The 57,671-nt window shown below is 47.5% G+C and carries 44 protein-coding genes, 1 pseudogene and 1 other annotated feature (2 of these 46 cut by a window edge); of the genes and pseudogenes, 29 read left to right on the top strand and 16 right to left on the bottom strand.

Annotated elements, in window-relative coordinates; all coding sequences use genetic code 11:
• Positions 1–505 carry the 5' portion of a pirin family protein gene (locus NIT79A3_RS12490; RefSeq protein ID WP_013966545.1) on the bottom strand. Its footprint begins 365 nt before the window's first position, so 505 of the gene's 870 nt are visible here — the first part of the coding sequence; it begins with the start codon at positions 503–505; its stop codon lies beyond the left edge, outside the window.
• Positions 506–638: 133 nt separating this feature from the next.
• Between NIT79A3_RS12490 and NIT79A3_RS12485 the strand changes: the two genes are divergently transcribed.
• On the top strand, positions 639–1,640 hold the full coding sequence (locus NIT79A3_RS12485; RefSeq protein ID WP_013966544.1) for a LysR family transcriptional regulator: 1,002 nt from the start codon (positions 639–641) through the stop codon (positions 1,638–1,640).
• A gap of 514 nt (positions 1,641–2,154) precedes the next feature.
• Here NIT79A3_RS12485 and NIT79A3_RS12480 read toward each other — a convergent pair.
• The 4 genes from NIT79A3_RS12480 to NIT79A3_RS12465 all read right to left on the bottom strand — a co-directional run bounded on the left by NIT79A3_RS12480 (position 2,155) and on the right by NIT79A3_RS12465 (position 6,789).
• On the bottom strand, positions 2,155–4,338 hold the full coding sequence (locus tag NIT79A3_RS12480) for an OsmC domain/YcaO domain-containing protein (protein WP_013966543.1): 2,184 nt from the start codon (positions 4,336–4,338) through the stop codon (positions 2,155–2,157).
• A gap of 309 nt (positions 4,339–4,647) precedes the next feature.
• The gene (locus tag NIT79A3_RS12475) at positions 4,648–5,496 is read right to left on the bottom strand and encodes a transposase (protein WP_013966542.1); all 849 of its coding nucleotides are present in this window, start codon (positions 5,494–5,496) and stop codon (positions 4,648–4,650) included.
• A gap of 62 nt (positions 5,497–5,558) precedes the next feature.
• Entirely contained in the window at positions 5,559–6,434 is an 876-nt protein-coding gene (locus tag NIT79A3_RS12470; protein ID WP_013966541.1) for a DUF2971 domain-containing protein, read from the bottom strand.
• Between the two features lie 208 nt (positions 6,435–6,642).
• Positions 6,643–6,789 (bottom strand): hypothetical protein, encoded by a 147-nt coding sequence (locus tag NIT79A3_RS12465; protein ID WP_156797082.1) that lies wholly within the window; start codon positions 6,787–6,789, stop codon positions 6,643–6,645.
• 243 nt (positions 6,790–7,032) lie between these two features.
• Here NIT79A3_RS12465 and NIT79A3_RS12460 point away from each other — a divergent pair, with 243 nt between their 5' ends.
• Positions 7,033–8,244, top strand: a complete 1,212-nt coding sequence (locus tag NIT79A3_RS12460; RefSeq protein WP_041360563.1) for an IS110 family transposase — start codon at positions 7,033–7,035, stop codon at positions 8,242–8,244.
• A gap of 179 nt (positions 8,245–8,423) precedes the next feature.
• Positions 8,424–12,203, top strand: a complete 3,780-nt coding sequence (hrpA, locus tag NIT79A3_RS12455; protein ID WP_156797081.1) for an ATP-dependent RNA helicase HrpA — start codon at positions 8,424–8,426, stop codon at positions 12,201–12,203.
• A gap of 133 nt (positions 12,204–12,336) precedes the next feature.
• Here the strand turns inward: hrpA and NIT79A3_RS12450 are convergent, their stop codons facing one another.
• The 3 genes from NIT79A3_RS12450 to NIT79A3_RS12440 form a co-directional block, all read right to left on the bottom strand.
• The gene (locus NIT79A3_RS12450; protein ID WP_013966539.1) at positions 12,337–13,041 is read right to left on the bottom strand and encodes an MIP/aquaporin family protein; all 705 of its coding nucleotides are present in this window, start codon (positions 13,039–13,041) and stop codon (positions 12,337–12,339) included.
• 187 nt (positions 13,042–13,228) lie between these two features.
• Positions 13,229–13,846, bottom strand: a complete 618-nt coding sequence (locus tag NIT79A3_RS12445) for a response regulator (RefSeq protein ID WP_013966538.1) — start codon at positions 13,844–13,846, stop codon at positions 13,229–13,231.
• Entirely contained in the window at positions 13,843–15,339 is a 1,497-nt protein-coding gene (locus NIT79A3_RS12440) for a PAS domain S-box protein (protein WP_041360346.1), read from the bottom strand. The genes NIT79A3_RS12445 and NIT79A3_RS12440 overlap by 4 nt, the downstream gene beginning before the upstream one ends.
• 405 nt (positions 15,340–15,744) lie before the next feature.
• Between NIT79A3_RS12440 and NIT79A3_RS18825 the strand changes: the two genes are divergently transcribed.
• From NIT79A3_RS18825 to NIT79A3_RS12425, 4 genes are all read left to right on the top strand, one after another.
• A complete protein-coding gene (locus tag NIT79A3_RS18825; RefSeq protein WP_013966536.1) occupies positions 15,745–15,882 on the top strand; it encodes a hypothetical protein in 138 nt (45 codons plus the stop codon).
• A 27-nt stretch (positions 15,883–15,909) separates the two neighbouring features.
• A complete protein-coding gene (locus NIT79A3_RS12435) occupies positions 15,910–16,902 on the top strand; it encodes a sodium-dependent bicarbonate transport family permease (RefSeq protein ID WP_013966535.1) in 993 nt (330 codons plus the stop codon).
• A 105-nt stretch (positions 16,903–17,007) separates the two neighbouring features.
• Positions 17,008–17,541, top strand: a complete 534-nt coding sequence (locus tag NIT79A3_RS19550; protein ID WP_348225622.1) for a hypothetical protein — start codon at positions 17,008–17,010, stop codon at positions 17,539–17,541.
• Between the two features lie 396 nt (positions 17,542–17,937).
• The gene (locus NIT79A3_RS12425) at positions 17,938–19,554 is read left to right on the top strand and encodes an IS5 family transposase (protein ID WP_013966533.1); all 1,617 of its coding nucleotides are present in this window, start codon (positions 17,938–17,940) and stop codon (positions 19,552–19,554) included.
• A gap of 93 nt (positions 19,555–19,647) precedes the next feature.
• On the opposite strand, the gene NIT79A3_RS12420 is transcribed toward NIT79A3_RS12425, so the two are convergent.
• Positions 19,648–21,135 (bottom strand): PAS domain S-box protein, encoded by a 1,488-nt coding sequence (locus tag NIT79A3_RS12420; RefSeq protein ID WP_348225621.1) that lies wholly within the window; start codon positions 21,133–21,135, stop codon positions 19,648–19,650.
• Positions 21,136–21,361: 226 nt separating this feature from the next.
• On the opposite strand from NIT79A3_RS12420, the gene NIT79A3_RS12415 reads away from it, so the two are divergent.
• The 10 genes from NIT79A3_RS12415 (at position 21,362) to NIT79A3_RS12370 (ending at position 33,254) form a co-directional block, all read left to right on the top strand.
• Complete coding sequence (locus NIT79A3_RS12415; RefSeq protein ID WP_013966531.1) at positions 21,362–21,562, top strand: DUF2934 domain-containing protein; 201 nt, start codon at positions 21,362–21,364, stop codon at positions 21,560–21,562.
• Positions 21,559–22,035 carry a hypothetical protein gene (locus tag NIT79A3_RS17940; protein ID WP_013966530.1) on the top strand — a complete coding sequence of 159 codons (477 nt, stop codon included), beginning with the start codon at positions 21,559–21,561 and terminating at the stop codon, positions 22,033–22,035. The genes NIT79A3_RS12415 and NIT79A3_RS17940 overlap by 4 nt, the downstream gene beginning before the upstream one ends.
• A 189-nt stretch (positions 22,036–22,224) precedes the next feature.
• Complete coding sequence (locus NIT79A3_RS12405; protein ID WP_013966529.1) at positions 22,225–23,109, top strand: YfdX family protein; 885 nt, start codon at positions 22,225–22,227, stop codon at positions 23,107–23,109.
• A 95-nt stretch (positions 23,110–23,204) separates the two neighbouring features.
• Complete coding sequence (gene smbP / locus NIT79A3_RS12400; protein WP_013966528.1) at positions 23,205–23,594, top strand: small metal-binding protein SmbP; 390 nt, start codon at positions 23,205–23,207, stop codon at positions 23,592–23,594.
• A gap of 606 nt (positions 23,595–24,200) precedes the next feature.
• Complete coding sequence (gene gnd / locus NIT79A3_RS12395) at positions 24,201–25,223, top strand: phosphogluconate dehydrogenase (NAD(+)-dependent, decarboxylating) (protein WP_013964241.1); 1,023 nt, start codon at positions 24,201–24,203, stop codon at positions 25,221–25,223.
• The gene (gene zwf / locus NIT79A3_RS12390; RefSeq protein WP_348225620.1) at positions 25,195–26,643 is read left to right on the top strand and encodes a glucose-6-phosphate dehydrogenase; all 1,449 of its coding nucleotides are present in this window, start codon (positions 25,195–25,197) and stop codon (positions 26,641–26,643) included. The genes gnd and zwf overlap by 29 nt, the downstream gene beginning before the upstream one ends.
• Positions 26,644–26,789: 146 nt before the next feature.
• Complete coding sequence (locus NIT79A3_RS12385) at positions 26,790–27,476, top strand: ROK family protein (protein WP_013966526.1); 687 nt, start codon at positions 26,790–26,792, stop codon at positions 27,474–27,476.
• A 132-nt stretch (positions 27,477–27,608) separates the two neighbouring features.
• Positions 27,609–29,702 (top strand): transketolase, encoded by a 2,094-nt coding sequence (gene tkt / locus NIT79A3_RS12380; protein ID WP_013966525.1) that lies wholly within the window; start codon positions 27,609–27,611, stop codon positions 29,700–29,702.
• Positions 29,703–29,730: 28 nt separating this feature from the next.
• On the top strand, positions 29,731–32,067 hold the full coding sequence (locus NIT79A3_RS12375; RefSeq protein WP_013966524.1) for a glycoside hydrolase family 15 protein: 2,337 nt from the start codon (positions 29,731–29,733) through the stop codon (positions 32,065–32,067).
• A gap of 98 nt (positions 32,068–32,165) precedes the next feature.
• Positions 32,166–33,254: an IS5 family transposase gene (locus tag NIT79A3_RS12370; RefSeq protein ID WP_013966523.1), complete on the top strand. Its 1,089-nt coding sequence runs from the start codon at positions 32,166–32,168 to the stop codon at positions 33,252–33,254.
• A 391-nt stretch (positions 33,255–33,645) separates the two neighbouring features.
• On the opposite strand, the gene NIT79A3_RS12360 is transcribed toward NIT79A3_RS12370, so the two are convergent.
• The 3 genes and pseudogenes from NIT79A3_RS12360 to NIT79A3_RS12350 form a co-directional block, all read right to left on the bottom strand.
• Complete coding sequence (locus NIT79A3_RS12360; protein WP_041360344.1) at positions 33,646–33,840, bottom strand: tyrosine-type recombinase/integrase; 195 nt, start codon at positions 33,838–33,840, stop codon at positions 33,646–33,648.
• On the bottom strand, positions 33,813–34,553 hold the full coding sequence (locus tag NIT79A3_RS12355; protein ID WP_041360343.1) for a tyrosine-type recombinase/integrase: 741 nt from the start codon (positions 34,551–34,553) through the stop codon (positions 33,813–33,815). The genes NIT79A3_RS12360 and NIT79A3_RS12355 overlap by 28 nt, the downstream gene beginning before the upstream one ends.
• Before the next feature lie 113 nt (positions 34,554–34,666).
• A pseudogene (locus NIT79A3_RS12350) lies at positions 34,667–35,769 on the bottom strand (IS3 family transposase); the annotation flags it as partial.
• Between the two features lie 198 nt (positions 35,770–35,967).
• Here NIT79A3_RS12350 and NIT79A3_RS12340 point away from each other — a divergent pair.
• From NIT79A3_RS12340 to NIT79A3_RS12320, 5 genes are all read left to right on the top strand, one after another.
• The gene (locus NIT79A3_RS12340) at positions 35,968–37,443 is read left to right on the top strand and encodes an alginate export family protein (protein ID WP_156797080.1); all 1,476 of its coding nucleotides are present in this window, start codon (positions 35,968–35,970) and stop codon (positions 37,441–37,443) included.
• Between the two features lie 219 nt (positions 37,444–37,662).
• Complete coding sequence (locus tag NIT79A3_RS12335; RefSeq protein WP_013966520.1) at positions 37,663–38,166, top strand: HPP family protein; 504 nt, start codon at positions 37,663–37,665, stop codon at positions 38,164–38,166.
• A 25-nt stretch (positions 38,167–38,191) separates the two neighbouring features.
• Positions 38,192–39,106, top strand: a complete 915-nt coding sequence (locus NIT79A3_RS12330) for a carbohydrate kinase (protein ID WP_013966519.1) — start codon at positions 38,192–38,194, stop codon at positions 39,104–39,106.
• 2 nt (positions 39,107–39,108) lie between these two features.
• A complete protein-coding gene (locus tag NIT79A3_RS12325) occupies positions 39,109–41,271 on the top strand; it encodes an HAD-IIB family hydrolase (protein WP_156797194.1) in 2,163 nt (720 codons plus the stop codon).
• 18 nt (positions 41,272–41,289) lie between these two features.
• Positions 41,290–43,242, top strand: a complete 1,953-nt coding sequence (locus tag NIT79A3_RS12320; protein WP_013966517.1) for an alpha-amylase family glycosyl hydrolase — start codon at positions 41,290–41,292, stop codon at positions 43,240–43,242.
• 95 nt (positions 43,243–43,337) lie between these two features.
• On the opposite strand, the gene NIT79A3_RS12315 is transcribed toward NIT79A3_RS12320, so the two are convergent.
• A complete protein-coding gene (locus NIT79A3_RS12315; RefSeq protein WP_041360342.1) occupies positions 43,338–43,550 on the bottom strand; it encodes a hypothetical protein in 213 nt (70 codons plus the stop codon).
• Positions 43,551–43,578: 28 nt separating this feature from the next.
• Entirely contained in the window at positions 43,579–44,289 is a 711-nt protein-coding gene (locus tag NIT79A3_RS12310) for a glutathione S-transferase family protein (RefSeq protein WP_013966515.1), read from the bottom strand.
• A 142-nt stretch (positions 44,290–44,431) separates the two neighbouring features.
• On the opposite strand from NIT79A3_RS12310, the gene NIT79A3_RS12305 reads away from it, so the two are divergent.
• Complete coding sequence (locus NIT79A3_RS12305; protein WP_013966514.1) at positions 44,432–44,791, top strand: helix-turn-helix domain-containing protein; 360 nt, start codon at positions 44,432–44,434, stop codon at positions 44,789–44,791.
• Positions 44,792–44,858: 67 nt separating this feature from the next.
• On the opposite strand, the gene NIT79A3_RS12300 is transcribed toward NIT79A3_RS12305, so the two are convergent.
• Entirely contained in the window at positions 44,859–46,232 is a 1,374-nt protein-coding gene (locus NIT79A3_RS12300; RefSeq protein ID WP_013966513.1) for an ammonium transporter, read from the bottom strand.
• A gap of 743 nt (positions 46,233–46,975) precedes the next feature.
• Between NIT79A3_RS12300 and NIT79A3_RS12290 the strand changes: the two genes are divergently transcribed.
• The 6 genes from NIT79A3_RS12290 to NIT79A3_RS12275 all read left to right on the top strand — a co-directional run bounded on the left by NIT79A3_RS12290 (position 46,976) and on the right by NIT79A3_RS12275 (position 57,316).
• A protein-coding gene (locus NIT79A3_RS12290; RefSeq protein ID WP_156796972.1) for an IS3 family transposase occupies positions 46,976–48,204 on the top strand; the annotation gives its coding sequence in 2 pieces (ribosomal slippage) (positions 46,976–47,264 and positions 47,264–48,204; 1,230 coding nt in all).
• Positions 47,254–47,370: a sequence feature (AL1L pseudoknot), on the top strand. (Overlaps the previous gene by 117 nt.)
• Before the next feature lie 167 nt (positions 48,205–48,371).
• Entirely contained in the window at positions 48,372–50,294 is a 1,923-nt protein-coding gene (locus NIT79A3_RS17935; RefSeq protein ID WP_049785373.1) for a SpvB/TcaC N-terminal domain-containing protein, read from the top strand.
• Positions 50,212–56,172 (top strand): toxin TcdB middle/N-terminal domain-containing protein, encoded by a 5,961-nt coding sequence (locus tag NIT79A3_RS12285; RefSeq protein ID WP_083817966.1) that lies wholly within the window; start codon positions 50,212–50,214, stop codon positions 56,170–56,172. The genes NIT79A3_RS17935 and NIT79A3_RS12285 overlap by 83 nt, the downstream gene beginning before the upstream one ends.
• Positions 56,173–56,214: 42 nt before the next feature.
• A complete protein-coding gene (locus tag NIT79A3_RS18820) occupies positions 56,215–56,412 on the top strand; it encodes a hypothetical protein (protein ID WP_156797079.1) in 198 nt (65 codons plus the stop codon).
• Complete coding sequence (locus tag NIT79A3_RS19160) at positions 56,382–56,744, top strand: transposase (protein ID WP_198009360.1); 363 nt, start codon at positions 56,382–56,384, stop codon at positions 56,742–56,744. The genes NIT79A3_RS18820 and NIT79A3_RS19160 overlap by 31 nt, the downstream gene beginning before the upstream one ends.
• A gap of 41 nt (positions 56,745–56,785) precedes the next feature.
• Positions 56,786–57,316 carry a transposase gene (locus NIT79A3_RS12275; RefSeq protein WP_013966511.1) on the top strand — a complete coding sequence of 177 codons (531 nt, stop codon included), beginning with the start codon at positions 56,786–56,788 and terminating at the stop codon, positions 57,314–57,316.
• Between the two features lie 220 nt (positions 57,317–57,536).
• Here the strand turns inward: NIT79A3_RS12275 and NIT79A3_RS12270 are convergent, their stop codons facing one another.
• Positions 57,537–57,671: the 3' portion of a hypothetical protein gene (locus NIT79A3_RS12270; protein ID WP_013966510.1), read on the bottom strand. 66 nt of this gene lie beyond the right edge of the window; 135 of the gene's 201 nt are visible here — the last part of the coding sequence; the start codon falls outside the window, past its right edge; its stop codon occupies positions 57,537–57,539.

The following is a 57,671-nucleotide window of genomic DNA, read 5'->3' as shown; positions in this document are numbered from 1 at the left end:
CCACAATCGGCGCGATCGCATCGGCAAAATGGCCGATTAACACTTTCAGCCTATAATCGGGTGTTTCCACTACAGGAAAGGCTGCTGCGGAATATTCCTGATACTCAGGATGATCCAGCTTATTGGCTGCGGGCAAATTAATCCACAGTTGAAATCCGCGTAACAAACCGTTTTCCTGTTTTGGCATTTCGGAATGGATAACACCGCTGGCGGCCTTCATCCACTGCGCGGAACCTGGACCCAGATCGCCGGTATTGCCCATACTATCCTGATGCGCCATATGACCATCAATGATATACGTGAATGTACTGAACCCGCGATGCGGATGGGACGGAAAACCGGCAATATAATCCTCCGGGTTATTACTGCTGATGTGATCCAATAACAGGAATGGATCATAATTGCGCAAAGCTGGCGTGCCGATCGTACGGTGCACCGTAACACCGGCGCCTTCCGGTACTGCCACTGCGGGAATTAATCGTGTCGCGCTAACGGCTGTATTCATCATTTTCTCCTTTTCGGTAAAAAATCGTTATGACGTGTTTGCTGGAAGTATTATCATAGTTGCGATAATAAGAATAAATAGCCATCAGAAGAAATAACTGTTCTGTTATTAGCAACGATAAAAAGATAATCCAATGGACCGATTTGAAAATATGAGCGCGTTTGTGCGCGTCGTTGAAGCCGGTAGCATTAGCGGCGCGGCCGATCGTATGGATGTAGCCAAATCAGTGGTTAGCCGGCGTTTGAAAGAACTCGAGGAACATCTCGGTGTTGAATTATTTCATCGCACCACCCGGCAAATGAATTTGACCGATAGCGGGCGTGCTTTTTATCAACAATCTGTACGCATCCTTGCCGATATCCTCGAAGCCGAACATGCCACGTCACAATTCCACGGCGCCTTAAAAGGCAGCTTGAAAGTAGCCGTGCCGCTAAGTTTTGGTTTGATGCATCTGGGTCCTGCGATCAGTGCGTTTTTACAGACGCACCCCGGCATTGGATTTGACTTGGATTTTAATGATCGCCAAGTAGATATTCTGGCAGAGGGCTTTGATCTGGCCATTCGCATCGCCAGCTTGCCGGATTCCAGCCTGATCGCACGCCGTCTCGCCCCAATTCAAGCCGTGATGTGCGCAAGCCCGGCTTACCTCGAACGCAATGGCACCCCCCAATCGCCGGGAGAATTAACCAAACACCAGTGTTTGGTCTACAACCTGATCAGCAATTCTGAAAACTGGAATTTGCACGACACTGAAGGACAGTTAATCAAAACCAAAATAACCCCTTATCTAAAAGCCAGCAATGGCGAATTTCTTCGCGATGCCGCCGTCGATGGATTGGGCATCGTGCTGATGCCGACATTTATCGTGTATAAAGCAATTGAAAGTGGTGCATTGATCCCGCTTTTAACCGAATACCAATTTTCACAGCTCGCCGCCTATGCCATTTACCCGCAAACACGCCACCTCTCGCAACGCGTAAGGGCATTTGTCGATTTTCTGGTCAACCGATTTGAAGGATTGCCTTATTGGGATTTGTGTTTACAAGACGATAAGCATGCGTTAAAAAGCGCCGATTCGATCATGCTGCAAGATAATAGTGATCAGTTTAATTACACCAATTCAGAAGAGAGCTGACTTTATTGGATCGCAACCCCATTTATTTTCTCAATTCGCGACCTGAATATCCCGACGGCATTTAACAGATAACGAATTGCTGCAATTCCGGCGAACACCAAGAAAGCCGCGAGGAAGCGGAAAGAAAAAGCAAATAACGCTTCGAATAGATGCAGAGATACCAGAGCATTCAGAGCTATAGGCAATAGTTGGTAAACTCGCAACAATGATGCGTTGTGGGATTGGATCACATAATCAGGCAATTCGGGCGCTTGGCCGACAGCTTTGCCGTATTATATTCAGAATGCTGAAACAAAATCGTGCCTATGAGATACGTAAAAAAATCGACGAAAACACTTGAAAATTCTAGCGGGATGTTCAGGTCTAGAACTGAGAATATTTTCGATGTATTGCATGAATTTTTGTTTTGTAATCCATATCCACGATTCCGTACCCGATCCCATTTGTTTTGAGTTTGATTGAATTTCAGCACAATTAAGTATTGTATCCCCGGAATTTCAAGTGACTTAACCCGCTATGCTTTATTCGCCTCGCGGGCTTGATGAAGCTTTTTGTAGCTTCCGATTAGTCTTAAGTGCTTGTCTAAACCTTCTAGCTTCATACTGGTTTTGGTTAGGCCAAAGAATTTCACTTCGCCAGTTACAGAGCCGATCACATTGTCCATGGTTTTTTTACCGAACATTCTATTTAGGTTGCCGATAAAATGCTCAAGCGCCAATGTTTCGTCCAAGGTGATCTCAAGTACGGCATGAACTGCTTGATAGAACAAGCCGCGCTCTACGGTGTTGTCGTTGTATTGCAAGAACGCTTCTACTAATTCAATGGCCTCATCATGCTTGCCTAAGGCAAGGGTGATAAGAATTTTCAGCTCAAGAATGGTCAGCTTTCCCCAAACCGTATTTTCATCGAACTCAATTCCAATCAGGGTTCTAATGTCCGTGTAGTTATCCAGCTGACTTTCTTCTAAACGCGCCGCCAAACTCGCCAAGGCATCATCACTCAGCGAGTGAATATTCAAGATATCTTCGCGGTAATCCAGCGCCTTGTTGGTGTTGTCCCAAATAAGGTCTTCAATTGGATACACTTCCGAATAATCCGGCACGAGGATGCGGCAAGCTGTGGCGCCCAGGTCATTAAAATTGGCAATATAAACTTCTTTGCCCAATCCCTTCAGAATGTCCAATAAACGATCCTTTTCTTCTTCGTTGGTGCCTGAGAAATCCCACTCGCAGAATTCATAGTCATGCTTGCTACTAAAGAAGCGCCAAGAGATCACACCCGTTGAATCAATAAAGTGCTCAACAAAATTTTCCGGCTCTGTCACTGCCAGGCTATTAAAGGTTGGTCGTGGCACATCATTTAGCCCTTCAAAGCTGCGGCCTTGTAATAGCTCAGTCAGACTGCGTTCCAGCGCCACTTCAAAGCTTGGATGGGCACCGAATGATGCAAATACACCCCCCGTTTTGGGGTTCATCAGCGTCACACACATCACTGGGAATTGGCCGCCTAATGAAGCATCTTTAATCACCACAGGGAAACCATTCTGTTCCAGGGCGTTAATACCCTCTAAGATGCTTGGGTACTTTTCAAGCATGTGTTGCGGTACGTCCGGCAAGGCAATCTCTTCTTCAATAATTTGTTTTTTTACCGCACGTTCAAAGATTTCCGATAAACATTGCACTTGCGCTTCATGCAGGTTATTGCCCGCACTCATACCGTTACTTAAGAATAAGTTCTCAATCAAATTAGACGGGAAATACACGGTTTCTCCATCGGATTGACGCACAAATGGGATAGCGCATATGCCACGCTCCACCAAACCCGAGTTGGTGTCAATCAGATTTGAGCCGCACAGTTCACCGTCTTGATTATAGATGTCTAAACAATATTCATCCAAAATGCCTGCTGGCAGCTCGTCATTTGGCCCCGGCTTAAACCATTTTTCATTGGGATAATGTACAAAGTCGTGGTTAGCAATTTCTTCGCCAAAGTACTGATCGTTGTAAAAGAAATTGCAGTTAAGTCGCTCGATAAACTCACCTAGCGCCGAGCAAAGCGCGCTCTCTTTGGTTGCGCCTTTCCCGTTGGTAAAACACGCAGGCGACGCGGCATCGCGTAAATGCAGCGACCACACATTGGGCACGATATTGCGCCAAGAGGCAATCTCGATCTTCATGCCAAGGCCGGCCAAAATACCCGTCATGTTCGAGATGGTTTGTTCAAGTGACAGGTCTTTCCCTAAGATGTAAGTGCTGGAATCGCCTTCTGATTGACCCATCAGCATGATTTGTGTGTCTTCGTCGAGGTTCTTAATCGGCTCGATTTTAAACTCAGGACCAGTTTCCACTACTTTTTTCACTGTACAGCGGTCAATCGATCTTAAGATACCTTGGCGATCTTTATCAGAAATACTTTCTGGCAGCTCCACTTGAATTTGAAAGATTTGGTTATAACGGTTTTCAGGATCAACAATATTGTTCTGCGACAGCCTGATGTTTTCAGTAGGAATGTCACGGGACAAACAATACACCCGTACAAAATAGCCCGCACAAAGCGCCGATGAAGCCAAGAAGTAATCAAAAGGACTGGGTGCTGAGCCATCACCTTTGTAGCGAATAGGCTGATCAGTGATGACAGTGAAATCATCAAACTTAGCTTCAAGTCTGAGATTGTCGAGAAAATTAACTTTGATTTCCATTGAATAGTTTCCGGAGTAATGCGCCGCAACGCGGAAGCGTTTTAACAGACCGTTGAAAAACTATCTGCGTTGCCGCTGCGGTGTTAAAAACAGGCTTAAAATGCTCATTTATCATGCATAAACTGCGCTTTTTCGCCTGTTTTTGCCTTGCATCGGCTGCCTCGAATACGTTTTTCAGCGGCCTGCTAAACCTTTTTCTACTTGAGGTTTCTAGCGGCTGCCAGTCGGCGGGTTGATCTTAATTGGGGGATTATCTGGCTTTTCGCAGCAATAGTCTTGGGTAAATTACCAAGAAAAATGGTTCCAGAATCAAGAATCCTTGTTCTTACGAAGAATAACCCCAACCGTCGTTGGATGCAATTGATAGAACTCCCCGATTTTTCGTTGGCTGTATGCACCGGTTTTGTAGGCTTCAATGATCGCTGCTTTGCGGTCTTCGTGTTGCGCTGCAATCTCAGACAGAGGCTTTGCAATCGGCCGCTTTTGCTGCTGGGGTATATTTAAATCGTCCTTTTCCCTGCCGATTCTTTTCTGCATTTCAGTGACGAAAGCGGCATCCCCTAAATAAATTTGTCCCTTCAAATTCGACCATATTTCAGGTTGATGTTGCACACCTTCCAGGACAAATTGCCGGTATTTCTCCGTTGCAATTCTCCTTTGCTTTCCAAATAAAGACAAAATCCAGTCCGTTGTCAGCCATTCAGGTTTGGCAGCATCACCCGCCATTGCCGGATAACTGCTCCACGGCCAGTCTTCAAGCCGTTTGGCCATGCCTTTGGCTCTTAACGGATTCAAAACAACATAACGGGAAAGCTCGAGCAAATAACGATCTTTATCCACCAGAATTGCTTTGTAACGCCCTTGAAAAAGATGGCCACTGCGTCCATGCCGTCGATTCGATGCCTGGGTATAAACGCCATTGAGCTGGCGCATACCTTTTGACAAATTCCCGTCAAGCGTTTCAATGATCAGATGATAATGGTTATCCATCAAACAATAGCCATGACACAGCCAGTTATGATCCAACACAACCATCCCAAGAATTTCTAAAAACCTTACCCGATCCTCATCATCGTCAAAAATGGCTTCGCGGCGATCTCCACGCGAAGTCACGTGGTAAAGCGCATTCGGAAATTCTAAACGGAGAGGTCTTGTCATGGCTTGCAGTATACATCTATTTTTCTTCGTTCGCGACCTGACCCCGTGTAAGCGCATACAACTTATCGATAGCTTGCATCAGATCTGCGCACACCAACATTTTCTAACCCATGCTGGGATAGAAGCCTTTTCACCACATATTCTGGAGTAGAGTTTTTTGGTCCGATGATTACTTCACTGATCGGAGGAATACCGAGTTTATGTAATTTGATCTCGCGGTATGGGACAATGCGATTTTCAGAAACTCGGAATTGGCACTGTTCTTTTGAATCTTTAGTAAAGTGCGATATTAGGCGCCACTCGTTTTCTTCAGAGAACGCAGGATTCTTGAATGAATATAGGTCTTCTAATGACATGGCGATATTATGATATTGTTCAAGTAGCCTGGATTTGTATTCCTGCAACTTGTTTGAGTACTCCAACTCCGCATTCGGATTCCCAATGGATCCAAGAGCTGTTAACGGTTTAGGGCGCTTAAGTTTTCCGGCAACTACCTCCTCCTTCAATTTAATAATTATCGGGAGCAATGCTTTTTCTTGTTCAGATGGCTCATATATGGCCTTCTTGAGATAGATTTTGGACTTGTTTTCTCCGCTCTCACCAAATAAGAGTTGATGAAAGTATTCTAATGAAAAGCCGATGCTGAATCCTTCACCATTTAATGCATAGCCTCGCCACTGACTTAATAGATCTCCGTTCTCCGAGAGGCAAAACGCAAGGCCCTCAAACAGTTCCGGAAGACTCTCGATCGCACTTCTAATTGGAGCAACTGAGGCTTTATCTAAAGATTCTCTTTCAAAAATTGCGTCGAACCTTCTCGACATTATTTTGCCTTCCATATAATCATTTGAGAGTGATAGTGCAGAAAGCCAAATACTTCTCTCAGTGATCATGCTTATAAACGCTGATGGTGAGCAGTAGTGATATAAAGTCTTCATTTACATATCTACCAGATATGTATAGCTTAATGTATAAAACATTCTAACCAGTAATCTTGCATGCAGTGTCTTATTTTCATGATTAATATGAATTATCATTACGTTTTCTGAAAGCAGCCACCGGGATCAGGCCCAGCAGGTCCAGAATCAGGAATAGCTAATCGTAATAACATAACCCCCTCACAATCACGCGCTCAGCGCTCAGCTCTCACTCAACCATCACCGTCTGCACCTGCATCGGCCAAATCCCTTTCTCAATCGCTTCCCGGCCATCAAACGCAATATAACTCTGCCGCCCATAATGCGGCAGCGGGCGTATCAGCGTTTCGAGTCGAGGAAAAACGGTGTCTACCATCGTATTTTGCAGGATGACAGGCCACAGAACCATAGTTTAATATAGCAAACGGACGGGGATGTGGCTCATGGGGTCAGCGGCTGGGATTCTGGTTCGCTAGACTTGAAATGCCGTCCCCGTCCTCCTGCGTCATCCGGTGTGTCGTTCGGGATGGTGCCGATCAGTAGATTGTGGCTCTGTATGTAGACGAGACCGACGGATGATTTATCGGTTTAGTTGCAACAGTACGGAGGCCCCATGATCATGGATAATACCCCACAAATTTATGTCAGTGTTGATATAGGTTGTCGTCAGCACAGTGTAGCAATAGGCCTGTCCAATGGCGATGTGCTGGATGAGTTTGCCATTTTCCACCGCCCGGAAGGTTTTAAACAATTCTTTGAACGTATTGAACATCATCGACAACGCCATGGTGGTGCGGTAGCGGTAGCAATGGAAGGCTACAATGGCTATGCCCGCCCTTTGGACAGTCTGGTGAAAGTACGCGGTTATGAACTCTACAACATCAACAATCTGAAGCTGGCTCGCTTTAAGGAAATTTTTCCGGCTGCGGCCAAGAATGACCGCATTGATGCTTGCAAAGGCCTGGAGCTATTCCAACTGCGGGATCACCTGCCATTGGCTAAAGACGTTCTTCAGGAAATCATGCCGACACCACGGGAAAACGATATGCTCAAACGGCTGAGTCGCCGTCGTCGTGCTTTGGTGGATGAAAAGAGCCGCCTGCAAAGTCGTCTTCAGGGCGATCTTCACGCAGTGTGCCCCGGCCTGCTGGACATCACAAAAGATGCAGATAATCTTTGGTTCTTACGCTTTATCACCAGCGTTGATGAATTGACCAAGCTGTCGCGTTTACGCGTATCTACCTTGCTAAAGATTCCTGGTGTGGGCCGCAAGTACGCCGATAGTATTGTCGCATGGCAATCGCATGCGTCATTTAGTCATGAAGTGGAATGGGTCGGCGAGATGATCATTGAAGATGCCCGGCGTATCCTGGCGCTCAAAAACGACATCAAAGCATTGGAATTACGTTGCAAGATGTTAATGCAAGAATCCCAAGCTGCGCAGTTAATTGACAGTATTCCAGGGTTCGCTGTGATCTGTGCTTCAGAGTTGGCGGGCGAGATTGGCACCATTGATCGATTTGCTAGCGAACGCAGTCTGGCGCTCTATTTGGGAATGGCCAACCTTGATAACAGCTCAGGGAAGTTTCGAGGTTCAAAAGCACCGCAACATGTCAACAAACGCGCCAAAACCGCGATGATGGCCGCTGTAGACAAGCATCGAAAATGCGTACCTGAATCACAGCGTTACTATGAGAAAAAACGGATTGAGGGGAAATCACATAATCAGGCAATTCGGGCGCTTGGCCGACAGCTTTGCCGTATTATATTCAGAATGCTGAAACAAAATCGTGCCTATGAGATACGTAAAAAAATCGACGAAAACACTTGAAAATTCTAGCGGGATGTTCAGGTCGCGAATCAAGAAAAACAAGTTGGTATCCGGTCCATAATGAAGAATTATTGTTTTTTTATTTGGAAATTCTACAGGGGGCGATCTTATCATGGCTTAAAATATAAGCATATTATTCTCTTTTCGCGACTTAATCCCTTAACTCCCTCACTGTGCAATTGAATAGAAATCACTATAAAAAATTCTCTCCCGACGACATCACAAGGCGTCTTGCCCATCTTCCCTGCCCAACGTATGCGGAAGATTTGCCGGTCAATCTTCGCCGGGAAGAAATTAAACGCGCCATTGATAGCCATCAGGTCGTGATTGTTTCCGGCGAGACAGGGTCGGGTAAAACAACGCAAATTCCTAAAATCTGCCTGGATCTCAAGCGCGGTGTGCACGGATTGATCGGGCATACGCAACCGCGTCGCATTGCCGCGCGTACTGTGGCCGCGCGTATTTCTGCTGAGCTGAATAGTCCGCTGGGTCAGGCAGTCGGTTATAAAGTGCGGTTTTCGGACAAAATAAGCACGGATTCCTATATCAAATTGATGACGGACGGCATTCTGCTGGCTGAGACGCAGGGTGATCCGCAGTTGCAGGCTTACGATACTTTGATTATCGATGAAGCTCACGAGCGCAGTTTGAATATTGATTTTCTGCTCGGTTATATCAGTCAGTTATTGCTGAAACGGCCTGATCTCAAGCTGATTGTCACTTCCGCCACCATCGACGCGCAGCGTTTTTCCCGGCATTTCAATAATGCGCCGGTGATTGAAGTGACCGGCAGGCTCTATCCGGTTGAAATCTTTTACCACCCGCCGGTTGCCGGCGATGAGGAGGAGGGCGATATGCAACAAGCCATCCTCAATGCGGTTGATGAATTGATCATGCTGGGCTCAGGCGATATTCTGGTTTTTTTGCCCGGCGAGCGCGAAATCCGGGAGACCGCCGAGACACTGCGCAAGCATCATTTTGATCGCCTTCGAACAGGCATTTCCGGCGTGGAGATATTGCCGCTGTTTGCGCGCTTATCCTTTGCCGAGCAGGAACGGGTATTCCAACCCGGCGATACCCGCCGTATTGTATTAGCCACCAATGTTGCCGAAACGTCATTGACCGTTCCCGGTATTCACTACGTTATTGATACCGGATGGGCGCGTGTTAACCGCTACAGTTACCGCAACAAGGTCGAGCAGTTGCTGGTGGAGAAAATCTCGCGTGCATCGGCGAATCAAAGGGCGGGGCGCTGCGGGCGGATAGCCAACGGGGTTTGTATTCGCCTGTATACCGAATTGGATTTTCAAGGGCGCGTCGAATTTACCGATCCGGAAATTCTGCGTTCTTCGCTGGCAACCGTTATTTTGCGCATGAAATCGCTCAACATCGGCGATGTGGAAGATTTTCCGTTTCTGGAGCCGCCATCGCCGCGGATGATCACCGATGGCTATCAATTGCTGGCAGAGCTGGGCGCTGTTGATGACGACCGGCAACTCACGGCGATTGGCTGGCGTTTGGCCAAATTCCCGATTGATCCCAAAATTGCCCGCATGATATTGGCGGCAAAGAATGAGAATTGCCTGCACGAAATACTGATCATCACGGCCGCATTAAGTTTGCAAGATCCGCGCGACCGGCCATTTGATCAGCAGGTGGCTGCCGATAATGCGCACCGCCGGTTTCAGGATGAGCGCTCGGATTTTCTGTCTTACCTGAAGCTATGGGATTTCTTCGATGAGTTATTGAAACATAAAAAATCAACCCGCAAACTGGTCGACCAATGCCGGGAGCATTTCTTATCTTACCGGCGCTTGCGGGAGTGGCGTGAGATTCATGGCCAATTGCATGTATTGATCAGTGAATTAGGCTTAAAACCCAACGAAATTCCCGCCGGGTATGATGAGATTCATCGCGCTTTGTTGGCCGGATTGCTCGGGAATATCGGGTTTAAAACCGAGAAGGAAGGGGAATATCTGGGCGCTCGCGGTATCAAGTTCGCGATTTTCCCCGGCTCGGTGCTCAAAAAAGGCAAAGCCAAGTGGGTCGTCGCTGCGGAATTGGTGGAGACCAGTAAGCTGTATGCGCGATGTGCCGCGAGGATTGAGCCGATCTGGCTGGAAAGAATTGCGGGGAATTTATGCAAGAAACACCATTTTGATCCGCATTGGGAAAAGAAACAGGCGCAAGTGGTGGCGTATGAGCGTGTCACGTTGTACGGCTTAATCATTGTTACCAAGCGGCCGATCCACTACGGCCCGATCAATCCTAAAGAATCCCGCGAGATTTTTATCCGCTCGGCGCTGGTTGCCGGGGAGTACGTCACGCAAGCGCCTTTCTTCACGCACAATCAAGAACTGATTCATGAAATCGAGGAACTGGAGCATAAAGCGCGGCGGCAGGATGTGCTGGTTGATGAGCAAGAGATTTTTGCTTTTTACGATACCATCATCCCGGAAAAAATAACCAACGGTGCGGGATTTGAAAAATGGCGGAAACAGGCTGAGCAACAAGATTCCCAGTTGCTTTATCTGAAACGTGAATTACTGATGCGCCATCAGGCCGGCCATGTCACGGAAGTTCAGTTTCCGGAAAGCATGACATTGCCCGACGGCAGCGTTTTGCCACTCACTTACCGCTTTGAACCCACGCATATTCTCGACGGCGTAACCGTTTCTGTGCCGTTGCCATTGCTCAACCGGTTGGATGCCAATCAACTGGATTATCTGGTTCCCGGTTTGATTCGTGAGAAAGTGACCTGGTATTTAAAAGCATTACCCAAGCAGATTCGCCGCAACCTGGTCCCATTGCCGGAATCCGTCACTGAATTTCTGCAGGGAACATCGAACGCTTTGCAAAAGGGCTCACTGCGGGATGCTCTAGAAAAATTTATTCTTAGAAAAACCAACCTGCCGATTCCCGCAGAAACCTGGCAAGACAAAGACATGCCAGCGCATCTGTTGATGAATATTCAAGTGAAGGATGATGCAGGACAAGATCTGGCCATGAGCCGCAATCTCGCCGAACTGCGAATGCAGCTCGGCAAAGCCGCACAAATGACATTTGTAAAACGCGATGCCGGAAACGAAAAAATCAGTATTGAGCGCGATGCCATCACGCAGTGGGATTTTGGCGATTTGCCTGCGGAAGTGGCGTTTAAACGCAATGGTCAGCAACTGACTGGTTATCCGGCGCTGATCGAACAAACGGACAGTGGCGCTATCCGGCTATTTGATACGCAAGAAGCGGCGGATAGGGCGATGCGCTTGGGTGTCAGGCGGCTATTGTGTTTGGCATTGAAAGAACAGCTCAAACAGTTGGATAAGAATCTGCCGGGACTCAAACAAGCCAGCTTACAATTATCGACCCGGATGAATCCGGGCGAGCTGAAGCAAGACATGCTGAACGCTATCATTGATCGCGCATTGCTGAACGATGATCCATTGCCGCGCACCGAATCCGAATTTGCTGCACACCACCAACGCGCTAAAGGCCGCCTGCCTGAAGCCGCGGCCGCTCTCGCCAATTTGCTGCAGCAGATTGGCAGTGAATATCAAATCCTGATGGGGCGATTAACAGCGCTTCGCAACAACACCGTAAAAGCTGAGCTCAATGAACAGCTCGACAATCTGATTTATCCCGGATTTCTCAGCCATACATCGTGGAAAAGATTGCAGCAGTTCCCGCGCTATGTGAAAGGCATGGCCTTGCGACTGGAGAAACTATCCGCCAACCTGGAACGCGACGAACGAAATAGCAAGGAAGTGGCCGCACTCTGGCAGCAATATGCGCAGCGCCGGGAAAAACATCAGAAAATCGGGCTGATTGATGAGAATCTCGATGAATTTCGCTGGCAGATTGAGGAACTACGCATATCGCTTTTTGCGCAGGAATTGAAGACGCCGTACCCGGTATCGAGTAAACGATTGCAGAAATTGTGGGAGAGTGTGCGGGCATAACTTAAGGGGCCTCTGAATGGCCCACATTTGTCATTCCGAATGCAATGGGAATCTTTTACAATCCATGCTAAAGATTTCTCGCTTTGCTCGAAATGACAGCTATTCAGAGGTCCCGTAATGATTCGACGAAGCTTTACAGCGCCGAATAAACCACCGCAGCAATCAATCCGCCGATAATGCCGCCCACTACCGGTACATAGGCGTAACCCCAATCACTATCGCGTTTATTGGTCATTGGGAGAATCGCATGCATAATGCGCGGCCCCAGGTCACGTGCGGGATTAACCGCGAAGCCGGTGGGTCCGCCGAGTGATAAGCCGATACCAAATAGTAGCAGTGCAGCCGGTAAAGCATTTAATGTACCCAGGCTATCCTGCGGCGCAGCCATCATCATCACGCCAAACACCAGCATGAATGTGCCGACTGCTTCGGTAATGATGTTGTTGAACGGACTGCGGATTGCTGGCCCGGTGCAAAATGCCGCGAGTTGCATATCCGGATCGGTCGTTGCGTCAAAATGCTGGCGATAAGTGATCCAGACAATCAATGCACCCAACATTGCGCCCAGCATTTGTCCCAGCGCATAAATCGGTACCAAATCCCATGCAAACTTACCCGCAGCAGCGAGGCCGATGCTCACCGCAGGATTTAAATGCGCGCCACTGGAAGCGGCTACGGCATAAATCGCCACAAAAAGCGCAATGCCCCAACCGGCTGCGATGGTTAACCATCCGGCATTATTGCCTTTGGATTTATTCAGCACGACGTTGGCAACGACACCATTACCCAATAAAACTAAAATAAAAGTACCAATCAATTCACCAAGAAAAGGAGTCATAGTTATCACCTCACTATTGAGTTGAACTTCGGAGAAACTGCTTCAAGATGCGCAAGAAAGATTAATCTATTGGTTTTATTGTAGAAAAGCTTTCTGGCAATTCTGGAAGGTGAATTGATTATCACACAAAATTTCCGTGAGATATATTGAGATCTTCTAATCTTGTCACATTACGCGATTAAAGAAATTATTCGCCCAAATCGCTCTCACGGACAATACGTGCCAGATCAAGCAAATTGGTTGCACCGGTTTTTTGCATAATCTTGGATTTGTGGATTTCTACAGTGCGATAGCTGATTCCCAAAAACGAACCAATCTCTTTGTTAGAACGTCCTTGAACAGCCAGGACCATCACTTCCCGTTCACGCTCAGTAAGCTTTTGCAAACAGGATATCGCATCCTTATTATGTGCTAGCTCGTCGTACCTCTTTTCAGCTTCTACAAGCGAGGCGCGCACGCAGACCAAAAGTTTCTCACGTATCACCGGTTTTGTCAGGAAGTCTACCGCCCCAGCTTTGATCGCTTTGACACTCATCGGAATATCGCCATGTCCGGTAAGGAAAATAATGGGCAACACGATTTTACGCCGGGATAATTCCTCTTGAAGTTGCAGGCCGTCCATTTCTGGCATTTTTACGTCTATGATGATACAACCAAAAAAATCCGGCCGATAAGCTTGCAGAAATGTTTTTGCATTCTCGAAAGACTGTACTTTGATACCAGCCTGTTTGATCATCAACGTGAGAGAATCCCGTACGGCTGCATCGTCATCCACGATAAAAACGGTTGGCTCATGCGATATCATGGCGCAAAGGGTAAAGTAAATTGGAATTTAGCGCCTGGCTTAGCGCCGGGTTCTACCCAAAGTTGTCCGCCATTGGCTTCAACCAACGCGCGGCTAATATCGAGTCCCATACCGATGCCTGTTGGCTTGGTTGTAAAAAAAGGTTCGAATATGCGTTCAGCCATAGCATGATCTAGGCCTGGTCCATTATCTTGCACTATCACTTTAGCCATGTTCGTTCCGGCCAAGGTATGCAGTGTAGTTGTGATCGTTAAGTTGGGTATATCTGAAGTATCCATGGCTTCAATGGCGTTTCTAAACAGATTTATCAAAACTTTCTGTACCTGAGTCCGATTGCATTGAACAGCTGGGAGATTTTGCTCCAACTGAAAAACCACATGGAATCCCTCATAACCGTCATTATATACACTGCTTAATGCTTCATTGATAACGTTATTCAGATTTAATCGCTCGGTTATCAATTCGCTTTTCTGTAGAAAGGCAAGTAATTCATCCAAACTGCGGTTAGCGCGTTGTGCCTGTTCTAAGCAGCCTTCAAGCGCTTTTTCTAGGTCCGCAGAGTTAAAAGCATCGCTGCGTAACGTGTGCAACACCACTTCACAATAAGCGGAAATTGCGGCTAGCGGCTGATTAAGCTCATGGGCAATTGCAGAGGCTGTTCGCGCTGCCACTTGCTGTTTAATGATATTCTCTGTTTCATTATGCTGCGCTTGTAGCTTCTTCTGAAGAATTTTCTGCTCTGTGATATCCCGTGTCACACCGATTAGCCGATTCGCAAGTCCGGCTTCGAAATACACCCGCCCCCTTGCAGATATCCAATGTTCAATGCTATCAGTAGGATTGATAATGCGATATTCCGCTTTGAATTCTCCGTTACTGGCGGGATCCATGGCTTTATCGATAGCTGCTTGTCTCGCTGGACGATCTTCAGGGTGTATCGCGGCTATGAATTCTTCATAACTTACGGTTTTCTCAGAATGCTTACCCCACAGTAAGCGCATCTGCTCATCCCAGTAAACGATATTACGTTTGAAATCGTAATCAAAAATTCCCAAACCTGCTGCCTGTTTGGCCAAACGCAAACGTTCTTCACTGGCCCGAAGTGCTTCCTCAGCCACAATACGTCGATTAGCGGTATTAAGTGTGATCAGGACATAAAGTTGTTTCTGTGTTTTGATGGGACTGAGACTAATATCCAACAACATTTCTTTGCCATCGCGGTTTAATGCGACAAGCTCATTGCCGACACTCATGGAGCGCTTTATCGGTTTGTTTAGAAAAAGTTTCTGATAGTACCGGTATTGTTTCCGATACCGGGGCACTATCAATATTTCAATCGCTAATCCACTCAGCTCTTCTGCTGAATAACCAAATAGCTGTTGCGCAGCTAAATTAACTAACACCACGTGACCGGAATCTTCAGTCAACAGCATTGCATCCGCTGCCACATCAAACATGGTTCGGAAACTTAAGTTTTTAAGTGCGTAGATCAAGTTGTCTTCCTGCTGTTGAATTCGGCTACGAAACGCAATAAAGCTTACGATAAAAATTAGTTATATTCTATAAATATGTTGATATATAAGGGTTTGCACTTACGTGTCAGCACGGATATTGCCACTTATTATTCTTCTGTAGGATTTTAAAAGTAGGAAATATGACATAAGTTTAACAATCACTTCTCTTTGATTAATTGTGTCGCTTAAGTTTTTCAGGCGAACTTTTATTCAATGATAAGGATATCCCGGGGCGTTAATTGCGTGTGATTTCCTGCCCCGTAAGATAGCAAACTGTGATCAAGGGGAAAATAGGTATTTTCTCTTATTATTAGTTACTTGTGATCTGTGCTGTGTTGTTTTCACTACGCTATGTTAAAACTTTTGACAATTCGGAGAATTGAAATGAATAAAAATACACTGGCTTTGAAGAAAACAAATGCAAGTCTGGTTTACGTGAGTAATAAGGCGAATCTCACGGAATTTAAAACAAGCCTTGACACGGTGCAACAAGCTACAGCACGTAAAGTCTCTCGCGCTTAACTACTTTAAAATAAGAGGAGTGTAACCATGTCATTGTCCAGTCTTCTCGTACCGGCGATACTGTTTTTCGCGCTGGGTATGTTTGCCTGTCTCATCAAATCGGATCTGAAATTCCCGATGGATATGCATAAAATGATCGTTATCTATTTGTTGATCGGGATCGGGCTTCATGGCGGCAAGGCGCTTGCCGGATCAGACATGTCGTCTGCTCTTCCCGCTGTATGGGCGGCGCTTGCGTTTGGCTGCGGTTTGCCTATTGTTGCTTACATCATCTTGCGAGCAATCGGGAAAATAGATCCGCTCAATGCCGCAGCCATTTCCGCACACTATGGTTCGGTGAGCGCAGGGACCTATATGACGGCGGTAGCGTTTCTGGGAGGTATCGGCGTAACGTATGAAGCTTACCCCATCATCATGCTGGCGATCATGGAATCGCCGGCAATTATGATTGGCTTGGTGCTTGCCGGTTATTCTCGAAGAATCATGGGTGGCGCGTCCAAAGCTGACAAAGGGATGATGAAGCATTTGTTAATCGATGCTTTTACCAACGGTAGTATTCTGCTGCTGTTCGGCTCAATGGCGATTGGTTGGGTTGTTTCAGACGCCAGTTATAAGAAAATTGAGCCCTTCTTTGAAACCATCTTTATGGGAGCGTTATGTATATTCCTGTGCGATATGGGGATGGAAGCCGGGAAAAGATTGTCTGAGTTCAAAACTGTGGGCGTTTTTCTGGTGGGTTTTGGTATTGTTATGCCTTTGATTGGCGCGGTATGCGGGCTATTCGTGGGCCACTTCCTTCTGGGCTACTCGGTAGGCGGTATCACGTTGGTGACAGTACTTGCAGCGAGTTGCTCCTATATCGCGGTTCCGCCGGCGATGCGGCTTGCGATTCCTGAGGCCAACCCGTCGTTCTATCTTACTTTGTCGCTCGGGGTTACTTTTCCGTTTAACGTGGTGGTTGGTATTCCCAGCTATTATGCGGCCGCTCAGTATCTGCATGAGACTTATTATCCGTGGTAATTGCTACTCCTGGCTATTATGCAGCCACCTAGTCCTAGTATAGGTTCGATACTTATTATTCATGGAATGCTGCGAGGTATCAGGTGGTGCCATAAAAAAGCGCAAATGCCAAGTGCCCGTATCCAGGATGGCAGCAAGGGTAGAAACCGGATTCACTGGAATGTGCGTCACTTATTGAGATTCCTCTGGATAGCTTCCAGCGCATTCTGGAGCACTCAAATCCTGACTATGGCATTAACATTTTTTGAAGTTTCTCTGGATAGCTTCCAGTATATTCTGGAGTACTCAAATTCTAACTATGACATTAATATTTTTTGGAGAAAAATCATGTTATCTGAACCAGAATCCTTGGTATCGTTGAAGCGGATCGAGATTGTTATTCATGAAGAATGGCTCGATGATCTGCTCAATTTGTTTCGAGAAGCCGACGTGCAAGGTTATACAGTCATCAAAAAGGTAGGAGGTTTTGGATCAACCGGTGAACGGGATCAGGACGACTTCATTATGGAGCAGTACAATGACGTAATACTTCTCGTCTGCGAAAAAGATCAGGCAGAGAAGCTTGTCGCGATGCTACATCCCAAGTTAAAAGTTTTCGGAGGCGTCTGCCTAGTTTCTGATTGTCAACGGGTTTATTAGTATCGTCCAGTACATGCTATGCTGGGCAAAGATGGAATGGTTTAGTTGACGATCTTTCTTGGAGGTTAAGCTGAATCCCGGCTAATATCAGCCGGGATTCAGTATTTAACTTGATGGAGCAAAAAATGCTAGATCTGCTACAGGACAAGAGTTTGTGCAGATTGCGAAGGGGAAAGTTGTGGCAATCAAACCGGTTGAACCCTAACGAGTAGCTGTACTAACGCAGTTAACCAAGGATACAGATTTTTCCTAAAATGCCCTGGATAGAGCCTTTTTTCCCCTTGATAGTTAGAGCTTACTCAAAAAGCATAACTAACTGATTGAGTTTAACAATATTTTATTTTTTGGTAAAATAGTGCACGTAAATATGTGAATTAACACCAAAAACCGTGCACTATGATTCGTTATATAAGCCAAAAGCAACTGCCCCTCGAAGGATTTGATACACCGCCAGGCATGATTCTTGATCCCAATAATCGCTGGGTAAAACTGAGAGATTGTCTACCGTGGGATGAGTTGTCCGAGAGTTACTATAAGACGTTATGTTCAAGACTGGGCCGCCCAGCCAAAGATGCCAGAATCGTGATTGGAGCAGTGATAATTAAACATAAATTATCGATTTCAGATGAAGAGACTGTTGAACAGATTCGAGAAAATCCGTACCTGCAATATTTTATCGGGCTGAAAGGTTTTCAAGCGAAGGCGCCCTTTGCGTCATCATTACTGGTTGAGATACGCAAGCGCATGGGTCAGACGGTATTTGATGAATTTCATGAGGCGATCATCGAAACGGTTGAACCTCGGCGGACAAAGCAATCAGTCAAAGCAATGGATGACGACAACGGCGACAATGCTGTATCAAATAGCGGTGATGCGGGCAGCAATGACGCGGCTACCCCAATGGAGGCAGCTCAATCTTTGGCCGATGAGCAGCTGCGCAATCGCGGCAAATTAATACTGGACGCCACCGTTGCAGAACAGGCCATACGCTATCCCACAGATCTTGGACTGCTGAACGAAGCGCGTGAATTGAGTGAGCGTATCATTGATGAACTGCATGCCAAAAGTAATCGTCCACAGAAAAAGAAGCCGCGCACTTATCGCGAGATTGCCAGAAAAGCCTACCTCAGCCTGGTCAAGTTAAGACGGCCATCCAGCAGAAAACGCCGTGCCGGTATCAGGCAGCAATTGCAGTTCCTGCAGCGGAATTTAAATCATATTGAAGCGATGCTGACGGAATATCCGTTTGGCACGCCCATACCGTTATCCAATTGGTTGTTGCGCCGCTACTGGGTATTGCCCCATCTGTACCAACAACACTATGCAATGTACAAAACCAACACCAGACGCTGTGATGATCGCATTGTCAGTATCAGTCAGCCGTATCTTCGGCCTATTATCAGGGGAAAGCAAGGCAAGGCAGTGGAATTTGGCGCCAAAATAAGCGTGAGCTTGACAGGCAAAGGATTGGCGCATGTCGATAAGCTGCACTGGGATGCGCAACATGAAGGCCATGATCTTCAAGCGCAAGTTGAAGCCTACAAAAAGCGTTATGGCTATTATCCTGAAGTCGTCATTGCCGATACGCTATATGGTTCACGTGATAATCGCAGCTATCTGGAACGCAAGCATATCCGCTTCGCAGGCAAACCACTGGGACGTCCGCCAAAGAGTACACTTGAAAACAAAGATGAGATCAAACGCCTGAAAGCACAACGCCGACAGGAATATCGCGAGCGCATTCCAATTGAAGGAAAGTTTGGCCAAGGAAAGTATGGTTATCGGCTCAACAATATTCGAGCCAAGCGCGCTGATACGTCTGCCGCATGGATTAATAGTATCTTCCTGGTTATGAACCTGCTCATCTTGGTGCGGGTTTTTATTTGCCTGAAGAATCTTGCTGCCAAAATAGCTTTCTGGGTGACAAAAAAGTGCATGCCCAGAGAAATTCCGTTTGCGCGTGATTGCCAATTCATCTTAAACCGGGATTCTTACTTAGCAGTGCATATCTGATTGCTGAATTTCTGAGTAAGCTCTAGTTAGTAATTTAATTCTCCATAAGGTATCGCGTCGTTTCCACGGCAAAAACAACTGATTCAAGCGTGATCATGGCGCAAAAGGTAAAGTAAATTGGAATCTAGCACCTGGCTTAGTGCCGGGCTCTACCCAGAGTTGACCGCCATTGACTTCAGCCAGGGCGCGACTAATATCGAGCCCCATGCCAATGCCTGTTGGCTTGGTTGTAAAAAAAGGCTCGAATATGCGTTCAGCCATATCATGATCAAGGCCCGGTCCATTATCCTGTACTATTACTTTAGCCATACTTGTTTTGTCCAAGGCATACAGCGTGGTTGTAATCGTTAAGGTGGGCATATCAGAGGCATCCATGGCTTCAATGGCATTTCTAAAGAGATTTATCAAAACCTTCTGTATCTGAGTACGATTACACTGGACTGCTGGAAGATTCTTCTCCAAATGAAAAACCACGTGAAATCTTCCATATCCATCGCTAAATACAATGCTTAGCGCTTCACTGATTACATCGTGCAGATTTAACCGTTCGGTTATTAACTCGCCTTTCTGTAGAAAAGCGAGCAATTCATGGAGACTACGACCAGCACGTTGAGCCTGTTCTACGCAGCCCTCGAGGGCTCTTCTTAAGTCCTCAGAGTTAAAAGCATCGCTGAGTAATGCGTGCAACACTACTTCGCAATAAGCGGAAATTGCGGCTAGCGGCTGATTAAGCTCGTGAGCAATTGCAGAAGCTGTCCGTGCGGCCACTTGCTGTTTAATTATGTTTTCTGTTTCATTGCGCTGCGCTTGTAGCTTTTTCTGAAGAATTTTCTGCTCTGTGATATCACGTGTCACACCGACTAACCGATTCGCAGATCCGGCTTCGAAATACACCCGTCCTCTTGCAGATATCCAACGTTCAACACCATTGGCGGAGTTGATCACGCGATATTCTGCTTTGAATTCCCCATTACTGGCGGGATCCATTGCTTTATCAATAGCTGCTTGTCTTGCCGCGCGATCTTCTGGATGTATCGCAGCGACGAATTCTTCATAACTAATGGTTTTCTCAGAGTGCTTGCCCCATAGTAAGCGCATCTGCTCGTCCCAAAAAACGATATTACGTTTGAAGTCGTAATCAAAAATACCCAAACCTGCTGCTTGCTTAGCCAAACGCAAGCGTTCTTCACTGCCACGAAGTGCTTCCTCGGCATCAAGACGTCGATTAGCGGCATTAAATGTAATCAGGACATAAAGCTGTTGTTGTGTTTTGATGGGACTGAGACTCACATCCAATAACATTTCTTTGCCATCGCGGTTCAATGCGATAAGTTCATTACCGACACTCATGGAGTGTTGTATCGGTTTGTTCGCAAAGAGTTCTTGATAGTGCTCCCGATACCGGGGCACTATCAGCATTTCAATTCCTAATCCGATCAGTTCATTTGCAGAATAGCCAAATAACTTTTGTGCTGCTGGATTAACCAACACGATGTGACCAGAATCTTCGGTCAATAGCATTGCATCTGCTGCCGCATCAAACATGGTTCGGAAACTTAATTTTTTGAGCGGGTTGGACAAATTATCTTCCTGCTGTTGAACTCGGCTATGAAACACCCTAAAGCTTATGATAAAAACCAGTTATATTCTACAAATCTGTTGATATATAAGGGTTTGCACCTACGTGTTCGCACGGATACCACCATCGGAAATTCTTCTGTAGTATCTGAAGAAAAGTAAATATGGTACATATTTACCGATCATTTTTCTCTGATTATATAACTTATTCTTAAGCAAGGCGGTTGCGATGGAATCTGAAAAACGACAATCCAGAAGCAGTAAGGAAAAATTATCTGACGAAAATCATCAATCTGAGTTTGAATTGCACAAAGCAGACCGAAATTCTCATATCGCAGTTTTAGCTTACTATAAGGCACAAGCTCGCGGATTTGAGCCAGGGCATGAGTTGGAGGACTGGCTTCTTGCAGAAGCGGAGGTAAGTCAGTGATTGAATTATCCATTACAAAGCAAACGAACACAGATCGCTCTTCTGAGGATAAGCGCAGTTTATGCTTAATAAATGAGCATTTTGAGTCTGTTTTTAACACCGCAGCGGCAACGCAGATAGTTTTTCAACGGCCTGCTAGCAGAACTGGCATCGGCAAAAAGGAGCAAGCAGCATTGATACTCTATGATAATGGCATGATTCGCGCTTGCAATCAGGCGAGTGGAGATTTGCTTTGCTGTTCAGGCAGTGAATTGATTGGACAACACATTACTAGAGTGTTGCCCCAGTTAGAAAGAACTAAGCTTGTTCAGAACAAACGGGCTAATTCTTATTTGCGATTTCTTTCGCGGATTGGTTACTGTTTCAAAGTAGTGAATTTAAGAGGAGAAAGTTTTAAAGGCGAGATTTTTTTCAATGATGTGGAATATCTTGATTGGCACTATTTGCGTGTGATTATCTGTCTCGTGCGGTGAGAAAGTGGTTTGATTTGACAGATAAGTTGTTGTTATTTAGGTGTGATATGTTCATGGTTCTTGGGGTAAGCAGCTTAAAAATTCTCGGCACTACCTTCATCTATTTTTATTTATGAACAGCCTATCATGCTCGGTGATGAGTTGTTATCCCAGTATTGCGTTAAACATTCAATAGTCTGGAGAAGTGAAATGAATAAAAATGCACTGGTCTACGGATTTATTCTGGCTACTCTAATTATGCAATCAGGAATAGCGTTCACTGCAGATGAATCAAAGAACCGGCCGGCAAAAGATAAAACCTTAATTGAACTTCAGCGCGATAAATCTCAACAACAGACACACAAAATGATGGGGCACATCAATCTTGCGCAATTTGCATTGGACATGAAGCTCCCGGACGAAGCTTTTGAACATATTAAAAAAGCACAAATCATTCAAATCATGCTAGCAGAACAATTACCAGAGCTGAAGATTGACTCTTCATTTAAGTACGGCAAAGTGATGTATGACGACAGTCAAACGATTAAGGAACACTACGTACCTGTGCTGGATGACATTCTTTTGATTAGTGATTATGAATCCACCTTCAAACGTTCCGAAGAGTTGGGTTTAAAAGAAACCAACGCGGGCTTGGTTCGCGTGACTGTTAAAGTGGATCTGGCCGAGGTTAAAGCAAGTCTTGATGCGGCACTCGAAGATATAAGCAACAAACAGTATAGCAAGGCGCTAAATGCGCTCACTGCAATCTTTGAGGGCGCTATTGTTGATGAAAAAGAGATTGATGATCCGGTATTGGCAATTTCCGGAAATTTAGCACTTGCCAAAGCATTCTTAAGCGAAGAACAGTACGATAAAGCACGCTTCACACTTAATTATCTACAGAATCGTTTAATAGGTATCAAAAATTCGGGTTTTTCCGGCGTGGATAAAGCGACTGTTGATAAACTTTCGGTTGATTTGGACAAATTACAAGCGGAGCTCAGGAGGGAAGACCCCACAATAACTCAGCGCATCGGTGATCAACTTGATCAATGGAAGAAAACAATCAAAGGATGGGTCGCTAATCCAGCCTAACCTAAAACAGGAGGGGATGCCTATCAGATGACCAGTGGTCGTTGGTAAGCAAACACACGGTTCTTCACATCAACAAACAAGGAGGGTTTCATATCATGAGAAAAATATCGGCGCTATTAGCGGTAGGGTTCTTGGCTCTTATTTTTAATAACCAAATAAGTGCATCAGGATATGGAAGCAAAACTGAATCTCAGGGAAAAATCAGTGATTCTATGACAGAAACGATCAAACATGCAGAGATGGCTAAAGCACATGGAAGTGACGCGAAGCAGATTCTTCAGCATGCAGAAAGGAGTCTAAAGTATGCCAAAGAAGCTGAGAAAGAAGCGATTGCGAAAGGAAACACCAAAGGAGCAGATCACATCAATGCGTCTATTAAACACCTAGATCATGCGATAGAACACGCAAAAATGGGGCATGCCGATGTCGCTAGTAAACATATCACTGACGCATTGAGTGAGATGCATAAATTTACTGCCATGTGAATAGCTTACTTGCCAAGGTGATGGAGCTAATTCAAGTAGTTAGAAAGGTTATAAATCATAATTGCAATAATTCTTGGTTTGATTACTTCGTGCAGGAATTTGACTTTAAGCCTAGTTGTATTTTGTGGCGAGAGTGGATCGGCTTGAATCGGCATTGAAAATCTAAGTAGCCATCGTAGTCAATCTTGACGAATGTACGGGCCTTGATACAAACGAATTATCCGATGATGATCGGCTTAGATTATCCGGCCTGCTGGTTTGCCGTCGAGCAGTTTGCGCCTGGAATCAATTGAATCATAATTTGATAGTGTTCGATAGTGCACTGACAATCTTAGTAAATAACATTTATCCTATAAAAAAATGGGAAGCGGTGATCGCGGCGAAGATAAATCAAAAATGACTCCACTTGAATCTTTTTTCCGCAATTATTCTACATTACACTTTTGCTAAGGAAGAAGATGCTAAGTTCAGATTCTTTCTGATCTAAACAATTAATCTTATCCAAGAAGAGTTTCACGTCTTAAATGGTTTGTTTTCAAATGTTCTGGGTACTCAGTATGGAATCAAACTGAAGTTCAGATCTGAAATTAATAAAGGAGGGAATGCATGCAACTGGGGATGATTGGTCTAGGACGCATGGGTGCTAACCTAGTGCGGCGCTTAACTAAAGACGGCCATTCGTGCGTGGTCTATGACGTCAATGCGGCTGCCGTCAAAGCGCTAACAGGCCAGGCTATTCAACATGCCGATTCGCTGGATGATTTTGTCGCCAAACTATCCTCTCCGCGTGTGATCTGGGTGATGGTGCCCGCCGGTGTTACCGGCAAGACAATTTCAGATCTGGCCGTATTGCTTGCGGCGAACGACATCATCATCGATGGCGGCAACAGCTATTATCGTGATGATCAAGTGCGTGCTAAAGCGCTCAAGACACAAGGTATTCACTATGTTGACTGTGGAACCAGCGGCGGCGTATTCGGGCTCGAGCGAGGCTACTGCTTGATGATTGGCGGCGAGGAAGACGTAGTCTGGCATCTCGATCCGATCTTTAAAAGCATTGCGCCAGGCGTTGCAGCAGCAGAACGGACTTCCGGGCGCGACGGCGAACCGGATCCCGAAGAACAGGGTTACTTGCACTGTGGCCCGGCTGGTGCGGGTCATTTTGTGAAGATGGTTCATAATGGCATTGAATACGGCTTGATGGCTGCATACGCTGAAGGACTCAATATTCTCAAACATGCAGATGCAGGTCTTCGTGTAAGAACACAGGACGCCGAGACTACTCCGTTGCGTGACCCGGAAGCCTACCAATACCGCATCGACATCGGTAAAGTGGCCGAAGTATGGCGTCGAGGCAGCGTGATCTCATCCTGGCTGCTCGATTTAACAGCAGCGGCGCTTGCCGGAGATTCGGAGCTAAAGCAATTCTCAGGACACGTATCGGACTCGGGCGAAGGACGCTGGACCACGCTCGCCGCCATCGACGAAGGCGTACCAGCGCCAGTCATCAGTGCTGCATTATTCGGACGTTTCGAGTCCCAGGGAGAGGCAGATTACGCCGATCGTATTCTCTCGGCCATGCGCAAGCAGTTTGGCGGTCATGATGAAAAGCCAAAGGATGGCACATGACATGGACAAACCCGCAAGCGGCCTAACGCAATCAGGCGCACTGGTACTTTTTGGCGCAACGGGTGATCTTGCACACAAGAAAATATTTCCATCGCTCTACGCGATGGTTAAACGAGGGTCATTAAAGGTTCCGATAGTAGGCGTTGGTTTTTCGGGCTGGACGCTAGCGCAACTGCACGATCGCGCAATAGACGGTATAAAAAATGTCATTAAAAACGTCGATTCGAACGCCTTAAATCAATTGCTTTCGCTACTGCGTTATGTAGACGGTGATTATAAAAACCCGGAAACATTTCAAACGCTCAAAAAAACGCTTAATGGCGCGCTGCATCCGGCCTTCTACCTCGCCATTCCGCCTGCCTTCTTCGCGGCCATCATCAAAGATCTTGGCTCTTCTGGCTTGGCGGAGCATGCCCGCGTCATTGTGGAAAAGCCTTTTGGGCGTGATTTGGCTTCGGCATGCGAGCTCAACCGCGCTGCGCATTTGGTTTTTCCAGAGACTTCGATCTTTCGCATTGACCACTTCCTTGGCAAAGAAGCAATCGAAAACATCCTTTATTTCCGGTTCGCAAATTCGTTCCTGGAACCGATTTGGAATCGCAATTATGTAGCGAGTGTTCAGATCACGCTTTCGGAAGATTTTGGGGTGGAAGGAAGAGGCAGTTTCTACGACGGAGTCGGCTGCCTGCGCGACGTGATTCAGAACCATCTCTTTCAAATAGTTGCGCTTCTGGCCATGGAGCCTCCAGCCGGGCGGGATTTTGAGGCCCAGCGAAGCGAAAAAGCCAAGGTATTTCAAGCAATGCATGCGCTAAAACCGGAAGATCTGGTAAGAGGACAGTTTGAAGGCTACCTTCAGGAATCTGGTGTCGCTAAGGATTCTGACACGGAGACTTATTGTGCCTTGCGGTTATTTATTGATTCGTGGCGCTGGGCAGGTGTGCCGTGGTACCTGCGTTCAGGCAAATGCTTGGCCGAAACTGCTGCAGAGATTCTGGTTCAACTTAAGGCACCTCCGCAGAAACTGTTTGAAGATGCCGGGCCGGAGGCTTGCCGGGCTAATTATTTGCGCTTCCAATTATCACCGCATTCCGCCATTGCTTTAGCTGCACGCGTCAAGCGAGCGGGAGAGGAATATGTCGGCGACCAGAAAGAACTTTACCTTCTCAACGCTCAGCCAGATGAGCAAACGCCTTATGAGCGGCTTCTGGGCGACGCATTGGCTGGTAACGGCGCGCTTTTCACCCGGCAGGATGCAGTTGAGTCGGCTTGGGCAGTGCTTGATAGGGTTCTGACGGAGCATCAGCCGGTCAGATTATATAAGCCCGGTAGCTGGGGGCCGATGGAAGCTGATGCGCTCATTGCGGCCGATGGCGGATGGTATAACCCAAAGCATGATCCTGCGAAGATGCTCTCATAAGTGTAATTCTTACTAACTGCTTCGATGTGATTGCATGAATATATTCACGTTGATATCGGATTTCTAAAAATAGGTATGGTGTCGATTAGCGCCAATTTTCTGAAGAAATAGCTGTCTTACCAATAATTTTGGGCATGTGCGCGGTTATGAAAATAGGAACATCTCTTAGCATTCTCGTCATTGATGTGGGCGGAACAAATATCAAAGTATTGGCGACAGGGCATAAGAGGCCGTTCAAGATAGCCTCGGGTCTAACGATGACCCCGAAACAAATGATCAATGCGGTAAAAAATGTAGTGCGAGATTGGAAATATGATTGTGTTTCGATAGGCTATCCAGGTCTCGTGATTGGCGGTTGCCCAATGCATGATCCATTTAATCTGGGTCGTGGATGGGTAGGATTTGATTTTAAGAAATCATTTGGCTGTCCCGTAAAGTTGATTAATGATGCCGCTATGCAGGCGCTTGGAAGCTATTCCCAGGAACGTATGCTCTTTCTTGGCTTAGGCACCGGTTTGGGATCGGCAATGATAGCGGATGGGGTGCTCGAACCGATGGAATTGGCTCATCTTCCTTACAAGAATGGGAAAACCTACGAAGACTATCTCGGCCGGCGTGGATTAGAGAAAAAGGGTAAGAAAAAATGGCGTCAAGATGTGTATGAGATCGCAAATAAATTGAAAATGGCTCTCGAAGCTGATTATGTCGTTTTGGGTGGTGGAAACGCAAAGAAGCTCAAGAAACTGCCTGCGGGACTGCGTAGGGGTGACAATAATAATGCGTTTATTGGGGGTTTCCGCCTATGGGATATGAATACCGAGCAAAGGTTGTGATTGAGTCTAAAAAACTTAATGAGAAATCTAGCTATTTATTGTACCCATCATACTTTACCAAAATGCAAAGCAATGCAGAAATTAGCGCCTCAGTAATGGCCAGAAATTCAGCACAATTTAAGAGAGATGCGCATGTTTGATAATGGACTTGACCAATTGGCTGTCAACACGATCCGGACATTGTCGATCGACGCCGTGCAGACCGCTAATTCCGGTCACCCCGGCACCGCTATGGCGTTGGCGCCACTGGTCTATACCATTTGGAATCGTGTCATGGCGTTCGATCCTCAGGATCCGATCTGGCCCAATCGAGACCGGTTTGTGTTGTCGAACGGTCACGCTTCAATGCTGTTGTGGTCGGTGTTGCACCTGTCGGGGACGCGTGCAGTCAATGCGGATTACGAAAAATTAGGGCAACTTTCTGTGACGCTGGAGGATATTCGCCGTTTCCGCCAATTCGGCAGCAAGGCCCCCGGTCACCCTGAGTATCATTGGGTTTCTGGAGTAGAATCCACCACCGGTCCACTCGGGCAAGGCATAGCAACCAGTGTTGGTATGGCTATCGCTGAAAAGTGGCTTGCAAGCCGCTATAACAAACCAGCTTTGAACATTTTCGACTATAACATTTATGCCATCTGCAGTGATGGTTGCTTAATGGAAGGCGTGAGTTCGGAGGCAGCATCGTTGGCTGGGCATCTTGCGCTTGATAACCTGTGCTGGATTTATGATAACAATCACATCACGATTGAGGGCAGTACACAAATTACGTTCACGGAAGATGTGGCGGCGAGATTTCTCAGCTATCACTGGAATGTTCTGCGTTTGAGTGATGCAAACGATATCGAGCAGATCGATCAAGCCTTGCAGAAATTCCGGGAGACCAAAGGGAAGCCTACGCTGATCATTCTTGATAGTCACATTGGATACGGTTCGCCCAATCGGCATGATACGGCTGCAGCGCATGGCGAGCCGCTTGGTTTAGACGAAATCCGTTTAACCAAGCGTGCCTACGGTTGGCCTGAGGATGCGCAATTCCTGGTACCGGAAGGGGTGCGTGAGCACTTTGCTGCCGGTATTGGAAGACGTGGAGCAGCGGCTCGTCAAGTATGGATAAATTTATTCAATGATTATCGTAACAAGTATCCTGAACTTACTACCGAAATTGATCAAATGCAGCATCGCGAATTGCCGGCCGAGTGGGATAACAACCTGCCGGTATTTCCGGAGGATCCAAAGGGGTTAGCAGGACGAGAAGCTTCCGGTAAAGTGCTAAACGTATTGGCGCAGAATATTCCTTGGCTGCTTGGTGGATCTGCAGACCTAGGCCCATCAACCAAAACATTGTTGAATTATCTTGGTGCTGGCGATATTCAGGCTCAAACACCGGGGGGGAAGAATTTGCACTTCGGCATCCGAGAACACGCCATGTGCGCAATTTTGAACGGGCTTTCGTTATCCAAGTTACGGCCCTATGGTGCTACTTTCTTCATCTTCAGCGATTACGCGCGACCAGCCATTCGTTTATCGGCGTTGATGGAACTGCCAACTATATTTATATTCACTCATGATGCCATGGGTGATGGAGAGGATGGTCCGACGCATCAACCGATCGAACAACTTGCTTCTTTGCGTGCCATTCCTGGTCTGACACTTCTGCGGCCAGGCGATGCTAATGAAGTGGTCGAGGCCTATCGCGTTATCCTACAATTGCGTCATCGTCCGGCAGTTCTGGTGCTTTCGCGTCAACCGCTTCCGACATTGAATCGCAATAAATATGCGCCCGCTTCGGGCGTAGCCAGCGGAGCTTATATACTGGCTGATACTCCGGGCGGCAAGCCCGATATAATACTTATCGCAACCGGCAGCGAAATCAGCCTTGCTGTACAAGCGCATGAAAAGCTCATTGCTGAAGGTATTCGCTCTCGTGTTGTATCCATGCCCTCATGGGATATCTTCGAGCACCAAACACAGGAATACCGTGACAGCGTATTGCCTCCGGCGGTGAAGTCGCGGATCGCGATCGAGCAAGCGTCAACCTTCGGCTGGGAACGCTATGTGGGTGATAGTGGCCGCATCATTGGTATGCAGACCTTTGGTGCTTCAGCTCCCTTGAAAGAGCTACAGAAAGAATTCGGTTTCGAGCCTGAGCGGGTAGTAATAATTGCAAAAGAATTACTGGAAAAACAACAACTAGGTGGCAGTTGTCGCAGTTTTTCAGATTACTGATTTATTGGTATCTTGTACGAGGAATCTTATGCAAGCACCTTCTGCAAAATTCCCTCACCCTACTTGGGCTCACGCTGGCAAGGATATGGTCGGCACCAGCCTTGGATCTTCACGTCTTTGGTTTACCATTGCAGAAGGAATTGTTACCGAGGTTTATTATCCACGTATTGATATTCCCCAAATTCGAGATCTTGGTTTTATCATTGCCGATAAGCAGGGATTCTGGGTAGAGCTCCGCCGTCTCGGTAACTATCGAATTAGCTTACCGAAGCCCTATGTGCCTGCTGTTGAGATTGTTCATAGCCATCCACGTTTTACCTTTACGTTACAAGTTTGTCCATCACAGCGGCGAGATGTACTCCTGCTACGTTACCGATTAGAAGGGGATGAGAGCCTACGGGCCTATGCGCTTTTGTCAGCACGCTTGGGTGGTGATGCGGAGAATAATCTCGCCTCCGTAGATAAACACAATGGGCGTAGAGTACTTTGGGCAGAGCAGGGGCCTTTCGGGTTGGCGCTGATGGCGTGTCAGGATACGGAAGCCGGAGCATTTGAACGTTGCTCTGCCGGTTACCTTGAAACGAGTGACGGCTGGCAGGATTTCTATCGACATGGACGCATGACCTGGGAGTACGATAGTGCAGGTCCAGGCGCTGTCTCATTGATGGGCGAATTGCCAAAGCAGGCAACTCTCGCGCTTGGCTTCGGAACAAGCAAAGAATCGGCTGCGACACTTGCAATGTCGAGCCTGACTGAAGATTTTTCAGAGGTTTGGGGTGCTCAATGTCGAGTCTGGGAAGCATGGCACAAGAACTGCCATCTTCTCGATTTACCGCATAACCTTCAACGGATGCTTGCGCTTTCCGGTATGGTTCTCAAGGTTCACGGCGATCGCACTTATTGCGGTGCTACCGTAGCAAGCCTTGCCATACCATGGGGTGAAGACAGCCAAAGCCGCGGAGGATATCATTTGGTATGGTGCCGCGACCTCGTTGAAACCGCGGGCGCTATGGTTGCACTGGGAGCGCTTGACGATGCTCGCGACGTATTATGTTACTTAATTGCCACACAGCAGGCAGATGGCCACTGGTTCCAGAATCAGTGGCTTGGGGGCAATGCGCTCTGGCAAGGAATTCAGCTTGATGAAGCTGCCTTTCCCGTTCTTTTAGCTTCTGCATTGCATGATCGCGGCGCTCTGGGAAGTATCTCGTGCAAGGATATGGTTAGGCGAGCGTTACGCTTTATCGCCCATGAAGGTCCGTTAACCGGCCAAGACAGATGGGAGGAGGATTCTGGTGTGAATACCTTCACACTCGCAGTAGCCATTGCTGCGCTTGTTGACGGCAGCACTTTTCTCGATGGAGAAGCGAAAGAATTTGTACTGCTGCTTGCAGACAATTGGAATGCCTGCCTTGAGGAATGGACTTTTGTGACAGATACATCACTTGCCGAGAAGCTTGGCGTAGCGGGTTATTATATTCGCATTATGCCGAACAATGTGCTGGTACATGCGGATGCCCAAGCCGAACATGTTCTGATCAAAAACCGTGCACATGCGCCGGATTTGCCTGCCGAAGAACAGATTTCGACTGATTTTCTTCAACTTGTACGCTTCGGGTTGCGTCTGGCGAAGGATCCCCGCATCCTAGATAGCCTGAAAGCCATAGACCAGATTCTTAAAATTGAAACGCCGAACGGTCCTGTGTGGCATCGCTATAACGGAGATGGCTACGGCGAACATGCAGATGGTAGCGGCTTCGATGGTGCCGGGTTTGGGCGGGGATGGCCGCTTCTGACAGGGGAGCGAGGTCATTACGCGCTAATGGCAGGTGAAGATCCACTGCCTTACTTAGATACCATGGCGGCAATGACAGGTAGTGGCGGCCTTCTTCCGGAGCAGGTGTGGGATAGTTCGCCCATCCCAGAATATCATCTGTATCTAGGCAAGCCGAGTGGCTCGGTTATGCCACTTGTTTGGGCGCATAGCGAATTTATCAAGCTGTGTTATAGCCGTGCGTCAGGCTATCCGATTGACCGGCCTAGTACTACTTGGAAACGTTATCAGGGAAAACGCCCTGAAATCACCCGTACGCTTTGGGGGCCGCGATATCATCCGCATCTCGTACGTTCGGGTAACGTACTAACTGTTGCGCTGAAGGCGCCAGCCCGTGTGCATTGGGGTATCAATGGATGGAAAGACATACAAGACATAGATACCCGAGATACTGGACTTGATATCTATGTGGCTGATCTCTCGATTACCGCACTCAAGCCTGGTGAAACTGTCCAGTTTACCTTTTTCTGGCCGGATAGAAGGATATGGGAAAACACTGATTATGAAATTTTGATCATCGATGCTGGATAAAACTGGATGTAACTATTTAACGTAGCTCTCCTTAACAGGCCGTTGAAAAACCCACCGAGACGGGTAAAATTTGATGGAACCCACTCACCTCATAAATCATGCGCGGAATTGAACACTCGCAACAACAGCTTTTTAGCTATGTCAATCTGGAAGAACGGATCACTGTCAATCATGCACTGCGCCCTTTGAGGGTATTGGTGGATGGCATACTCAAGGGGATGGATCATCAGCTTGAAGCTGTTTACTCGAAAGAAGGGCGCCCCTCGATACCGCCGGAGCGATTATTGAGAGCATCGCTGCTGCAGGTACTGTTTACGATCCGATCTGAACGGCAACTGGTCGAGCATATTGAATACAACCTGCTGTACCGCTGGTTTGTTGGATTGGGCATAGATGATCCGGTATGGGATCACAGCACCTTTACCCAGAACCGGGATCGTTTGCTGGATAACGAGATGTCCGGGCATTTCTTTGCAGGTGTCAAGCAATTGGTGGAGTGGGTGGAATTGAGTGGTGACGAGCACTTCAGCATCGATGGCACACTACTGGATGCCTGGGCCTCGCACAAAAGCTTCATGCGCAAAGATGGCAGCAGTAACCCGCCGGATGACAACAGCCGCAACCCAAGCCGGGACTTTGCAGGGGAAAAGCGCAGTAACGCCACCCATGAATCGACTACTGATCCAGATGCACGCCTGGCGCGCAAGAGCGACGGCGATGCCAGTCGTCTGTGCTACATGGGGCATGTATTGATGGAGAACCGTAACGGCCTGGTAGTAGATGTCAGCGTATCGGCGGCAACAGGAATGGCTGAACGGGAAGAATCGCTCAAGCTGCTGCAAGCCAACACCAAATCGGGAGCCACGGTTGGAGAAGATCGTGGTTACGACGTAGACACACACATCAAAGCAGTACAGGCACTGGGCGTGATTCCGCATGTAGCGGCCAAACGCAAAGGCAGCGCCGTACCGGACGATATTCGCCAAGGTGAAGGTTATGCAATCAGTCTGAAGATTCGCAAACGAATTGAGGAAGTATTCGGTTGGATGAAGACAGTAGGCGGAATGCGCAAAATGAAACTAATCGGGCGAGAGAAAGTCAGCGGACAGTTTCGATTTGTTGCGGCCATTTACAATCTGGTACGTATCGGAAGCCTGACTGGTTGGTGGGCTGGCTCGCACACATAGGGACAGTACGCCCTGAATCCGCATAAAACGTGCGGATAAGGGCAAAAAGACGGGAATTGCAGAAAATTCTCACAAAATTGCACAAAGAATGAACATTCCGGATAAAAAAACAGATCTGGAAGATAACCGAAATGCTTGCAGCTTTTTAAAAACGAGAATACAGACTGAAAGTGCCGGGTTTTTCAACGGCCTGTTAAGTGAGGTTCCCTCTGTTTTTCGTCTTCCAACAGGCGAACAGTTTTATGCTATCAGCTTTTTCTTCTGTTGAGGATTAGCCAGTCATTTAGAAACCTCATTGGCGATTTATAGCCTAACGAGTAAGGTTAGATTGTGGCTCGCTTCGCGATCACAATCTAACCTTACTCGTTGTCAACAATGTGTGCCAGCCGGATCATTTGACGTTCCCCCAGCCGATTGATATCTGGCCTACCAGCGCATTGATGCGGTCTGCGGCATTATCTTTAGCAAGGTCGGTGAGGTGGGTGTAACGGATGGTGGTGAGGATGGATTGATGCCCGAGGATTCTTTGCACTTCCAGCAGGTCGACGCCTGCTTCGATCAGATGGGTGGCATAGGAATGGCGCAAGCTGTGTGGCGTAATTCTTTTTTTAAACCGCAATCGCAGGTGACCTGGCGCAAGGTGGTCTGGATGCTACCACGATCCAGAGGGGTGGTGGCCAAGCGGGCTTTTTTGAGTCCGCACTTACGGTCGGGGAAGAGCAATGCGGGGTTGCGATGGATCTGCCAGAAACGGCGCAATATTTGCAAGGTGTTCTCCGGCAACGGGACAAAGCGGTCTCGATTGCCTTTGGCGTTACGCACCTGCACCCGCATCCGATCCGCATCAATGTCCCCGATTTGCAAACGCAATCCTTCGCCCAACCGCAACCCCAGGCTGTACAGGGTGAAGAAAAACACGCGATAACTGAGCACTCGCGTGGCCATGAATATCTGTTGGGCCTGCGGCACGGTAATAATATCCGGCAGTGTGTGTGACTTGGGCGGTTTGACCAGATCCGCGCCCGGCCAGGGTTTATTCAATACTTGGGCGTAATAAAACTTCAGCCCGTACAGGTCATGCTTGAGCGAACTCCAGGAGAGCGAATCGACGATATGGACGAAATAATCGGTCAACTGAAGCCGGGTCAAATCATCAATCCGATAATCAAAATATTCCCCGGCTCGACGTACTCCGTGTGAATACAGTGCGATGGTTTTTGGCTGCATCCCATGCAACTTCAACCGATTGAGCAGACATTGATAATTGCACGCAAATTGCGCTGGAAATTCTGATGTCATTACGATTCATCCTCATGGTAAAGTACAAAAAAATCCCTTTCGGGGTGAGGATGAATTATGTTATTAAAACTGGCTGCTGAGGGGTGTTTCTCCGCGATAGCGGCTTCGTTCAACGTTGAGTGCTGCCGTTTCCGGTTGTAAAGTACCTCGATGTACTCGAAGCTCATGGCAGCCATCTCTGCGCGTGTTTCATAACGCAGTCCATGTACTCGCTCGTTCTTGAAGCTATTGAACCAACTTTCGGTTGGGGCATTATCCCAACAATTACCTTTACGGCTCATTGAGCAGATCATGCCGTATTTCTTGAGCCTTCTCTGAAATTCTTTGCTGGCATATTGGCTACCCCGATCTGAGTGGTGCATCAATCCTGCTGCAGGTTTCTTGCGAAACCATGCCATCGTTAGTGCATCTGTAACGATGTCTGCAGTCATGCGCGGTTTCAGCGACCAGCCAACCACCTCACGGTTAAACAGATCAAGCACGATAGCCAGATATAGCCAGCCCTCATCTGTCCATAGGTAAGTGATATCGGATGTCCAGACCTGATTAGGCGCGGCTGGACTGAAATTCCGATCCAGCAGATTCGGTGCAATCGGCAGATTGTGCCGGGAGTCCGTCGTTATCTTGTAGCGCCGCTTGTGCCTTGCACGAATGCCGTTCTCTCGCATTAGACGTTCAACCCGCTTCTTGGAAGCTGGAAACCCACGGTCACGCAATTCTCTGACCATTCTCGGACTACCGTAGATCCCCTTGAGTTCGGCATGAATAGATTGGATCAGCGTCAGCATTTGAACGTCGGTGATGCGTTTGCGATCCGGTTTGCCACCACGCTTCCACGACCGGTATCCGCTCACGCTGACATCTAATATCGTACACATCTCGGCGAGAGAAAACTCCCGTTGCTTATCAATCCAGGCGTACTTCACACAACATCTCTCGCGAAGTACGCCGTTGCTTTTTTTAGGATCTCACACTCCCGTTTCAGCCTTACGTTCTCAGCACGTAACCGGGATAGATCCATTTGTTCCGGTGTGACAACCTTGGTACCCTTACCGTTAAGTTTGCCTGCCTCCGCCAACTTTACCCAGTTGCGCAGTGTTTGTTCTACCAGTCCCAGTTCCTTCGCTACCAGAACAATCGACTTTCCCATCTTCACTTGCTTGACCGCTTGCTCCTTGAACTCGGTCGTGTATTCCTGCTTCGGTATCTTCTTCATCGTCTTCCTCTCAATAGTAACGTTAATTGTACGTCACCCTTGGAAGACTATTTTTCGGGGGAAGCTCATAGAGTCGCTAATATATAAGTGCTTGCACTTATATTATTCACTGTTATTCCTCAGTATTATATAAATATTACTTAATATTAAGGGGAGGGTAAAAATATGAACGGCAGGGCTATTGAGAGAGTTTACTGCATGATGTTTTGCATTATTGGTTTTTTCTTATGGAGCGGCAATACGTTCGCTACAGAAACAGACAAGACAGATGAAACGAAGACAAAAAAATTGATAATTTTCAATAAAAATTCAAGCAATACTGCGCAAGCTGCCGCACCATTTAATACGGCACAAGCTGGTCCATTCACTGCGCAGGAAACCGTAGGGCATACTCGATTTGACTTTGATAACTTAACCAAGCTTATGGAGAGCCATAAAACTCCCCTTGCTGCGATGGCACCGGATTGGCTCAATGTGGCTGTTGAACATCGCACGCGCTATGACGTTTTTGACAATGGTTTCACAAAAACTATTCCGGGTTTTAATGATCAGATTCATCAACGGACAAGATTCTTGATGGAAATCAAGAATATCATCGATCCGCTTAAGTTCACGCTTGAATTGACTGATATGCGCTCCACGATGGCCAGTTTCGGGCAAGCTCATAACCCGAATTTCGCCGATCATTTTGACTTTACCCAAATGCACCTCGGCCTGCATGACAAAAATTTTCTGGGTACAGGCTATGCGGCGAAATTCGAAGTCGGTCGTTTCATGATGGACTTGGGTGAAGCGCGCTTGGTAGGCGGACATCGTTGGGGAACTCTCTCGCCCGCGTTCGACGGCTTGCATTTTATGCTCGGCAATACGGATGAAAAATGGAGTCTGCGCGTGTTTGGTTCCCGGCCGGTTCAACGGGTAACGACATCGTTAAACTGGAATACCCCCGAAACTTACTTCTCCGGCGCTTATGTAACCAACCGCGATCTGCGCTGGGCTAACTTTGACGGTTATTTCCTTCAGTTAAACGAAAGCGATAATCTTAGACAACGGAACTTATCGACCCCCGGTTTCAGGCTGTTTGCCAAGCCTGCGAAAGGCATGATGGATTATGAAATTGAATCCATGTACCAGTTTGGCGATACCCGGGATAAAAGTCTTTTCGCCCATCGCCATCACGGCGAGGTCGGGTATAGTTTCAATACGCCAATGCCGTTGAGGGCTATTTACTTATTCGACTTCGCATCGGGGGACCGCGATCCTGACAAGAATTTTGACATTTTGTACGCGAAACGACGGGTCGAGTATGGTCCGACCGGTATGTTCGGGCCCTTTTTTCCATCCAACCTTTTATCGCCTGTCGGATTTCGTGCAACACTTGTACCGACGCCTACCGTCCGGCTTATGATGTCACATCGCGCATATTGGTTAGCGGATAAACACGCTGCATTTGTCGGCAGCGGCTTGCAAGACCCGACTGGACGGGCCGGCAGCTTTCTGGGGCACATGCTTGATGTCAGCGTAGGCTGGGATCCACAGTACAGTTATCTAAAGCGCGTGAGTTTTGATATAGGGTATAGTCATATTTTCAAGGGTTCTTACTTTGATAAAGTCGGACCAGGTCTTTCCGCGGATACCAACTATGGATATACCATGGCTACCTTTAAGTTTTAGCAACTTACAGCCTGAATATAACGACTTCTGTTAACAGCTTTTGTAAATTAAACTGTTTTAAGAGGTCGTTAATAAATCTACGAGGAGAACAAAAAATTTATTCTTCAATGTGTTCAAATCCAGCTAAGACTTGGTCTGTTTGTACTGTTGTTGCTCATAATTAATCATTTAAGTCATGTGCATCTTAGTGAATATCAGTCATTAAGAGTGAAGATTCCAATGAGTAAGCACCCATTCGTTCGCCTCCTTTGGCGTGCACTAGGCGCAACCGTGGCAATTTCACTTGCACTATGGATTGCGGGGCTACCTGAAAAATCGTTGCTTCTGGCTTCACTTGGAGGGTCCACTGTTTTCCTTTTTGGGCTTACCCGGGCTCCAGCTGCCCAGCCGCGTGCATTGTTCGGGGGACATCTGAGTGGCGCATTTATCGGCATCGCCTGCTACCAGGCCTTCGGTGACTCCATTTCAGTCTATATTGCAGCCACAGTTTTTACATTATGTTTTATGCTCGTTACCCGTACTGTTCATCCGCCTGCCGGAGCAAATTCTATTATCATGATTCAGGCCCACGCCGGGTGGTCGGCACTCTGGGAGCCAGTACTGCTAGGCGTTGGTAGCCTTTTCCTGGTAGCCATTGTTTGGAGCCGCCTCTACCCAGGGTTCGCACATTACCCGGTGTCACTTATGGAACCATCGCCACCGAGTCTCAATTGGGAGGATTGATTTGTGTGATATCTGACTAGTATCTATGACATCTATTCAAGCAGAAACTATTTTATTGTTCGGTGAGGTACTGGCAGATATATTCGATGACCGGAAAGTATTTGGAGGTGCGCCGTTTAATGTTGCACGCCATCTACAAGCATTTGGACTGCATCCAGTACTGATAACGCGCACTGGAAACGACGAACTTCGCCGTGAATTGCTTGTGGTGATAAAGGATGCCGGTATGGATGATTGTGGGATACAGCTTGATGCTTCTCATCCGACCGGTCAAGTGATGGTACATATGGAAGAATATGGACACCGCTTTGAAATTCTGCCAGAGCAAGCATATGACTATATACATGCAGGCATAACGCATATGATTACGTTGGCAGTGCGTCCGCAACTGATATATTTTGGCACCTTGGCCCAGCGTAGTGCAAAGTCCGCTCAGGCCCTGGGAGAATTGATTCGCAGCAGCAACGCGCCCCGCTTTTTGGATATTAATTTGCGTAAACCTTGGTATGATGCACCCACCATAGAGCGCTCTCTGAGACGCGCAAACCTGGTAAAAATAAATCAGGAAGAGTTGGATATACTGACATCGTTATTCCGGTTATCCGGTAAAAATCAAGTGCAAAATGCTGATGCTTTGGTCAGATGTTTTGGTTTGGACAGCGTTTTGGTTACATGTGGTGAACAGGGAGCTTGGCAACTCGACAACGAGGGTAAGGTAGAAAGTGTTGAGGGATCCGCATCTTCACAACCACTGGTGGATACGGTCGGTGCAGGGGATGGTTTTGCCTCTGTTTACATCCTAGGCTTATTGCGCGGCTGGCCGGCTATGCTTACCTTGTCGCGCGCCAATGTCTTTGCTGCTACTTTGTGCGAAATACGAGGAGCGATTCCAGATTCTCCAGTTTTTTACGAGCCGTTCATAAAGGATTGGAATGTATGACGATGGATCCGATCAATAACGAAAACCCATTGTACATTTTAATGATCAGTCCACACGGCTTGATCAGAGGAAATAACATGGAATTGGGGCGAGATGCTGATACTGGCGGACAAACTACTTATGTGGTGGAGCTAATGCGTGCATTGGCACGCCATAGCGATGTCGGACAAGTTGATTTGTTGACGCGGCTGATTGATGATCCCGCAGTATCTCTGGATTATTCCCAGTCCATTGAAGAAGTTAGCAACGGCGCACGTATTCTGCGCCTGCCTTTTGGTCCATCGCATTACATACGCAAGGAATTACTGTGGCCTCATCTCGATCAACTGGTGGATCGCAGCCTACATTTTTTGCGCCAGCAGGGACGATTGCCGGATCTGATACACACACATTACGCCGATGCAGGGTATGTAGGGCAACAGCTATCACTGCTCCTTGGCATACCTCAGGTGCACACGGGTCACTCACTGGGGCGCCCTAAGCAGTCGCGCTTGCTGGCAAGTGGCCGGAAAAAGCACACTGTTGAACGTCAGTTCAATTTCGAACGCCGCATTGCGGTAGAAGAAGATTTGCTGGTAAGCGTTAACATGGTGGTCACCAGCACGCGGCAGGAGGTTACCGAACAATACGGTATGTATCATAATCATGAACGCAGTCGCTTTGTCGTGATTCCGCCAGGGACCGACATTACGCGCTTTTCGCCGCCGGGACGTAGAACAATTAATCCTAATGTTATACGAATGGTAGATAAATTTCTATCGGATCCAGCCAAGCCGATAATACTCACAATTTGCCGCCCTTCCATTCACAAGAATCTGAAGGGTCTGATTGAAGCTTATGGAGGTAATCCTGAGCTACAGAAAATGGCCAATCTGGTTATCGTCTCTGGCAATCGTGACGACATTCGTGAACTGGATGAAGCCTCGCAGAAAGTACTGAGGGAGCTGTTGCTGGATATAGATCGTTATGATTTATGGGGGTGCGTAGCGATACCCAAACACCATGCTGCCGAAGATGTGCCGGAGCTATACCGCCTGGCTGCGCGCCGCCGCGGTGTATTTGTTAATCCGGCACTAACCGAACCATTTGGCTTGACCTTGATTGAAACCGCAGCGAGCGGTTTGCCCTTTGTAGCTACCGAAGATGGTGGGCCACGGGATATTTTGGCGAATTGTTATAATGGTTTGCTGGTGAATCCGTTGGATCCGGTTGCTATTGCGGCAGCATTATCCAACGTATTATCGGACAAGCAGCAATGGCGGACGTGGTCGAAGAATGGTGTCATAGGCGCACGCCGTCACTATAGCTGGGATGCTCACGTTAGCAAATATATGAAGGAAGTACGCAGACTGTTGCGTCGTGATCGCAAGCGCATGCGGCGTCAGATTTCATTTACACTGCAAGACGGCAAATCACCCATGCCGCTGGCGCGAAAGGCCTTAGTCAGCGATATAGACAACACCTTGCTTGGAAACAGAGAAGGATTGCAACAGTTGATTAGCTGGCTAAAAAAACATGCAGGATCAGTAGTCTTCGGTGTCGCTACCGGTCGCTCTCTGGAAAGTGCAGTAAAAGTTCTCAAGAATGCACGGGTTCCAATTCCGAATGTACTAATCACTTCAGTTGGAAGCGAAATCAATTATGGCCCTAGACTACAACCGGATGTCGGTTGGGCAAACCGCATTGCCCATTTATGGCGACGTGATGCACTAGAGCAAGTTTTGTCCGGCCTGCCGGGGTTGACACTTCAAACCGATGAAAATCAGCGTAAATTCAAGCTAAGCTATAACGTGATATCAAAGAAGATGCCATCGCTGCAGGATTTATATCGATTGTTGCGGGAGCATCGTTTGCATGCGCGACTTATCTATTCGCATGAAAAATTTTTAGACGTATTGCCGATACGTGCCTCCAAGGGGCATGCCATCCGTTATCTGGCTTATAAATGGGGATTGCCTCTAGAGAATTTTCTGGTGGTAGGTGACTCCGGCAATGACAAGGAGATGTTGCTCGGTGATACGCTAGGTATAGTGGTTGGTAACTACAGTTCGGAGCTTGAGCCGCTGCGCGACTTGGAACAGATATATTTTGCTCAGGGTCACCAAGCCGACGGTATTCTGGAAGGGTTGGAGCACTACAACTGGCGGATTGAGCAAAACAAATAATTCTAAGCGCATATATTCATGTATGAACAAATTTCACATTCTTTGCTCAATGATATTCTGGTTGAGTTGAAGAAAAAAACTAAGCCGCAGAATCTGCAATTTTTCTATACTCGGTTGGGAGCAAATTTCTATGCCATTTACTCGTTATTCAATACGCTTTATGGAGATCACCCGGATTTTAAGAAACACATGCTGCATCTAGTGGAGACGCTAATGCGCCAATATAACAGCAGACCAGATCATCTTAAGAAAAGTGATCTTGAGCGAGAAAATGATCACAACTGGTTTCTAAATCAGAAATGGGTCGGCATGGCACTGTATTGCAACGGATACGCTGACAACCTGAAGGATATGCTGTCTAGATTGAACTACCTGCAAGAATTGGGAGTTAATCTAGTGCACATCATGCCTATCTGCGATTGTCCCGAAGGCAAAAGTGATGGCGGTTATGCCGTAAGAGATTTTTGCAAGATTGATAGCCGCTTCGGTACCTTCGAAGATTTCGATGAATTGGTTACTAACCTAAAAAAACGTGACATGCTGCTGACACTGGATGTGGTTGTCAATCATACCTCCGACCTGCATGATTGGGCTGTGAAAGCACGAGAAGGTGATAAGGCATATCAGGACTATTACTTCATCTTTAATGACCGATCGATTCCGGATATCTATGAAGAATCCATGCCGGAAGTATTTCCAGAAACTGCACCCGGCAACTTCACTTGGGATGAGGCGATGGGCAAATGGGTGATGACCGTGTTCAATCACTATCAATGGGACTTAAATTACCGGAACCCGTCAGTTTTTATAGAAATGTTGGACATCATTCTGTTCTGGGCCAATCGCGGTGCGGATATTCTGCGGCTTGATGCAGTGGCATTTCTGTGGAAGAAAATGGGCAGTTCTTGCCAGAATGAGCGCGAAGCGCATCTAATTCTGCAGTTGATGAAGGATTGTTGCCAAGTTACCGCTCCTGGTGTGCTGTTTATCGCTGAAGCTATCGTTGCACCTACCGAGATAATCAAATACTTCGGTGAAGATGCCATCAATGCTAAAGAATGCGAGATTGCCTATAACGCGACTTTCATGGCGCTGCTATGGGATGCAGTGGCGACAAAGAAGGCCATACTGCTCAACAAAGGGATACATAATATTCCTTCAAAACTTGAACGGGCAACTTGGCTCAATTACGTGCGCTGTCATGATGATATTGGCTGGGGTTTCAGCGACGCTGACATTGTCACCGCAGGATATGAACCGCAGTCGCATCGGCGCTTTCTAGTTGATTATTATACTGGAAATTATGAGGGATCACTCGCGGCCGGAATTGCCTTCGGAAGAAATTCAGAAACCGGCGATGCACGTATCTCTGGATCGCTGGCTTCGCTCGCTGGGCTCGAACGTGCACTGATAAATAACGACCCCGATGCCATTGATATGGCCATCAAAATTATTCTCCTATTACACGGAATGATCCTTTCCTTTGGTGGTATTCCGATGCTTTACTACGGAGATGCCATCGGAACACTAAATGATGATTCCTATCTAAATGATGAATCAAAAAACGACGACAGCCGCTGGATACACCGTCCGAAGATGGACTGGAAAAAAGCTATGCAAAGAACACAACCAGGAACAGTTGAGTACAGCATCTTCAATGCGGTAAAGAAAATGATTTCTATACGAAAGGAAATACCGGCTTTTGCAGATAGAAACAATCGTGAGTTATTGAACGTAGATAATCCCCATCTTTTTGTGTTTTTACGATTTGACCAAATCAATAGCAGCTCGCGCGTTTTGGTCATTGGGAACTTTAATGATGAACCGCAATTTCTGGATCTATCACCTTTGCAACGCATGGGATTTTTTCAGTACGATTCAATCAAAAATTTATGTAATGGAGAATCTTTGCATGCAATGAATGGGAATCTAATGATTCCTGCACGGTCTTTTTACTGGCTGCAGGCATGATAATCGTTGGCGGATTCAACTTTGAAGTGCAACTTCTGTAAGGAAGTTTATAGGCAAGCTGCTCGGATTGATCCCAGTCAGAAAAATCACTTTTCTTAAACACAGAGAGCTGAGATAAATATATTTTTGTAACTGACCATGATTGAGCGCAATTCCATAGTAATTGACTTGACTGGCCTGTTTAGGTTGAGCATGTAAACATGTTCGCGCAGCAAATCATCCCAAATCGTATGGTCAAATCGGGTCGCTGATGCAGTATTTGCGGTGATCCATGACAGCACGAACAGTAGAAATTGCTTAATTGCCATTAGGGTATTCCATTGCTCAAGGTAAGTATCAAGTGCTTCGCAAATCAGGATAAAACTCACGTCCGATTCGATCAGCATAATTGACAAGATTGTCTTTGGCTAGGCCATATTCCTTCAGCGGTGATTCGATGGGGCAGCCGATGATATTGATTAACAGCCCAAATGCAGAGGTATCAAGCGTGGAAGGTTGCTCGCCTAGGAAATAGGGCTTGTTGCCGAGACTTGCGGATAGGGCATCGATATCCTGTTTGCCGAGCGCGAAGATTTCTTCAGCTTGGTGTCTGCCGGTACCATGACCCAAAATCTGCCGCTTGATTTTGCGGCGCCAGCCATTGGCGACAATTTCCCTGATGATCGGTGGCAATCCGCCAAAAATCGCTTGTTTGTTGACTTGCCAATTTTCATCCGTATATTGCCAGCGTGAATAGAGCGCAACCCAAAATAGATGTTCTTCAAGTAAACGTTGCATCGCGGTCGATAGGGCCGATTCTTCTTCCGACAGCCCTTCATCCAGATCTTTGTGTGCTGATTTGAGATGCGCGATAATAAAACGCGAATCACCCAAAGCTTGACCGTTATCTTCAATGTAGGGCAGTTTTCCCTTGGGCGCGCCTAAAGGAAGCGCTGGTTTAATTTCATAGTCAATCTCCGCCATGCGCAAGTAGGTTTCTATTTTGCAGCAGAAAGGACTTAAATTGGGAATGCCCCAAGTGCGTTCAAATTGGTAAAGTTTTAACATGTCAGCGATCCTCGTCATGATTGGTGTGGGATACATAATGGCTTGTAGAGTGCAAGTGACTTTACCGTATAAACTTGTTAATTGCAAGTGATTGCATTACAGTACCCATTATTCATTTATTTTTGATGAGATGTATCGAATTATGACGGATGAACTGGGTAAATCAACTTTTGAGCGCTCGTGCTGCCCGATTGCCTGTGCGCTGGATTGTCTGGGTGATAAATGGTCGTTGTTGATTATCCGGGATTTGCTGCTGGGAAAGAAACGTTACCAAGAGCTCATGGCTTCGCCGGAACGCATTGCCACAAATATCCTGGCGGATAGACTGAAAAAACTGGAAGCTGCCGGGCTTGTTATTCAACAAGCTTATCAACAAAAACCGGTACGTTATGAATATTTTCTGACAAAAAAGGGAAAGGATTTGCGGCCGGTATTAGAAGGTTTAGTGAAATGGGGAAAAGCATATTTTCCTGGCGCCACCGTTTTTAAATCCCATGAATAGGGATTATTTGCCATAGATATTGAAGCACCCCGCTGCAAGCAGCGGGGGGTATAAACCTTAAGAGATATTAAGTCTGTGATTCTGGTTTTTCTTGAATATTTTGTGCTTGCACTGCTGCGACTCTACTTTCCAGAGTCATGATACGGGATTCCAGTCTTGCTACCAGTGCTTTGGTTTCGGGTGATTCAACCGGGGCTTGTGGTTTCGCAGTGCGAGTTTCCAGAACTTCCACCCGCATTTGTAATTGCTCCGGCAAGTTCTCTGATTCAGGGCCTGCAAGGTGTGTAAATTCAACGCTATCTTCATAAGGCTCGCGCGTAGTACCGGTCGCTTTGACGATGGCACCGGCAATCAGTCCACCGGTAATGGCAATGATAAGGGTAATCATAATGCCGTTGAATTGCGCGATTGCGATATCGGGCACAAAGAAGAAAGCACTGAGGCCCCCTATTAATCCAGGCATGCCGTGCAAGTTATGCACGCCACAGGTATCGACGAGTTTGAATCGGGATTCCAATACCGGCTGCAGGAAAACATAGCCTAAAACAGAAACCGTGCCTGCCAGCAAGCCAATGCCAAATGCCCCGCTTGGAGACACCACGTCGCATAAAGAACCGATAGCTACACCACCCGCCAATGCGGCATTGGCCATATCGACCATGGAGGTTTTGCCGTTGTGCAGTTTGGAACTGAGAAAATAAGTGGCAATTGTCGCGCCAGACAGTGCCAGCAATGTATTGACGACCGTTTGCGGCATATTTTCCAATGGCACCAATGCTGTGGCAAAACTTGGCCAGAATATCCAAAGTACCATGGAGCCCAGCATGGCAAAACGGTCAGAAGTGTGATCCGATTCGATCGGTTTGCTGCGCTGGTAAGCTGTGGTAAGGACGATGGACATACTTAATCCAAAATAGGCACCAAATGCATGAATCACAATAGAACCGGCTGAATCCTTAAATCCGGTGGTATAGCCAATCGCATCATCGAGCACGAGCCATTCATTCAGCAGATAAAGCGGAACGACTAAAAGCGCGAGCAATGCGTATTGAAAAACACGCAGACGTCCTAGTACAGCGCCCATGGCGATTAATGCCGTGGCGACTGATAGCTCGGCAAATAACAACGAATCCAGCGTGTGCGGTGATAACTGGTGGCCAAAGATGCCATTAGCACGTAACAGGATGTAGAGCGGAAGTCCAACGGCGACGACGAGATAAGTGCCAGTTACAGCACCAAACCCATAGCGGCGGACAAATACCATGAGAAAACCGAATCCGACCAGAAGCATGGTCAGGATATTGATAATGTAATTATACTTTGCAACTACTTGTGCTTCACTCACAACAGCGGCTACTTCACTAGCACTGACCCAACTGCTGAAACCTAGGAGAAACAGCCCCACTACCTTTAGTAGTGTCAAGCAAAAGCCTTTGTTCATATGATTCTTCCTTATTTTGGTTGTTTGGGATATTTCTGGGGAAACACTGCTTAGTGCCAAGTAGAACTTTAGCGATCAATATATATGTATTAATTGCATCAACACGTTCTACGGCAAAACCTTTGAATGTGCTTTTAATTTGAATGCAGATCTAATCCCCGGTTTGGAGTTTGAACTCTAATCACCTTAAAAACAATAGGGTCTAAATAGATTATTGATTATTTTTGTGATGAGATTTGAGCGCAAGCAGGAATAGTCAGTGATTGAAACCGGTGTTTGATATCTGTACCGGATAAGATAGAGTCTTGTGTTGCAGCCTTAGGAGAGCCGCCTAAGCGCTATGTCTTGAAGATCAAATTCCCTTCATTTCTTAGATTCTGTTTGCTGCGTGACAAAAGTCACAAAGAAAATCATAGAAATATGTTTTACTCAACTCTCAGCACACATTTTCACCGCTTTAATGTCATTTTTTATAAAGATCTTCTTGCAGATTCATGTGAAATGTCTAGCATAGATTGATAAGTTATGATTGAATGATAAACAGTATATATGCCCTTTAGTTTGCTGTTACCGCTGAAAACTAATTGAGTATATGCGCTGAGTTCAGCAAAGACTGTGTCATTCAAGGTGTTTGCAATGCTCAAAGTAGATGGGTAATAAGTTGCTCTGCGTAATGCGCAAAATAGCCACTTATGAATCGCCCCGGGTTTTGAGGAGGCTCCAAATCTTGAGAGAATGGAGCGATGAACAAAACAAACAAATATTCCCCCGAAGTAAAAGAACGAGCAGTCCGCCTGGTGCAAGAGCATCGCAGTGAGTACCCTTCGCTGTGGGCGACGATAGAATCGATTGCGCCCAAGATCGGCTGCGCGCCGCCGACATTGCATGATTGGGTAAAGAAGCACGAGATCGACACAGGCCTACGAGATGGCATCACCAGTGAAGAGCGCGAACGCATCAAAGCACTGGAGCGTGAGGTCAAGGAATTACGTCGCGCCAATGAAATTCTGAAACTGGCCAGTGCTTTTTTCGCCCAGGCGGAGCTCGACCGCAAACTCAAATCCTGAGGTCGTTCATCGACCGGTATCGTGACACCCACGGGGTCGAGCCGATCTGCAAGGTATTGCAGGTCGCCCCGTCAGGGTATCGGCGTCACGCGGCCGAGCGGCGCAATCCGGCATTGCGTTGCACTCGTGCCCAACGCGATGAGGTTTTGATGCCAGAAATTCAGCGTGTGTGGCAGGCTAACCTGCAGGTGTATGGTGCCGACAAGGTATGGCGGCAACTTAAGCGCGAAGGAATGCAGGTAGCTCGCTGCACTGTTGAACGGCTCATGAAACGGTTGGGGCTGGAAGGTGTGCGGCGCGGCAAGGTTGTGCGAACCACGGTTCCGGACAAGGCGCTGCCGTGCCCGCTGGATCGCGTAAACCGGCAATTCAAGGCGGATCGCCCAAACCAGTTATGGGTGTCGGATTTCACCTATGTTTCCACCTGGCAGGGCTGGCTATATGTCGCGTTCGTCATCGACGTGTTTGCCCGGTGCATCGTGGGTTGGCGGGTCAGTTCCAGCATGCACACGGACTTCGTACTGGATGCGCTGGAGCAGGCTTTATACGCCCGGCAACCGGAGCTGGGTGCCTTGATTCACCACAGCGACCGGGGTTCCCAGTATGTCTCTATCCGTTATACGGAGCGGCTTGCCGAGGCTGGAATAGAACCGTCGGTTGGCAGTAAAGGAGATAGCTACGATAACGCACTAGCCGAAACGATCAACGGGCTTTACAAAGCTGAATTGATTCACAAGCAGGGGCCATGGAAAAACAGGGAATCCGTTGAATTGGCGACGTTGAACTGGGTGTTCTGGTTCAATCACCAGCGTTTGCTTGGACCCATCGGCTATATACCGCCGGCGGAAGCTGAGGCACAATACTACCGGCAGTTAGCCAACTTGGATTCTGCCAAAGTTACTTAAACCAAACAGCCTCCAGAGAACCCGGGGTGATTCACTTATCCATCTTGCCTCATAAGAAATGAACAAGTCGAAAGACTTTTTGAAGTTTGCTGTTAGTTAGTAAGAAAGCGTTCTAGTTTCCTTAGCTACTGTCAAGTATCAGATTGTTCGGAAAAAGGGGGAGCATTGTGCTGGATCATAAATCACCAGTGGGGCAGGGTAACGATTCCAAGAAAGCCGATGGGCAAAGTACGGGTCCGGAGCTGACCAAGCCCCCGGCAATTTCCTTGCCCAAAGGCGGCGGCGCCATTCGTGGTATCGGTGAAAAGTTTGCTGCCAATCCGGTCACTGGCACCGGATCCATGACAATCCCCATCGCAACCTCCCCCGGCCGTTCAGGTTTTGGCCCGCAACTCTCTCTTTCTTATGACTCCGGCGCAGGTAATGGTCCATTTGGCCTCGGCTGGAATCTCTCGCTACCCGCCATCACGCGCAAGACTGACAAAGGGTTGCCACGCTATAACGATGCCGATGAATCCGATGTTTTTATTCTTTCCGGCGCGGAAGATTTGGTGCCTGTACTCAACCCGGATGGAAGCCGACCCGAAGACACTCCTTCGCCGTCAGGGCATAGAATTCGCCGTTATCGCCCCCGCATCGAAGGCTTATTTGCCAGAATTGAGCGTTGGACTAATTCAGAGGGGGTATCTCATTGGCGTTCGATCTCTAAAGACAATATTACTACCTTGTATGGCGCTACAGCCGAAAGCCGCATTGTTGACTCCACAGATGCCACGCGAATTTTCAGCTGGTTAATTTGTGAAAGTTTCGATGACAAAGGCAATGCAATTCGTTATGAATACAAGAAAGAAAATTCCGAGGGCATAGATCGTTCAACAGCACACGAATCCAATCGTCAGGATATCCACAGAGCAACCAATAGTTACCTAAAACGCATTAAATACGGCAACAAGACACCACACCAATCCGACGAAAACTTGTCCGAACGAACTGACTGGATGTTTGAAGCAGTGTTCGATTATGGCGAGCATTATTTAGAAACCAATGGTGATGTTCAGGTAGATTACACCGGCGATCAGCGAGAGTGGGACCTGAGGCTGGACTCATTCTCCTCTTATCGCTCCGGATTCGAGGTGCGCACCTATCGCCTATGCCAGCGCGTCTTGATGTTACATCATTTCGAGAGCGAACTCGGGACGCCTGATTACCTTGTGCGCGCCACACACTTCGAGCATAGGAAGGATCCGGTCGCCTCGTTCATACAATCGGTCACCCAGTCTGGCTATAAGCGCAACGAAGATGGAACGTATCGTAAAAAATCCCTCCCTCCGGTCGAATTTACATACAGCCAAGCCATCATCAATGAAGATGTCCATGAAGTAGACCCCGTTAGCCTGGAAAATCTGCCGCAAGGGTTGGATAACAGCCGCTACCAGTGGGTGGATCTCGACGGCGAAGGGCTTTCCGGTTTGCTGACCGAGCAAGGTGAAGCCTGGTTCTACAAGCGCAACCAAAGTGCCGTGCCGGTGAAAGATGCGGCAGGCAATATGACTACCCCCGCGCGCTTCGCCCCGCTGGAGCGTGTGGCGACCATTCCGTCATCGGCTAATTTGGCAGGCGGGCAGCAACTCCTGGATTTGGCCGGAGACGGTCAATTGGATGTGGTCGAATTCGATGGTCCGGCTCCCGGTTTTTTCGAGCGCACAGTGGATGAAGATTGGGAAACACACCGGTCATTCAGCTCGCTGCCCAATATTGCCTGGCGCGACCCCAACCTAAAATTCATCGACCTCACCGGCGATGGCCATGCCGACATCCTGATCACCGAAGACGAAGCCTTTAGCTGGTATCCATCGCTGGCCGAAGCTGGTTTTGGCCCCGGCGAGAAAGTTCGCCAGGCCATCGATGAAGAACAAGGCCCTCGGCTCGTCTTCGCCGACGGCACGCAATCCATCTACTTGGCGGATATGTCCGGGGATGGTTTGACCGATCTCGTGCGCATACGCAATGGTGAAGTCTGCTACTGGCCCAATCTCGGCTATGCCCGCTTTGGTGCCAAAGTCACCAAGGATCAATCGCCCTTGGTTTGATTCGCCCGACATGTTCGATCAGCGCCGCATCCGCCTTGCGGATATCGACGGCTCCGGCTTGGTGGATATCCTTTACCTCACCGGTCAAGGCGTGCATATTTACTTCAACCAATCCGGCAATAGCTGGAGCAAGCAGCAAATCCTCAGTACTTTCCCACGCATTGACAATCTAACGGCCGTCTCCACCGTCGATTTGCTCGGCAACGGTACTGCCTTTCTGGTTTGGTCATCGCCTTTGCCCGGCGATGCGCGCAGCACCATCCGCTACATCGATCTGATGGGCGGACAGAAACCACACTTATTGACAGGAACCAAGAATAATCTCGGTGCAGAAACCAAAGTGGAGTATGCACCCTCCACCCAATTTTACTTGCAGGATAAACAAGCCGGGAAACCGTGGATCACCAAGCTGCCGTTTCCCGTTCATTGTGTCGAGAAAGTCACGGTTATGGATACATGGCGTCAAACCGAGTTTTCCAGCACCTATAGTTACCATCACGGCTATTTTGATGGTATCGAGCGTGAATTTCGCGGTTTCGGGCGAGTCGAGCAGGTGGATATAGAAACTTATGACAAGTTTATGCAAGGTAATATTGCCAGCCCGTATATCACCAACGATAAAACACTCTACCAACCACCGATTAAAACCATCACCTGGTACCACACCGGTGCAGCCATTGATCGGGAACACATTCTCACCCAATTCGCAAATGAGTATTTCCCTGCCCGCTATGCGAGCGACTTTAAAGAAAATGATTTACCGGAACCTGAATTGCCCGCTGATTTAAGCGCAGACGAATGGCGCGAAGCCCTACGCGCCTGTAAAGGCATGGTGTTACGGCAAGAAAGCTATGAATTGGATGTCGATGCGCTCCATAGTGATAACCCCAAAGATGTCCCGGTGCGAATTTACTCAGCCGCCACACATAATTGCCATATTCAGCGGTTACAACCACGCGGAGAAAATAAACACGCGGTGTTTCTCGTCACCGAAAGTGAAGCGCTGAGCTATCAATACGAACTCGCGCTGCCGAAGGGATCTGAAAAGGTTAGTCCAGATCCGCGTATTGCGCAGACATTAAACCTGGAAATTGACGAACTTGGGAATATTCTTGAATCCGTTGCAGCGGTATATCCTCGCGTTGGAAGTTATACGGATAGTTCACTGACTGATGAACAGCAGGTACTGATCAATCACGTACAAAAAGATGAGCACCACTTGGCCTTAAGTAGCACAAGCTTTACAAAGGATATTATCGAAGCAGATATCTATCGCCTAAGACTGCCGTGCCAAACTCAAACCTGGGAAATAACGGGCATCCTGCCTAATGGCAAATATTTCACTTTGTCCGAGTTGAAAGATAAAAAAATATCAAGTAGTGGTACCAGTGAGATTTCATACCATAGCGTTCCAGATGGCCCGCCACAAAGACGCCTAGTCGAATGTGCGCGTACTTTGTTTTTTGCAGACGATCTGATAACGCATCGGTCGTTTGGAGAACATGGCCCGCTTGGCTTGCCTTATGAAAGTTACAAATTAGCCATCACCAGCAATTTGTTAAAAAGTGTCTATGTTGATCAAGAGCGGATTGATGCGGCAGTGTCGGCACTTGAAAAACAAACCGGCAACTATCCAGTTAGCGGTTATTACAAGGGTGATCAGTTATTTGACGGCCATCCGATCACACGAGAGCCACTTGAAAATCAATATTGGCTCGGATCTGGTAAAGCAGGTTTTGAGGACGATGCGGCTGATCATTTCTACCTCCCGGAGAAATACACCGACCCCTTTGGGAATCCGACTACATTGAAATATGATCCACTGGATTTATTTATCCTCTCTAGCGAAGATGCACGGAGAAACTCTGTCAGTGTTGTAAGCTTCGACTACCGCGTGCTCGCGCCGATCGAAATGGTGGATCCGAACGGCAATCACGCTGAAGTGTATTTCGACATCCTCGGCATGGTGGTGGCCTCAGCAGTTAAAGGCAAAGGAAACGGAACCGAAGGAGATGATCTCGACGGTTTTGATGACAATCTTGCCAATCCTTCAACAGATGAAGTGCAAGCGTTTTGTACAGCCAGTGAGATGAATGTCGGTCAAGCAAGAATCTGGTTGGGGCGTGCGAGTGCACGTTTTGTCTATCACTTCGGCGAACCAGACCGGCCACCCGGTGCTTGCGGCATCGTGCGGGAAATTCATGTTCATGCGCCCGGTGGCGCCGCTAGCCCACTGCAAGCTTCTCTCGAATGTTCCGATGGCGGCGGCAATGTACTGATGAAAAAAATGCAGGCCGAACCAGCACCCGGTCAAACCGGGTTACGCTGGATCATCAACGGCCTGACGGTACTGAACAATAAAGGCAAACCGGTCAAGCAATATGAGCCGAGTTTTAGCGAGCAAGGTTTTGGCTGCGAATCACCACCTGCCGTAGGCGTTACCTCCATCCTGTATTATGATGCTGCCGGGCGAGTGATTCGCACTGAAATGCCCGATGGCACCTTCAGTCGGGTTGAATTTTCGCCTTGGCATGTGAAAACGTTTGATGCGAATGACACGGCGTATGATACCGATCATCCAAATCCAAGCAATCCGAATCATAGTGACTGGTTTAGGCGGCGCACAGATTCCACTCATCCACTGTTTAAGCAATTCAATACGCCAGAAAATCTGAGAGCGGCAGAGTTAGTCAAAGACCACGCCAACACCCCATCCGAAACCCATCTCGACAGCCTGGGCCGCGAAGTCATTGCCATCGCCCACAATCGAACCAAGGGAGTAGACGAAAAATACCTGACTTTCACCAAGCTCGACGCCGAAGGCAAGCCGTTGTGGATACGCGATGCGCGCGGCAATTTGGTGATGCAGTACATCACTCCGGCCAGGCCCAACAATGCCACGGGCGAGGACATGCCAGCCAATGTCGCGCCCTGCTACGACATCGCCGGAAATTTGCTGTTTCAACACAGTATGGATGCCGGTGACCGCTGGATGCTTATGGATGCGGCAGGCAAGCCGATGCTGGCGTGGGATCTGAATGACAAAGGCGCAGGCTCGGCAACGCAAAAGCGTTTTTATCGCACGGATTACGATGAACTACATCGCCCTACAGCGCAGTGGCTTACAATTGATGATGCCAATCCAGCACTTATCGAAGCATTTCAGTATTGCGACACCAATCAACCCAATGTTGCAACGGGCCTGGACGATGCCAAGAAATGGAATCTTATTGGGCAAGTCATCAAACACTGGGATCCGAGTGGTTTGGCGACTGTAGAGCGCATCGATCTGTCCGGACAACCTGCCCATATTACTCGCACACTTATCCAGTTAACTGCGGATAGCAATGCAGACAGTGTCTTAAATTGGGATCTGACCGATCGCCAAAGCCTGTTAGAAAATGAAACCTTTATCCAGCTTACCGAGTACGATGCGCTCGGGCGTATGACTACGCTTTACAACTGGCACCGTGATATCACTTTTGCTGCCGATGGCACTCAGCAAGCCACACCCGGCGAAACCAATCGAGTTGCAGTCTACGTACCGGAATATAATAAACGAGGCGTGCTAAACAGTGAACGGCTGCATGTGCGTGCCAGTAAATTCACCGCCAATGGTAAACCCGCTTTTACAGCCGATGCAACACGAAGCAAACGAGCCATTACCCATATTAGTTATAACGCCAAGGGCCAGAAACTTACCCTCGAACTCGGAAATGGCACCACAACTACCTATAGTTACGATAGCGAAACCTTTCGTCTGGTTACGCTCAAAACAGAACGATCCGTGTCACCCAAAGGTGTGCAGGATTTGCACTATACCTACGATCCAGTCGGCAATATCACGCACATTAATGACGCTGCACAGGAGATAGTTTATTTCAATCAATCGAACATTCTTCCTGAACATCATTATGTTTATGATGCATTGTATCGTTTGATCGAAGCCACTGGGCGCGAGAATCTTAGCGCACCCCCACCTAACAAAGAAGGCACTTGGCCACATAAATTATTTCCCACCAACGATCAACCGCGCAATTACACGCAGTATTACACTTACGATGAAGTTGGTAATTTTGTTGTCATGCAGCATGAACCTGGTAGCGGCAGTGGATGGACACGACATTACGCTACCCAAGCAGACAGCAATCGGATCGCCCGGACTTGGTATGGCAGCAGCACGGCCAATGCGATCACTTACCGGCACGATACTCACGGCAATATGCTGAACCTGAATCAGATCCCGGAGGACTGGGGATTGGATATCCGCTGGGATTGGCGCGACATGATTCGCGGTTTCGACTGTATTGGCGGCGGTATTGCGCGTTACCACTACGGCATCGACAAACAGCGCACGCGCAAACATATTACTCGTAATGGTGGGGGAGTAGTGGAAGACCGTATCTACCTCGGTGGTTACGAATTATATCGTCGGAAGAATCCGCAAAACGTGGTGGTCGAGGAGATCGAATCGCATCATTTGTTTGAAGGCGAACAACGGGTGTTGCTGGTGGATGATGTGATCACGGCGAAATCTTCAGCACAACCGGGGCCAAATGAATTAAGCATCAAAGAACAAACCTTATTTCGTTATCAATACAGCAATCATCTGGGGTCGGTGTCTCTGGAACTGGATCATCAGGCAGAGATTATTTCCTATGAAGAATATCACCCGTATGGGACGAGTGCGTATCGAGCAATGAAGAATGGGGTTGAGGCACCGGCGAAGCGGTATCGGTATACGGGGATGGAGCGGGATGAGGAGAGTGGGTTGAGTTATCATTCGGCGAGGTATTATTTGCCGTGGTTGGGGAGGTGGGGGAGCTGTGATCCCCAGGGGCAAAAAGATGGATTAAATATTTTTAGAGCATTCCGAAACAATCCTCTAGTATTTAAGGACTTAGATGGTCTCCAATCAGTCGGACAGCTTATTGAAGAAAATGCCTTACAAGCTGCTAAAGAAGAAAGAAACATAAGTTTATATCTATGGTCATTTGCAGACGTAGCTTGGAGTGTATTTGGCGCTGAAGGATTGAGTAAAATTTCTGAAGGAAATGCGACTACTGGAGATTATGCATCAGCCGCAATTGAAGTTGCTTCAGTAATTCCAATCGGTAAAGTTGCAAAAGCTGGAAAAGGTTTACTGATTGCTAAAGGAATAATGAAAGAGGCTGCGCCAGTGATTACAAAAGAAGCAGTGAAAGAATTTGCGCCAGTGGTTGCTAAAGAAGCAATAAAGGATGCAACAGCCTTGGCTACAAAAGGAATCACAAAGGACGCTGCAACGGTAGCCGCTAAAGAAGCAACTAAAAAGGCCGAGGTGGCTGCATTCAAAGAAGTCACAAAGAAAGAAATAGGAACTGATGCTGCAAGTTTTACGAAAGTTAATGGTATGAAAATGATTTCGTGGGTTAAAGGTGTTCTCGTTGGTACAAGTGCAGAGCAGTTTAGAAAAAATGCGCTAAAAATCATCCTCGCAGACAAAAATCACCCACTTAGAATCCTTCTGGAAGATGGAAAAAAGTTTTACAACTCAACTAAAGCAGGGATTGATTTGGTTGATAAATTGTTTAACCCTTTGTTAGTTGAAGCTGGCCACGTCATTAGTAATTTTGCAGTTCATTCAAAGCAGCAAATGGTAATTCTAATGTCTGCGTATGAAAACCAATTGTTGGCTGGGACAGTAGAAGCAGGTAAAAAAGCAGCACAAATATCAGAAAGAGTAGCTGTAGATATTGGTGGAATTGCTGTTAGCGAGCAACTTGCAAAAGACCTGTTCGGAAAAGTCAAAGAACTTTATAAAGATAAAACTATAACCAAACAAGTTTATGACAATTTTGTGAAGGCATATGAAAGTGCCAAGCGGTTTACTTTCTAACCCTAACCCGCGTAAGGCGGAACCGTTCGCGGGTTCCGCCACATGAAGGAACCGCCGAATGAGAATCTGCACCATGCAAATCGGCAAGCGATGAATCGCAAATGGGAGGATGTTTTGGTGTTTGGATTGGCGGATCACCGTGACGGGCATCCGCCTTACGAGAGTGACAACGACGAAGGAGGGATATGCCGGATTATCGGCGGTTTCGGGTGCCGGGCGGGACATACTTTTTTACGGTGAATTTGCTGGAGCGGCGGCTGGATACGTTGGTGCGGTATGTGGATGTGCTGCGGTCGGCGGCGCGGGTGACGCGGCGGGAGCGGCCGTTTCATATCGATGCGTGGGTGGTTTTGCCGGATCATATGCATTGTGTCTGGACATTGCCGCCTGAGGATGACGATTACTCGAATCGCTGGAAGGCGATCAAGATCCGTTTCGTCAGGACCGTAGGTTGGGGTGAATGCAATGAACCCCAACGTATCCGTGACAATGATGGTGGCGTTGGGGTTCGTGAACTCACCCCAACCTACGAATTACAACGAATTGTAAATAATCACGTTGAATCACAATGAATTGCGAATGGCATAAATGTTGAACGAATGGGGAGGGATACTTGCGTTATCGGCGGGCGAATGTGCCGGGTGGAACGTATTTTTTTACCGTCAATCTGGCCGAACGGAAACGGACTTTATTGGTGGATCACATTGACAGCTTGCGCGAGGTGATGCGGAACGTGAAAAAGGCGCATCCATTTCATATCGATGCGATGGTGATTCTGCCGGATCATTTGCATGCGTTGTGGACTCTGCCCGAAAACGATGCGGATTTTGCGATGCGCTGGGCATTGATCAAAGCTGGTTTTTCACGTCAACTTCCCAAAGACGAACGGCGAAATAAAAGCCGCATCTCCAAGGGTGAGCGTGGCATCTGGCAACGTCGATATTGGGAACATTTGATTCGCGATGATACGGATTATGCACGGCATGCTGACTATATTCATTACAACCCGGTCAAACATGGATACGTGCGGTATGCAAAAGACTGGCCTTATTCCAGCTTCCACCGCTACGTTCGTTTGGGTGTGTTGCCGGATAACTGGGCGGGTGGGGTTGATGCGGAATTGGAAGCAGGGGAATGCGAATAGGACGTAGGTTGGGGTGAATGCAATGAACCCCAACATGTTTGTGGCCATGGTGTTTATGTTGGGGTTCGTGAGACTCACCCCAACCTACACTGTACGATGCAGTTAAGGAGAAATAACCAATGATTACACAAATACCGGAACTGGAATCAGGATTTGTATGCTTTTCTGCGATGGGCAATTACATGAATTGTGATGTGGCAATATGCGACGAGGTGATAATTCAAGCGAGTTTTAGCCTGTCTTTGACTTCCTGGAGCGTGATTCGATCAGTGGAACCCAGGGATAGCTCAAGCCTTGCTTTAATTTCATCGGTTATTTCGAGATGTTGATCGGGATCCGCCATGATGTTTTGTAA

The organism is Nitrosomonas sp. Is79A3 (genome assembly GCF_000219585.1).
Taxonomy (GTDB): Bacteria; Pseudomonadota; Gammaproteobacteria; order Burkholderiales; family Nitrosomonadaceae; genus Nitrosomonas.
The sequence above is the reverse complement of the archived record's forward strand: the minus strand, read 5'-3'. Positions and strand labels throughout refer to the sequence as shown.

Bases quoted from the DNA above. Each gene is read 5' to 3' on its own strand.
- NIT79A3_RS12315 (WP_041360342.1), bottom strand. From the start codon at position 43,550: ATGGCAATTAAGCAATTTCTACTGTTCGTGCTGTCATGGATCACCGCA.
- NIT79A3_RS12460 (WP_041360563.1), top strand. From the start codon at position 7,033: ATGGATAATACCCCACAAATTTATGTCAGTGTTGATATAGGTTGTCGT.
- NIT79A3_RS18825 (WP_013966536.1), top strand. From the start codon at position 15,745: ATGAATAAAAATACACTGGCTTTGAAGAAAACAAATGCAAGTCTGGTT.
- NIT79A3_RS12385 (WP_013966526.1), top strand. From the start codon at position 26,790: ATGAAAATAGGAACATCTCTTAGCATTCTCGTCATTGATGTGGGCGGA.
- smbP (WP_013966528.1), top strand. From the start codon at position 23,205: ATGAGAAAAATATCGGCGCTATTAGCGGTAGGGTTCTTGGCTCTTATT.
- NIT79A3_RS12305 (WP_013966514.1), top strand. From the start codon at position 44,432: ATGACGGATGAACTGGGTAAATCAACTTTTGAGCGCTCGTGCTGCCCG.
- NIT79A3_RS12485 (WP_013966544.1), top strand. From the start codon at position 639: ATGGACCGATTTGAAAATATGAGCGCGTTTGTGCGCGTCGTTGAAGCC.
- NIT79A3_RS12375 (WP_013966524.1), top strand. From the start codon at position 29,731: ATGCAAGCACCTTCTGCAAAATTCCCTCACCCTACTTGGGCTCACGCT.
- NIT79A3_RS12450 (WP_013966539.1), bottom strand. From the start codon at position 13,041: ATGACTCCTTTTCTTGGTGAATTGATTGGTACTTTTATTTTAGTTTTA.
- NIT79A3_RS12325 (WP_156797194.1), top strand. From the start codon at position 39,109: ATGGATCCGATCAATAACGAAAACCCATTGTACATTTTAATGATCAGT.
- NIT79A3_RS12355 (WP_041360343.1), bottom strand. From the start codon at position 34,553: ATGACATCAGAATTTCCAGCGCAATTTGCGTGCAATTATCAATGTCTG.
- NIT79A3_RS12340 (WP_156797080.1), top strand. From the start codon at position 35,968: ATGATGTTTTGCATTATTGGTTTTTTCTTATGGAGCGGCAATACGTTC.
- NIT79A3_RS12465 (WP_156797082.1), bottom strand. From the start codon at position 6,789: ATGGTAGACACCGTTTTTCCTCGACTCGAAACGCTGATACGCCCGCTG.
- NIT79A3_RS12445 (WP_013966538.1), bottom strand. From the start codon at position 13,846: ATGATATCGCATGAGCCAACCGTTTTTATCGTGGATGACGATGCAGCC.
- NIT79A3_RS12310 (WP_013966515.1), bottom strand. From the start codon at position 44,289: ATGTTAAAACTTTACCAATTTGAACGCACTTGGGGCATTCCCAATTTA.
- gnd (WP_013964241.1), top strand. From the start codon at position 24,201: ATGCAACTGGGGATGATTGGTCTAGGACGCATGGGTGCTAACCTAGTG.
- zwf (WP_348225620.1), top strand. From the start codon at position 25,195: ATGATGAAAAGCCAAAGGATGGCACATGACATGGACAAACCCGCAAGC.
- NIT79A3_RS12405 (WP_013966529.1), top strand. From the start codon at position 22,225: ATGAATAAAAATGCACTGGTCTACGGATTTATTCTGGCTACTCTAATT.
- NIT79A3_RS12370 (WP_013966523.1), top strand. From the start codon at position 32,166: ATGCGCGGAATTGAACACTCGCAACAACAGCTTTTTAGCTATGTCAAT.
- NIT79A3_RS12475 (WP_013966542.1), bottom strand. From the start codon at position 5,496: ATGACAAGACCTCTCCGTTTAGAATTTCCGAATGCGCTTTACCACGTG.
- NIT79A3_RS12470 (WP_013966541.1), bottom strand. From the start codon at position 6,434: ATGAAGACTTTATATCACTACTGCTCACCATCAGCGTTTATAAGCATG.
- NIT79A3_RS12300 (WP_013966513.1), bottom strand. From the start codon at position 46,232: ATGAACAAAGGCTTTTGCTTGACACTACTAAAGGTAGTGGGGCTGTTT.
- NIT79A3_RS12415 (WP_013966531.1), top strand. From the start codon at position 21,362: ATGGAATCTGAAAAACGACAATCCAGAAGCAGTAAGGAAAAATTATCT.
- NIT79A3_RS19550 (WP_348225622.1), top strand. From the start codon at position 17,008: ATGCCAAGTGCCCGTATCCAGGATGGCAGCAAGGGTAGAAACCGGATT.
- NIT79A3_RS12335 (WP_013966520.1), top strand. From the start codon at position 37,663: ATGAGTAAGCACCCATTCGTTCGCCTCCTTTGGCGTGCACTAGGCGCA.
- NIT79A3_RS12320 (WP_013966517.1), top strand. From the start codon at position 41,290: ATGTATGAACAAATTTCACATTCTTTGCTCAATGATATTCTGGTTGAG.
- NIT79A3_RS18820 (WP_156797079.1), top strand. From the start codon at position 56,215: ATGAAGGAACCGCCGAATGAGAATCTGCACCATGCAAATCGGCAAGCG.
- NIT79A3_RS12425 (WP_013966533.1), top strand. From the start codon at position 17,938: ATGATTCGTTATATAAGCCAAAAGCAACTGCCCCTCGAAGGATTTGAT.
- NIT79A3_RS12480 (WP_013966543.1), bottom strand. From the start codon at position 4,338: ATGGAAATCAAAGTTAATTTTCTCGACAATCTCAGACTTGAAGCTAAG.
- NIT79A3_RS12330 (WP_013966519.1), top strand. From the start codon at position 38,192: ATGACATCTATTCAAGCAGAAACTATTTTATTGTTCGGTGAGGTACTG.
- NIT79A3_RS12285 (WP_083817966.1), top strand. From the start codon at position 50,212: ATGGTGAAGTCTGCTACTGGCCCAATCTCGGCTATGCCCGCTTTGGTG.
- tkt (WP_013966525.1), top strand. From the start codon at position 27,609: ATGTTTGATAATGGACTTGACCAATTGGCTGTCAACACGATCCGGACA.
- NIT79A3_RS12435 (WP_013966535.1), top strand. From the start codon at position 15,910: ATGTCATTGTCCAGTCTTCTCGTACCGGCGATACTGTTTTTCGCGCTG.